This window comes from Pseudoalteromonas sp. TAE79, from assembly GCF_000498015.1.
Classification (GTDB): domain Bacteria; phylum Pseudomonadota; class Gammaproteobacteria; order Enterobacterales; family Alteromonadaceae; genus Pseudoalteromonas.
Genome location: NZ_AUTL01000287.1, coordinates 1 through 42,372 on the forward strand (window position 1 = coordinate 1; position 42,372 = coordinate 42,372).

Genomic DNA, 42,372 nt, shown 5'->3' on the forward strand with positions numbered 1-42,372 from the left:
ACACTATAAAGTGCTTTGGGTATCTGTTCTCCTTTTGATGGGAGTTCGATATTTTCAAGCGAATTTGTTGGCAGCAGCTTTTTGATATGCATGACCTTTACGAATGTTTTAACAAACGTAAGTAAATTTCGTTTTTGAGCAGGGCATAGCGGCTGATTATCTAGCGGTTTGCGATATGCGTTTAGATAAGCAGCATAGTCATCCATCAAGTCAAGATCGATTTGGTCAATGCGCGTAACATTGCGGTCTATACACCAAAGAAAAAACTTCTTAAGACCGCCTCGTTTACCTCGCACTGTATCTGAGCTTTGCCCCTTTGCGAGACAAAGCTCAAAGTAGTACTTGGCACATCGCCATATCCGATTAGTGGTAGGTTTGTCCATGTATCAACTCTTTTGCATTTGACATACCTGTTTCCACATAAGCTTTCGGCTCTGGCTTGTGCCAATAGACAACTGCTTTGTCACCATTTCGGATGCGGCCTATACGATAACCAACAGCAGATATGATGCTGCCATTGTTATCTACAGTGGGTATTACAATGCAACCTCTGAATAGTTCATGCCCTGTTGCTCGAATTAACCCGCAACGTTGCAAGCTACCGCGAATAGAGGCCCCCTCAGGTGTTCGAGCCTTAGGGATGTTTGTGCCCATCGTGCGATCACAAAGACCGATACGTAAGTCAAATTTAAATTCATCGTCAATCCGACAACTGTTAACAACAAATTGTTGTGCCAAAGTGCTTGCCTGATAACGCTGCTGGTAATAATCGAATACCTGTTTGATATTGAGGTCATCAAGATTGATTTGGCCTAAAACATTAAGATAACTATCTAGTGGAATCGAGTTCATTTTAAGCCTCCTTGAATTCCCATTAACTTTCTGAACGACTCACCTTTCATATTGATTTTGTGAGCGCTGTGGACAATGCGATCTAAAGTAGAGTCCGCTATTGTCTCGTCCCCAAACGCATCATACCAATCACCGACTGGGTACTGAGAAGTAATAATCAAAGAGCCTTTTTGATCACGCTGTTCGATTAGCTCAAACAATGCATGGCGCTCAGTGACTGTAAGAGGAGCAATTCCCCAATCATCAATGACTAATAAAGGTACTTTTTTAACCTTGTTCAAAAATGTCGTGACTCCTTTTTCTGACTTATCGGCAGAAAGCTTAATGATTAGTTCGCTGAAGCGGCATTGAAAGGCTTCAACTGATTGCATAATAACTTCGTTTGAAAACGCACTAGCCAAATATGTTTTGCCCAAGCCAGNATGTGGCGGTGGTTATTTAACCATTCTAACTCGGCTAACTCCTTTATTACTGCTGGCTTTAATGACGTTTGAATTTTGTAATCAATCTCAGCAAGTGAAGCGTGTTTCCAACGAATGTTGGAGCGCTTTAGCAATCGAGCTATATGAGAATTTGAAGTTAAAGTAAGTTCTTCTAGTGCTAAGCCATGAAGCCGCTCAAAAAAACTCATATCTTCATATTTATCACTACTGCATTGGCGCTCTAGCTCTGCATTCATACCATTAAGTTTTAACTTAAGTAATATCTCGGAAATCTGTTTTTTAAGCGTCATAATCGCCTCCAAAGTAATCTTTACCACGAACATTTTCGTGCTTACGCACATATGCTGGTAGCTTATCGAAACCACCTTCGAGCTTTTGTGCGCTGATAATTAGATTGATATCTGTTGGTCTATCCATCTTATGCGCTAAAGCATACTCAACAGCTTTGGTAACAACATGTTCGCCACGTTTTTGCACCATATCCATTAATGCTTTGCAGCGTTTAGCTATTGGTCTGGATTTCGGATTGTTAGTTTCCGAATACCACTTTTCAACGATTGCAGTCACTGGTTCACTAATGTCCCGTGCCCATTCAAGATTTAGTGCTTTGTCACACATGTTGTGATCAGCTAAATGCTCAACTGGCATATGTTCTGGAATGGTTGTAGCCCCCATGATTTCTTGGCTCATTACATGTTTATAAACGAACTCATTTTGATAGGAGATGGAGAGGTGGGATTGTGTGATAACAACATCAACAATCTCGCCTGCAAGTGCATAGGGAACTGAGTATTCATGTTGCTTGTATTTAAAGTGGTAATTAGATTGAACACGAATTAACTTGCGTTCTACGACCATTGCAAATGGCAACGCAGGTAAACATCTTTGCTCTAAAATTTCACGCTCACCGAGGGCGAACAGGTCATTTCGGGAAATATCGAATCCTTGAAACTTTTCGTTATTCAGCAGCTCTACTTCTCGTGCTAAATGACGATTGATTTCGTGTAAGCTGAAAAAAGACATCTCCAACATCGGCACCAAAATGCGTTGAGTTACAAATTTCACGCCTAACTCAACCAAGGATTTATCTTGAGGGCGACCCACTCGGCAAGTATCCATCAAACAACCGTAGTGTAATCCCCACGCTTCAACATTATCGACTAAATTAGCGATAAGTCCGGCTTTATTGACTAACGCTTTTGCGTTGTCCATAGAGATAGTTTCAGGGCAACCTCCGTAATATTCAACAGCGCGGGTCATCCCATCTATCCAATGAATCGTTTTCTCACCCGCAGTCGCAAAAGCAAAAATCTTCTTAGAAGCGCCTAGTACAGCAACAAATACTTTAACCCATACTTTTTCACCATTGTCCGTGTAAAAGACTTGCGTCCCGCAGTAGTCGATATACAAGGTCTCTCCTGCCGCATGGTGCTGCTTCATCACAATTTTTACGCGCTTCATGACTTTATTTAGTTTTCGGAAGTATTGTGATTTGCTCAGCGCTGTTGATGGATCTTCGGCTTGATACTCTAAGAAAAGTATTGTGCGCGATTTACGTTTACCACGAGGCTTTCCAAGCTCCTGTAATGCTTTATTGTAATCAGGTTCTCGTTTGTCGTGGATTCGCTTAGACTCAATACGCAAAGCTTCTTTCGCTTCTGTATCATTGAATTGCTCAAGTAAAGGGTGGTCTACCCCGTAGCGCTCACAGCGTTTGTTTATTCTGTGAGTTGCAGATGGCGAAGCACCTGCAATTCTTGCTTGTTCTCGAACAGTGATGTGAGGCATGACAAATTTGGCTCTCACTGCTGCTCTAATGGTTGTTACTGGCATCATTATGATGTCCTCTTTTTAGGTGAAAAAGAGGCGCAGGCGGCACTGGCTCTCACACAATTAAGGTGAAAACTTGACAAAAGCCGCATTCAGAACAATGATTAAGCATCGAGAGTTCATTTCGATGTTAATTCAGAAAGCCTTTAGAGTTGCCGCTCTCAGGGCTTTTGTTCTTTCTACGCCATAATTTATTGTTAAACCAGATAAAACTACATCGAATTAGTCCTCTTTCTTAAACGCTTGTGCCGCTAAAAAAACACCAACATCTTTTACAAATGCAAACCAACCCCTTCGATTAGGTAATCGAAATATTGGTACAGGTAAAGTCTGCCTTTGAATGGCCTGTTTAACAGCAGCAATGCTGCGGTAATTCAAAGCACGTTGTAACTGGCTTGTATTGAGAATTGGTGAACCATACAAATTCAATAAATCTTGCTCTATTTGTGTCGCCAACAATTCCCGTTCTTCATCACACAAGGTTTGTATTCCTCCGTTTCATACAAGGGGTAACTTTTAGCCTATACTCATTTATTAAAAATCACATTGTCGCTTTTTTATACAATTCAATTTTCCAGCAATATGAAAAAAGGAGATTTATCACAATGAATTTAAATGTAATTTTTGAAAGCACAGTAAAAACTGCTTTATGACTTAAAACAAAGAATGAAATACATAATCAATAATTAAATGCCAATCATGTAATGAACGAATTAGCGAATTTCAAAGTCAGGGAGAGTAAAAGAGATAAATTAGCGAAAATGTACTTAACGCTTTCACCAGCAATACGTTCTGTAGCTTCTCAAACTACGATTCAACATCACCTAGCTGAATGCAGATTTGAAAACATGGCAATGTTTATCAAATCTCTTGAATATAACGACAGAGATCCGCTAACCAAAAAATATGGAAATTTTTGGTACAAACTACTGTCGGGCAGAGGTATCAAACACATTGGTAACTTGAAGCACTTTATTGAATCAATTTGTTGGTATTCCGCGCTTATACTGCGCCACGATCTATGGCTTTTCATTGATGGAAAGCTGGAAATAAAAGATGCCATTAAAAAACTAGATCGAGACTTAAAACGACAACTTTTTACAAAAAAAGCACTTAAAAGTAGAAGCTTTGAACATTCGATTGGCTCATTTAAGCAGTCTTACCATAGACAGCGCCTTAATTTATATCGTCAACAAACGTTAGGCTCACTAGAAGCACTAATGATTATTGCAATGCTGCAAACCCAAAAGTACCAACATAGCAGACCATCTTCAGCAGAGAAGTTTGCCTACGGCCAATTCTTGTATCTGTTTGGATACAAATACCAAGCGCTCAAAAAAATAGAAATAGGACATAAAATTGCTTTGCGTTTTTCAGGAAAAAGCGCGTTAGGTACAAGTGATACTTTGCGTCAGCGACTAACTTATGATTTTGAGAAGTTAGATGAGATAATTGCTATCGGTAGAAGCTGTAAAGTTGAAAACTTAGACCAATTTGTTAGTGACGAGATCTTAAAAAATATTCTTTCAAAACCCAACCATCTTTATTTTTATTCATAACCACAGATGCAATTACGTTGATCATTATTCGAAGGCTAACCTTAGCTTTGTTCCACTTATATGCTTTTTCTGTTTCGTCTTAATAAACACGTTGTTACACCTTAAAAGATCAAGCTGTCTTTTTTGATGGGAATATATACCTGTAAATTCGCATTCGAATGGCACACCAAACATCACCCTTTGGCACAACAGACATTTTTAAGCTGAAACACGATTTGTATTACCGTGGTACAAGCTTGTTTTAGCCACCGAAATTTTAATTAATATTCGTAAAATTAATGACTAACAAAAAGTGCAAATATCTGATCATGACCATAGCAGCAGTCTATTACCATTGCTAATTTTGGGATAAAAAAGTCGTTATTAGATCCATGCTTTCAGTATGTTTTTAACTGAAATTTATCTATGATCATCTTAAATTCTTATATGGATTAGGTCATGAAAACAACAGTTAAAGATTGGTACATCGTTTCCGTTTTTGACGATGAGGAATTGATTGGCAAAATCCTCTGGGGCACTTGCGAAGAAGATGAGACTTACAGATTTTCACCGGGGAGCTATATCAGTACATCAAAGGTTGAAAAGATTTTTCCAAACAAAAGATTAATCATTACAGCGAGTGGCAGTTGCTATAAATTGATTGGCGAAGGCCAAAAATCGCTAGTGCAATTAAAAGACTTCGAACTCCTTCGGCACGGATTTTCGCCTGAGCAAATCACCCAATTGAATTTGGCACCAAACGGATTTTTTCATTGAGCCGATAGCCAGCCTTGAAAACGAAACCAAGTCACCAAGGCCAGAAAAACAAGGCCCCGCGAGTGCGAGGCTTTGGATTCAAAACATTATTTTAATTATCAGAACATTTTTGGAGCCTTATACATATACCTCTTATCAATATAAAGCACTTTGCTTTCCATTGACCTTGCTATCACTAGATATGCCTTTTTATACTCTTTAGTCTCATTGAATCCTGCATATACCATGTACGAAAGGTAATCACTATCCAACTTAATGTTCGAGCAATTTAGAGGTTTATTGTCAATCTCATAAGGCTCGTAGACCAAACTTTTACTGCCAGCTAATGCTAAAAGTTCATGCAGGCTTAAAGATTCCGTGCCTACTAAGCCTAATGTTTCTCTGGCTTCTTGTTCAATTTCTGGGGGGCAAAAATCCATAGCTTCAGCCTCTGTACTATTACAACCTGTAACCATAAATAACATAGATATGATAAAAAGTTTTAATTCGACTCTCATTTATCCAGCTCCTTCTCTAAGGCAGGCAAAGCGATGTCTGTATTGTTTACTGGTTTTTGACCAGTAAGTTGTTGATATGCGTTACCAGCGTAGGTGTTGGAATTTTGACCTCTTGGCTGATATGGAATATTCGCTCCATTGACTTCAGAGTTCAATTTTTGAACTTGCCCAGTTACTTCACTCATAGTTTTGTCTACCGTAGTTGACATTAATGTTTCGGTTCCGGCTTCACCAAAATCAGCACTTTCAGATGCAGGTGTATCATTCGCTATTAAGTTAACACCGTCAAAACTACTGTCCATTATTGCATCCGATGCACCACCGGGATAAGACTTACTTGGGCCTCCACGAGTAATTCTCGATTCACCAGTATCGGTATCCCTATATTCAACAAATGCATGACCATATTTCCCGACTATTGGAGCTTGACCAATTGGGTAAGCTTTCAAAGTAACCTCAACAGCCATCCCTGTTGGATCAACAAATCTATATGGATTGTTATTAGCATATGCATAACGATTGAACCCATGAACAGGTCCATTTCCAGTTTTGAAATGACCAATGGCGCTTACCGGATCATTGGAATAAAACCGCCCGATAACTGGATCATAGTATCGTGCCTGCATATAACTCAAACCCAAGTCGGTATCAAACTTGTGTCCGGTATATCCAATGTCATCTTTTGGCGTTTCAATACTTTCACCAAAGGGTTGGTAGTGCATTCTCGAGCTGACCGTGCCACTTGTGTTGGACTCGGCCGCACTGCTCCCTAGATAATCAGCGTGCAAATAAGTAACGGTTGAGCCTTTTTTATTGGCCACTAACTTGCTACCTAAGTAGTAATAATCAATATTCTGATTATTGGCATTGCGGTACATTAACTTGCCGTTACTGGCATAAAATGAGTAGCTAGTGCCATTAGAGCCGACTTCTTTTACCCGTTTATTGTTGCCATCGTAGGTATACAAGTAACCATCGCTTTGCACCATTTGATTGGCGGCATTATAGATAAATCCACGGGGGCCATTATCGGTAACATTACCTTTGTCGTCGTAGGTAAAATCATAACTTTTGTTCCCAGTAGTGTAATCAAGCTGCTTGCTGCTGTTATAGTAATAGTTAATGGTTTGGCTACCCAGTTTATAATAGGTGATGTTACCCATGCTGTCGTAATTCACATCACCACTTCCTAAGTAACTATCACTTATTATATCTAAGCGGTTTAATCCATCGTAGGTCAAACTTAAGTCATAGGCATTGTTAATTTTGTCATCAAGAACAGTAACATTATTGTTGGCATCGTAACTAAAGCCATGGTTTATAGCGTAAGTGCCACTTCTCACATCATAGAAGGTGCTGGGCAAGCCACTGTTGTTTTGGGTTGAGGTATGAGCAAAGCCATTACCATAACTGTGTGACTTGACCATTCCATTGGGATGATAGGTGGCACTGCTGGCATAGGAGCCCGCCTTTGTGGCCTGGCCCAGAGCGTTAGGGAAATAGGTAATATTGGCCCCGCTGGGGTAGACAGTATTAGTCAGATTGCCGTTACTGTTATATGCATAATCTAAAACAAAACTTTGTCCATCAACTGACATTGTTTCTTTTTCAATTAGATTTTCAGAATTATATTCATAAGCTGTGACCACAGAGCCTGCGGTTAAAGTGGTTAAACGACTATTAGCATCATATGCATAGCTTTGGTCAGGACTACTATCACCAAACAATATTGATTTAACATTGCCTAAATTGTCATAAGTGAATGTGGCCGTGTCGGTCGCACTGACAGTGGTGTCACAGGCCGTGGTACTGCCATCAACAGAGCTTCCCCTAGCTTGCCAGCTCATTTGACCCAGTGCATCTTTTGCCATCGCGGTATTGCCCACATCAAGCCGCACGGTTTTACACAATTGTTGATAACTATCGTAAACCCGCGATTCGGTAATGCCTCCTTGGTTAACAGAGGTCATATTGCCGAATATATTGTAAGCCATGACGGTATTGACGCTATGAGGCGCGGCTATCAATGTAGCCATACTATTTTCGGGCGCACCGTAAGCCATATAGGTTGTCGTAGTAACATTGCCTTTATTATCATTAACCTGCACGCGGTTATTCGATAAATAGCTATAACTAACATTACCGGATGTGGTGTTGTCATCAACTAACGTCGGGCGTCCCAAACCGTCGTATTGACTTTCGGTGCCGTAAGGCGTGCTGCTACTTGAATGGGGTAGACTTTGATAAATTGGGCGATTAAACGCATCGAATTGTTGGCGAGAATAACGTGCAGTAGATGAAATGGTGTTATCCCACTCTTTAGTCATCACAGCTCGCAGTAAACTGTCAAAGTAGGTGATTTTTTGATAATTACCTTTTGTTACTGTTTGTTTGAACATGCCTGATTCAACGTAACTTAAGCCGTCACTTCCAGCAGTCGTGGAGTAATCAATACTGGTACTTAACCAACGAGAATCACAAGGATCAACTAAAGTCATTCGTCCAAGGTCATCGTAATCATAATTGATACACAACCCCATAAAGTCAGTCACTTTGGTCACCCAACCATTGTTATCTACTTCTTTATAGGCATATTGTGGCGTTGTACTTAAACTTTGTGGGGTTTTAATGGTTTGCGCAATACCACGCTTATAATTGGAATACTCGACCCAGCGATTTGTGCCGTTATAGTCAACCTTATTAGGCAAACCCGCATTAACCCCTGTAGTATGATAGCTGGTATTACGTTTATACCAGCGACCAAAGGCTCGACGCTCATAAGGTAAGGATTTATAGCTTCCAGTAGCACTGTGGTAGGTGGTGCGGCTTGTTTCAGTATAGGCACTACCATCACTTGATACCTGCGTGTAGCTCGGCAAGCCTATTAACCAGTTGGTCGTATCATCATAATAAAATTGTTTGGTATAGCGTTTCTTACTATTGAAGTTATTTGACTCACTAGTGAGCTGAGGGTTGCCGTAAATATCAAAGGTGTTGTAAGTCGTCGTATAAGTATTAGTTGAACCATCAACCTTACTGATAATACTGCTACTTTGCATGGTACGTTTATTATCAGGTGCATTATTTTCAAACATGATGTCTACACTACCGATTGCCGGACTCGCAACAAAATTAGATTCTGTGCGTGATAATAGCGTTGTTCCATTGCTATCGTATTTATCAACAACGATTAAACTGCCTTCTTTAAAGCTACTGAAATCACGATTGTAATAATAAATCGTCTTACTACCGTCGGGGTCTTCAACCGTCGTTGATTTATGGTTTTCTGCGTCAACGGGAGAAGAACTAGGTAACAGATGCACCGAGGTCGGGGTTGTTGTGGTCCAAGTACCTTGATTGCCAGAATAAATATAATTCCATGTTAAAGAATCAATTCCGCTACCCGATAATGTTTTTTGAGACAAAGCATAATTGACATAACAACGTGGTTGAATGGGTTGAGAACTATATACGCTAGCTGTTGCGTATTTAGTGACATTGCTTCGACCATGAAGTTGTGGCTTAAATTCAAATGTCCCTGTCATACCATCAGGATGGGTTATCGAAACAGTGAAATTCCCGCTACTTGTTAATATCCCGCACTCACTGTGAGAATCATTAGTCGACATACTTGGCTGAATAGCGTTTACCAAATCAGAAAGGTTATAACTCCAGTACTTACCATCTGGTCTCGTTACCTTAGTCAATGAAGTTCTACCGTTAATTACTGAATAATCGTAGTTCCATGTTCTGCCATTAAACGTAAAAGAAGTAATCAAATTGGAGTTTGTAGGATGATTGTAATTGAAGGTGACAGTGCGGGAGTCACTGGTAGTAATAGATGTTAAGTTATTACCAGTGTAATTATACTTTATGAAATTGCCAAAACGGTCTTCCAGTTTAGTTGCTAACATAAAGGCATTAAAGCGAGAGGTTGGTTTGAAAGCCCTAATAATTGACTGGCCTTTTATTAATCTTAGCTTATCAAACGTATACTTTAATCCGTTAGGGGCATAACCAATAAATCCTTCACCTTGACCATCTGCACGATTAAAACAACTGAATTTCCAATTTGACTGCGTCACCTTTCTATATGTGCTTATTGAAGCAAAATAACCATTATTCTCCAGCAATTTAACACTCTTTCCTCCGGGTAACTGTAAACTGTCCCCATTCCAATATTCAAAACTTTCAAATACACTTCCCCAATTCGAAATGGGGCCAGGCTCTAAACTACCTGAGCATTCTTTGCCCTGGCCCCAACTGCCGGAATATCGAGTAGAACTCTTCAATAAGGTAGTTTGAATAGCAGGAAAATCTAAATTCCAGTCTGCAAGCATATCGTACTGGCTATAGGAATTGGCGGAGCTTTTTAGTGAACGACTTATAACGATATCTAACCCAAGGCCATTGCCGGGAATGACCAAATCGGTATTGCGAAACATCACATTACCATTGTTAACATCAACTTGGTCACCCAGCAAATCGGTGGTATGCGGACTTACCGTGAAGTCTGTTTTTAAGCGTGCAAAGATATCTTCACTAGCTGGGCCAGAAGCGTCATCATCGCTCGGGTCGCCACCCCCTCCACCACTGGACGCAGATAGTGCACTAATATTTGAGTTATTAGTGTCATGACTATCTAAAGGAGATGCTAAAGTAGGAGGTTCAATTGGGGAACTATCCAATTGTTCAGGTTCATCGACTGTGATCACTGCTTCATCTAGAGCGCTTGTACTAGCAGCAGTATTTGGATTGAGTGTTCCAGAGCCAAAGGTTGACAAAGAAACAAAAGCAGAAGCTAGAATAAAGTTACAAATTCGAAACATACAAGTTCCTGTTGAAAGTCCGAAACTACAAGGTTAATAAACTACACTGAATAGCTTAAAATTAAAACTATAATTTTCCATTTAAATAAATTCTTTTTTGGCCTAATGGTAATTATTAGAGTAACCGTCCGGCCATTCCACCTAGCATTTACAACCCAAGATTTGAAAGATTCATTTGAAAATGCCACAGGAGAAAATCTTGCAGTTTTCTTTAACAAATGGGTATATGGCGAAGAAATTCCTCATCTGATTCTGTAGAAAAGTAGGTGTTATTTTCCGCGGTGTCTCAACTTCGGTGGCCGCCTTAGGCACCACACCTTATGATTCAAGCCTAATTCTTTGAATCTTAGATTTTTTCCGTTGGATTCAATAATTCGTTTGGTCCGCTATGGGCGTGGAGCAGAAGTTATCATCAAAAGTGGGTAATGACCGCTATGTCACAATGTTGACTGTCAGATTAGATAATGAGCACTTGCTTTTGAATGTCAGATCAAGTCTACGCTACTAGAATTAATGCTAGAATTAATGCTTTAATCATGAACTCACATCAAAAAACACCTCAAAAAGCGATTCACATGATGATTTTTTTGCTCTTGCTTTGAAATTGTAACGTAATCAAAGTATCATTTAAGTTTCGGCAATTAACGCTTGAGGCGTAACCAGTCGACCCATTTTGGCCTCTAGTTTCATCCAAATGTTTAATTAGTGCTTCAACCGCAAGTTTATATCTCGCCGGTATCCTTTTTACTACCGTTTCACCTCTTAAAGCCGGTCGACCTGCACCTTCTCGTTCCCCGCCATGTTTTCTGTCGGTAGTTTTTTTGTCTAAATCAGACGTTAATTCACAAACATCAAAGTCGAATTTAACACAGTCAGTTTTGTACTCCTCTTTTGTCTTATCCGAGTTCAAATCAAAACCATATTTGTCGCAGAATTCTAGATAATTGATATTTGAAGTCATACTCTGTACTTTGCCTCTTGATTACGTTACAAAATCGAGTTTATCAAAGTAACAAAAATTTGTAATTAATTTCACAGAAGCCGCGCTTTTTATGAATTAAGACGATTAAATCAATTCTTAGGAGTTGATTCAATAATTGAAAAAGCTCATCTAGCAGCTATTATTTGGAAGTGATCATCTTTTTTTACATAGTGAATGTCACAGCGAGTCGGCTTGAAAAGATATCCAATCTTAAAACTACTCATAACTTATTTACTCCTCGTGGATTTCCACGCCGTATCACAGCGCAACTTTATAAATTAAATTGAAAAATTCTTAATTGATAGCCTGTACATCTTTAGAAAACGAAACAGGTAGCCATTCCGCCTGCTGTTTAATTGTTAACTTTATCAGGAAGCGGTTGACTCAATTGCTCTTGCTTCATTCCGTGTATGTGAGCATTGTATTGCCACACTTGAAACTGCTGCAATAAATTTGCGTTTTCTCTTTCTAAGCGCTCATTCTTTCGTTTGAGTGTTTCTATCTGTTTACCTGCTGCGGCCAAAGAACTTGGTAGTACCTTTTTCCCAACGGGACGTTTGCCACGTATGTGCTTTTTTAAGTCGTCAAAAGCATCTTTAATACGTGCATATTTCTGCAAAGTCTGGCGGGTATGACTGATTCCTAAATTATCATCTAGAGATTCGCACAGTTTTTCCCAAGTAATCTTGGTGCTAAGTTCCCATTCATCTAAGTGCTCCACTATTTTCTCAATATCATCATCGGATAAGTGTTTAGCCATATTCAGAAATCATCCAATATAAAACCATTAAAAATAGAGTCATCATCATCGCCTTGGGGATCAAGTAAATTATTGTTAGCCAAAAGTTGCTTTACGGATATAAGTTCAACCGCGACTTCGCCTCTATGTGCCAACTTTTTGCGCTTATAGTTCTCAATTTTAGGTATCCTTTTCTTTCCATTGGCCTCCAAAGCACGGTCTAAATGGGATATATCATCCAAGTCGGCAAGTTTAATTCTATCACCATCTTTGACGTCTTCTCTCTTTAACCATTTTATGAGTTCTTCGCATCTTACGACGGTGCGTAGTCTGCGTTGGTACCACTGTTCTGCCCCCCTCACTCCTTCATCCACTGCCTTTTTGTCACCTTTTAGAAGTAGCTTTTCTTTCTTATATTTGTCTTCCAACCGTGTAAGATTTTCTTTATTTCCCTTCACACAAATTTGCTCGTTACAGTTAACGCAATCTCGATGCTTCATGCATGGTTGATCGATGTATGATTGCTTACACTCTCCAAACTCAGTGATATGAATAGCCAGGCTTGTCAACGTATTATGCTCCTGAAGAGAGCGACTATTACCTTTTGCTATTTGAACTTTAAACAAATTCTTAACGTCATCGATAGCAGCCAAATTTCCCGCAATCTCTTCCTCTAACCAATCTCGGTTATATTCTTGTTCATCGGTATGATCATAATATCGATTATGTTTCGGATCAGCTCGCCCAGCCCATTTAGATCGAAGTGTGTCACTCATGCCATTAACCGACGCCATAGTATCTAATAGGTGGCGTGGTTGATGAGACCTTAATTCTAAATTTTTTAAGCCATGCCGGCCAAAAATAGAAAGGTTTCCCACAGCTATTTCACCTGTGGAGCGATTCTTCTTTAGGGTTGGCTTTAAGTCTTCATTTAAAGTCGTTATGTCTGGCATCCATAACTCAGTAAATATTGTACTTCTACGTTTATCAAATTGATTAGAAAAACCAGCATAAAGTGCTTCTGACCACTTGAGTCTAACTTTACCTTTTCCTTTCTTAAACGGCACATATGGCCATTCATCAGGTAAGTTCTGCCTGACTATCTTATTGAGATCTCTCAGTGTTACTGCAAAATCAACCCGCTCTATACCTTTCCTTCGCAAAATTTGGTTACCAGATGTAGCTGTTTGTTTATCAGTAAATTTAGACGTATCTAACCCCAGAGCTGCAACGGCTTGATTCTTTGTGAGTGGTTTATCTTCATCAACTTTAGGACAAAGTGGGTGACGTGGAAACTCATCAGACTCTTCAAGCATCTTAGCGAACGCTCGCGCTTTTTCAGATTGTTTCTGCAAGCGTTTAATGGCAGTCTTGACGACAGGATTCATGACATCAGGTATCCATTTATTCTCATGTCCATAACCCTTACCTGAAAACCATCGAATACCGATTTGTTCTTTATTCAACTGACTGTCTTCAGTGCTAACGTCATCCTCATCAAACAAAAGTTCTGTGGCATCATCTTGTTCGATAATAGCCTCAGGATTAACCTTATAGTCGTTGGATGACTTTTTTATTTGACGAATATCTAGGCAATCAGCTTTTAAATATAGAGGCTCGGAGCCTCTTTCAGGGGCCGACATCATTAAACTAAAAGTCGATGTGGTAAAAATGTCTCTTGCGGAGAGGTCGGTCTCTTTTTTAGCGAAAATAGTAGCCATAGCCATAATTGAATTTTCATCTGGCATTTTGCTCTCACGGTAAGCCTGACCAACTTCTCCGGTTTGGTCTTTTTTACCTTTAGGTTTGTTGAAAGGATTTTTCCATTCAAATGGCTTCATCATTTGATGTTCAATAAGAAAAGCTCTTAACGCATTTAACTTCATGCCGGCTTGGTAAGCCGCCCCCTCGGCCATATTTCTTTTTGCTTCTTGAGCAGCATAGTCAAAATCACGGGGAAGTAGTCTGGCAATATCCACTTTTTCCCCCCGCTTTTGAAAGACTGCTTCAATTGCTCTCAAAGCATAAAAATGAGCGTACATTGAAGTACCACTTTTAATTGCTTGGTACTTAATGTAAGCCTTTGCAAACTTTATTATTGAATCATCAAGCCACGTTTCTTTATCCTTCACCCTGCTATTGACCCCCATTCTGGTGAAGTTTCCAATCTTAGGCCAATAATAAGAGTTGTAATCTATTTTGTCGTTTGGGTTGGGCGCTGCTTCAACCAAACGAATGAAGTCATCAACATTTGTTTCAAATTCAAGCTCATGTCTGGGAATAAAAAGAAGTACATTGTTATCAGCCATTTTGCTTCGCCTCTTCGCAATGCTTCATTACCTGCGCAACGGCAAGGATTGCGCTGTCATTAATCTCAACAACTTTGTGGTCATTAAGGATCGTTGATAGCCTTTCTCTCTCTTCTAAAAGCCATTGCAGCACTTCATGATGTGGTGCATTTTCCCACGGCAAGAACTTAGGACACAAATAGCATGCTACTGGCGCATAGTCCGTACAAAAACTGCTACTGCCGCAACTACCGACATCACAATTTTTTTCTCTACACGATATCCGCGTTGCATTTGGGTTTATTTTTATAGCTTCATCTTCATCAGCAACCACTTTACCCATGAAGGCACTTGCGTATCGAGCCAGAGGATTATTCATGATTTGAGAAATTTGGTGGCCTAACTCTGGTGAATTTGCAACATACACACCGGTATGTTGTGTATCTAAATGATCCAAGAGTTCAGCGATCGTTGTCATACCTGCACCAGCTTCTGCCGCTCTTGTCCCACCAGAATATCTAAAACGATAGGCGGTTGTGCGAATAGTTTCTCCGGTGCGCTCTGATCTGATATTCAACTTGCCTATTACGAGTTGAAGTTCCTTTGTTAAATCAGCCGATGACACATGAGGTATTTCAGATTTTAAGTAATCCATTAATTGATCTGGTGAATAATCATTCAGTTCGTTAAGCATTTGCTTATTAAAGAATATGGGTAACTCTTTGACTTCTAGTTGAGTTAGTTTGCGCTTGATTTTTGTCTCTACTAACTTAATTGAATTCTGGATGTGTTTAGTCAACACGAGCCCTATACTTTCTATTAACGCAAATGCCTTAAACTGGGAACGAAATGGACGCTCTTTGCCTTTCGAACGAGGAATATTAATCTGAAAGATAACTTGTTTTGTTACAAGAACATTTGAGCTTGCAAGCAAATCTTTCACTTTCAATTGCTTCAAGTTCGTAGGACGCCGAAAAGTTGTCATAAACAACTGAGCGATAGAATACTCTCTATCGGAAATTGTATCGTCTGCATATTTATAATCTAAGGTCGCTTTAACAGCTCTAAACTCTATTTCACTGTAAGGTCCCTCTTCCGGGTCTTGGGTTAATACGGGAATGCCTTTTTCATTTCCCTTTAAAACCCAAGTATTGAATTCTTTCATAAAGACTTCAGGCACATCAAAACCTAAATATATCATCTTCCTAAAGAAGCAACGAAAAACACTTAAGTATTGATCTCGATTATGCTGAGGAGTAGATAGTTTGTAAGCGAGTAGTCCATTTAGCGTAAAACCTTCGCCATGTTTGAGATACCGTCTCAACTCGTTAGTATGCATTGATGCGTATTTAGCAGATGAAGTTTCTGCATAATGTGCTAGCGTTAAAATAATGCTCTTTTGGTACTCTTGTGGATACTTTCTAACGAATGTGACGTGAAGATTACTTTCAGAGTCAAGCACCCACTTGTCATCTGTGACATTAAACCGGAAGCCAGCTGATGAGGTTCTGACATCAGAATCAGTATTTCCGCCCAAATACTCGTTGACGTTTGGTGTTTCCGATGCATCATCTTGTTCAGACAAATTTTTATTAACTTCTTTGTTCATCGATGCCCTATACAGCTTTAAAATGGTAGTTCTTCGTCATAAGCGATAGACTCTTTCAAATCGAAATCCGCATCTTGCATATTCAATGCAAGCTCCATCGCCCGTTTTTGGTTATGTCGAGAAGAATAAATTAATGACATCATTGAGCCAGGTTGCCACCCCATAAGTTGACACCGGTCAGCCTCTGATTTTTCTTCACTCGTTTTACCTTCTGAGATTAATTTATCCATAACTTCACTAAAGCGATCATTCCATGTATGACGAAGCATATGCGGATAAATGTTGAACCCCATAACTTTACTTAGCTGATTAAATATTTTTTCAACGGCGCTGATTGAAAGTGGGTTGACTTGGCCGTTTCTTAAGCGGTGAGAGACAAATAAAAAATTGGTTTGACCGACATTTTCAACATTCGCTCTGTGCTCATTAATGTACGTATCTAGGATAACTTGAAGCTTAGGTGTCAGTGCCAATGCCCTACTGTTTGTTTTTACTCGTGGCTGATTAGTTCTAGGATCATTTGGGTCTCCTGGACTCCGATTAATTAGAACAAAGCGTTGTCCTTTCCTAAGAACAAGATCATCTAATTTAACATTCAGGCACTCTCCCAAACGCACTCCCAAAGAGTACATAAACATGCATATTGCGTAATTACGCATTCTTATATCCGGATCGATCCATGGGTTGCCGGAGTAATCAGGACGAATACGGTCTATAAAGATGACGCGCTCATTACTGTCGAGGGATTTATGTGTAAGTGATGCTAGTATTTCTCCGTAGGTGAGCCCTTCACTTTTTGCTGGTCGAAGTTCAAAAAAATATGATTCAGTCTTACTTTCGGCGTAGGCGTGATGGTATTTCTCCAGCCAACTTAAATATCTTCCAAAGACCGTGAGTCGGTTATACTTTGTTTGCCAAAAGACTTTATCTTCTTCTTTCTCTGCGACTATTGCATACCTTGCAGTTTCAAGTAATCGAGGCTTGCGTGGTTTAAACTTAACCACATTGCTTGGTGTATTAAACTTTTTGTGACTTGCATCCCGAGTGATTCCAGTGAAATACGCTATGTTTTTTATTTCCTCATGGGTTAAGAAATTTCCTTTTGCGAGTCGTTGTTCAATATTAATATCTAACCCATTGCATATCTCATAAAGATAAGATAAGTGCTCAAGAGCTTTCTGACAGGAAGAAGATGATTGATCATCATTTCGGTACATTGAAGTAACAAACAGGTTTGGATAAGTGAGTGGCATGCCATCATCGTCAAGTAATATAGAAAGTCTTTCCCCTGTGTTACCAATAAACAACTTTGTCTTCATAACAGCACCTATAGTTTACAAAAGTCTAAGTATGCATAAACCTTGCAAAAGACTATAAAAAAAGTTTACAAAAAATACAATATTTAATGTAAACTTTTCTTTAGTGACTTATTTTTATTGACTTACAGGATGATAATTTACAAAAATCTATCTTAAGTATAGGTCAGAACGGTAATGAATACATAACTCCATATATGGGTGAGTGAGTGAGTTGAAATTCCTTTTAAAACATAATATCAAGGAGTATTTTAAAAATCATTATATACATTTCAATCACAATTTGTAGATTAACCGCATTTATAGGGCTTTAAACTTCGTATAATCTACATTTTAAGCTTGGCTATAGAAAGTCTTAGTTAAGCTCATTACCACTCTAATTTACCTGACATCTTATCAATATAAGATGTTTTAGCCAGCGTTTTAAATTGGTAAAAGTCATAACCAAATGACTTTTCAACCAAGACTTCAGTGGCTAATTGATGCTCTAATTTATCATCAACAGCTTTGGGAGTTAAAGCTACAACAGGCTCTCCTTTTGCTTTTACAGAAGAGTATAAAACACCATCGCTTTTACCACTCAAAAACACGTTGCTTAGGGCTGATGTTACTTGGTATAACCTCTCACTGCCTCCTCTAGATAAAATATCAGCAAAGAAACGATCTGTTAACTCATAGGCTAAAAGCAATCTAGGCTCAAACTTTTGAACCATATACTTTCTCGCCTCAGTGAAATAGTCAAATGTATCTTGGTTTAAATAATACGGTTTCTCATTTCGTCTTACTTGATCCCATATACCTATGATTCTTAGATATAAGTCAGTTTTACTCACTTGATGAGATCGCAGTACATTTAGGTGATCAAGCTGTTTCGCTTGAGCCTCAGATAATACAACTCTTAATGCCGTATCATCTTGTTTAAGGGCTACAGAAGCATAAAACATCGCTTGACCTGTAAGATTTAACCTACCCGCCTTTGGAAACGTGCAAGAGGTTTTCTTTATGTAAGATAAATCATCAACATTAGTAAAGTTTTGACCTTCACAAAGGCGTACTCTTAGAAATTCAAGTTCATTTATTGGGTGGTCGAGTGTAATAGTCATGCAACCAGCTAAGAAATCTACTTTGGATTTGATTTCATGCATTGCTAGTTCACACGTACCGTTTATATGGTCATTTAATTGACTAATATAAACGGAAGAGTGAAGTAAATTAGTATACCCACACTCTACTGATGCTTTATAGTCAATCCGCTTAATTAATTTGGGGGCTAAAACCATTACATGACCTACATCACTCTGCCACAACAAGCACTACACTATTAGAAATATTCTCTATCAGCTCTGTTTTTTCTAAGGCTTTTGGCTTGACTGGTTCAATATAGTCTACACCGTGATTTATCAGCATTGGCAATGCATAAGCTATTTTAACGGCATAATTTACATTTTGAGCCAATGTTCCCGTAGCTTTAATAGCTGCTGATTGATTTAACGATGCTGAAGCAATTCCAATGACAACACCTTGATTATTTACCATCGGACTACCTGAGTTTCCGGGCTGTATAGGGGAATCAATTTGAAAATACCGAGTATCACCTTGGATGCCAGAATTGGCATTAACATACCCAAATGTCGCTTTTTGTTCGTTGCCTTGTAAGCCTATATTTGGATAACCTAAAATAGCGATTGCGGTTCCTTGCTTTGTTTTGTTTTTAAGCTCAATCGGTAAACCTTCAACTGCCTTATCTACTTTCAGTAAGGCGATATCATTGCTAGGGTCATAATCAACTAGAGTAGCCGATACAGATTTACCATTTAGAATGATTGAAATGTTTGATGAACCTTCTATTACGTGACTATTGGTAAGCACATAACCATCATTAGAAATAAAGAAACCTGTGCCAGTTGAAATTCCTTTAGAAGCGTCAGGTTGTGGCTCATCTCTTGTATTTGTAGTAGATGCCACTTTTTGCTCATCATATTTCTTTTTCATAGCTAGAGCATACTGACCGCTTTGCCTAACTTTATTAGTAGCTTGAGTAGCTTCTTCTGTTACTCTCATTAAAGTATTTAAATACTTCTCTGGTAACTGAACAGTTTCTTTCGCTGAGCCATATTCGAAAAGCTGATGCCAAGTTCCTTGATTGTTCTTAAGAACAACATAATTATCTGGCTTATCAGTGTTTGTATTAAAGAAGCCCCATTGGTTTGCAGTGTTAGTTGAGCTAGTATCGAAATTTTGTCTATTTCCGAAGAAATAACCATTACCAAAATAGCCTGTTTGCGTTGCCGTTCCGTTACTATACTTTCTATAATTTGAGCCTAGTGCTATTCCAGTAGTCTTATCAGTTTCAATCGATGCGAACACATAATCAATCTCGCCATCACTTTTAATTGAAGCGTAATTGTCTTGTGATTTTACAGGCTTATTATCTTCTCTTATGTACTGCCCAAACTGAATATTGTTAGTGCCTTTAACTCCCCTATAGTAATATTGCTCTGATATACCATCTTTAACGTAGCCTATTTCATAGTTTTCAACAGCGCCCCTGTTGGCGACCATCCGACCTAGCCCATATGCTTTACCATTTTTACATTCCCCGTCCCAAGTAATTGCATAAGAGCTACTTTGCTGAGAAACTGGAGCATACCCCTCCATTCTTAGTTCACACGGTTCTTTTTTGTTTGTTGGCTGCTTCCAGTTAGTCTTAAAGACCAATGCTTCACTGGATGATAATTTAGACTCGTATGTAGGAATTTCAGACTCTGAAACTGTTCGATAATTTGGCGTTGAATTACAGCCTGTTAATAGAATGCTGATCCCTATTGCTAATGGTAAAATCTTTTTCATACCAGTTCCCTTTATAATCTTTTTTGTCTTATATTTTTATTGAGATAAATATAACCAATTAAAAATATTATGTCATTGATCTTATGTACTAAGCAGTTAAATTAAACAAACCTGTTACAAAGTTTGCACTTCCAATGAATTCCCCTTTCCAGACTAAATCAGCTCAAATGCTAAATTTACCTTTTCTCTCAGAAAAGTTGCTCGATTTAATGCCCTTGAACCAACCTTAACTGCCTTTTCAATTACACTTTCATCTCCCATCACCACAAGCCTTTCACTTGGACGAGTTGATGCGGTGTATAGCAATGTTTGGTCTATCATTTTTTCCGCTTCGTTGGGTAGCATGACAAAACAATTAGGCCATTGTGAACCTTGAGATTTGTGGATAGTAATTGCATATCCAAGGTGCAGCTTTTCTAATAGCTCAGCAGTAACATTAATCAAGGCGTTGTTTACTTCAATAACAGCAACAGCACCATAATCATCAGGTTGTTCAAACACTTCAACAATAAGCCCTAAGTCACCGTTTCTGAGGTCTGCATCTTCATCGTAGTTGTTTGCGGTGACTAATACAGGATCTCCTTTTAATAATCTTGAACCCGTTGATGTAATCCAAGGAATCCAGCCTGTTAATGAATCTTGAAAGTAAATGGCTTGCCTGTCATTGCCTACTGATGCTTGCAGCTCCACATTTAGGTTATTTACGCCAAATTCGCCTTTTCTAATAGGCGATAAAACAATGCTTTTTTCAATACCGCCAGACTCTTGCCAAAGTGCTATGAGCCTTTCGATGGTCGGCCTTGTTTCAATCGAGCAGTCGCCACCCTCCCTTAGTGTGTTTTTGCTAAGCTCAGGAAGCTCAATCAACCCATTTCTAACAGATGTCGAAAACTTGTGTATCCCGCTTTCCTCGCTTTGCCGCTTAACCTGCGTTAAATTAAAAAACGGTATCTGAGTATCAGTTAGGGCGTGAAATACCAAACCATTACCTACAGGCGGCAATTGAGCAGTGTCACCAACAAAAATGACTCTAGCAGCATATGGCAACATTCCAACTAGTCTATACATAGACAGAAGGTCCACCATTGATGATTCATCAATGACTAATATTATTTGCTCAGGTAAATCAGGCTTATTATCGCCTAGATGCTCACCAATAAACTTTGCAATGGTTTTGGCTGGCCTTTGGGTACTTTCCGCCATACGCTGTGCTGCACGGCCTGCTAATGCCACTTGGTAACACTCTACACCATCTGCAACTCTATTATAAACACCTAAAACGGCTTTAAGTATGGTTGTTTTGCCAGTACCTGCACCACCTGATATACCGCACACAGGAGATAACACGGCACCAATAATAGCGTCTCGCTGGTCATCAGTTAGGTTAAAGTCCAAAGTTCTCTCATAATCAGTTAATGCTGCTTGCACTAAATCATTTGAAAGGGCAGTTTCCCAACCAGCTAGCAAGCAGCCATCACCAGCTTCTCTTTGATGTGCATCGACAAGAAACTGAGCAACAGAAGCTTCCATTAACGCTTTTCCGTAAACTTGATAACCACCATTGACCTGAACTAGCAGCCCCTGTTCACACGCTATATCACCAACATTAGTTGGAACATTCGACTTCATGAGTTTAGCGTATGCACTGTATAACTCATCGTTAGATATTACCGTTGAGCCTGTTTTATTTGCATGATTAATTGCCGCATATTGGGCGATACCAGCAACAACAACCTCATCTTCCAAAGTAAAGCCAAGCTTTAACGCCAATTGTGACACCTGCTCAAAAGAAGCTCCCATTGCTACTAACAGAAATGGGTGCTCTTTAACTTTATCTATCGCTTCTTCATCAAATATCGCCACTAATTTTTCACCAAAACCTAATGGTAAGTTCTGTTCTTCAAGCCAGTTAATCGTGTTAAAAAGAGCCTCGCTAGGCCAACTTTCTATTAAGTCCTTTACACGGTTTTCTGTCATACCAGCGATGTTTAGTAGTGCTTCTGTGTCCTGTGTTTCAATAAGGTGCGCTAGTTTTTTAAGTCGAACAAGTCGGTTTGCAATAACACTACCGATACCTTTGATATTGTTGCTTATCCAGCGAGATAAAATCCTTCCTGATGGCCTGAGAAATTTAATGTTTGCCGCATCAATGGTGTATTCACTTAACGAAAAGTCATTTATGGTAAAATGATTAAGATGTTCTTTACCTGAGACTTCCCATAAGCTACCTGCTGTAGCCGTATCTTTGGCGTGCTCTGGAAACTTAACAACTGTTGTTTTATCTCGCTTTTTGATCGAACCATCAGTATTGATAAGATCAACTGTTGCGTATGAATTGGCTCTCTGCTTCTTCACTTGAATGATTTGACGAAGGTGGGCAACTTCACTCATAACTTGAATCCTGCTGCGCCAGATTGAACCAACACTTGCTGTTTTTTGAATTTGGTTAATTCACGTTGTAGCTGTCTGTTTTCCGCCTCTAACTCAGCAATTCTTTGTGCCAGCGCATTGTTGCTTACTGCCGCCATACCTGATTGTTTTTCAGCTCTTTCTCGTGCAGCTTCATGAGACTTTTTATCTTCATCAATCTTGCGAAACCAGTAGCTATCAGCTTCCTCAATTAGTGCTCTTACAGCCTTATTCTGCGTACATACAGACTTTGCAAAACCCAGTTCTTCAGCTAATACTCTACGATTTATTTTGCCGCTGTACTCGTACTCGTGCCAGTCTCTAGCTGCATTACGTTCATCAATCCAAGTCTGAACCAATTTGATATTCTCTTGAGCAATCTGCTGTCCATTTTTTCCTTTGGTCATCGTCTATCAACCTCAGGTAGAGGCTTATCAAGTTGCCTGTCTAATAATTTCATATCAACATTGGGCATCATATATGCGTTATGTTGCCAACGAACAAACTGCTCTAGCAATTTTTCGTTTTGCTTTTCTAGCCTTTCCACTTTAGCTTCAAGAGTGGCTATTTGCTGTTTAGCAAACTCAAGTGTAATGTCTTTTTCTTCGTCTTTATTTGCTTCTTTAAGGCTTTGCTTTCTGTCGTTAAAAGCTTCAACTAAAGCAGGATAGGAAAGCAGTGTATGCCTACTAATATTCTTTTCCCCAAGCACCTTGGTAAGCTGCTCGGCAAAACTATTCCAAGTGAGTTTTCCTGACCACTTATCGAGTTCATGTAATGCCAATGGTAGTGTTTTTTCAGTAATGATTTTTTTAGGCATTTTCGATCCCCAATAACATTGCGACTTCAGGTTCTTCAACAAGATCTTGATCACTAGCGTTGATTTCTAGATCGTTTTGCTCAAGTGCTCGTTTTACAGGACTAGGATCATGTTCAGGCGGTATCCACAATATTGCCCCCTCTGGCGTATCTTCTGATTCGAGCCGCTCACGCTGTGTGCGAATATGAGCCAATTTCCATCCCAAGTGCGATACCCATCTATCAGCACCAAAAACACCATCTGCGTCATCTTCTGTCGCTTTATTGAATTGAGATTCGACCTTTTTTTCTAGATGTATAATTCGTTCAAGTGTTTTTGGCATACCTTTGATACAAACATGCTCTTTACATGTCATGCACTCTCCACCTTTCGTACATGGCGACATAGCGTAATCATGAACACACATACCATACTCGGTTACATCTGCTATGCCGATACGATTTACCCCTAAATCCTTATAGCTAACAGGCAAATTCATCTTAATAGCCTCTAACGCTGTTGGTCTCTCATTAAACTCAAGAATACTTCTAGCTTGCTGCTCACGTTCATCTTGTGTGCGCAGATCATAATGACGGTTATCGTTAATTCGAGCACGCCCAGCCCATCTAGCAAGCTGCCATGCATCCATACCACCACGCTCTGCATTGGTTGATAGCCAAACTCTGATCTGATGTGAAGTTAAGCGAATATCGGAGCCGTCTTCATCCTTGTAACCCATACGTTGGAATAATGTTTTAGGTGGATTTTTTAACTTGTCTCGAATTGCTAATTGAGTATTAAGCTCATTAACACTAGGCAAACGCCATGAGAATTCTCTAACGTCAAATTCGTTGTGAAACTCACGATCTCTTATCAATACTAAAGATTCCCAAACTGGGCGTTGAATAGAAGGTAGATTAGGCCAGTCTTGAGTTTGATACTCGGAAGCAACAAAGCTCGCTAAATCTTCATAAGTAGGCTCACCTGAGGATATTATTTTTTGAACCCACTTTGTGTTTTTACCACCAACCATATTCCATGCTGTTACGCTGCTGAACTGACTCGTTTTAGCTTTCATGCTTGTAATAGACTGCTCTGTAAAACTCATTGCATGTGCAAATTGATATGCATTTAGCGGTTTGTTTTCTGCAAAGTCGTCTGATGTACAGCAACCTGTATGGCGCATAAACACATTGGGATTGTCATGTGCGTATTTCGCAGCTTCTCTAGCTGGCTTGCCAATCTCCATTAGTCTGCTATGCGCTTCAATGACCGTTTGCTCTAAAGCTTCTGGAACCCATTTGATCGTATGTCCAAAACCTTTCTCAGCATACCACCTGACTCCAAGCGCTCCATTTTCTCCTCGGTGCAAACAGTCAACGGTTAGCTCTGATAGTTCCCCAGCTCTCCCCGGTGCAAACATCAACAATGTGATAACGCTAGACCAATATTTATCCTCTAAAGTTTCTGCATTCGCAAAGCTATCTGCTAAAGCAAGCATTTGGTGCATACTTGGGCAACGAGTATCTTGCCATTTACGAGAGTCTTCATCTGTTCTTTCGGCTTTTGCACCCACCTTAGGCCAAGGGTTCTCCCACGATTGAAGTGCAGGCACAATTCGCTTACTCCGAATGAACTCCAATAAGATCTCAATCTGATAGCCAATCTTATTTCTTCGATCTTTATTAGTAACTCTTTGCTTAGTGATAGTCTCTAATTCACCAATTACCAGTCCATCAGTTTTCAGTACATTTGCAATACCATGCACTTCAACAAGAGCGTCATGTAACATACGTAATGCGACCATTTTATTTGTTACGCTAGATACCGCTTTGATACTCTGGTTATAGCGGATATAGGCTTTTGCAAAAGACAAAAAAGGTTCATCCAAAGGGTCAAAATTCGCAGGATTTGACTTTGCTCTATACTTTGAAAAAGTCATCGCTATTGACCGATTTTTTTGCTTATGTTGCCAGTTGTTACTTTGCCAGCCGCCTTGCTCATCGTAGAGTGTTAATGTATTTTTGCAGTGCTCGATAAAACTGTCTAAATTTTGCTTAGCGCTTATCTCATGCTTAGGTTGAAAGTGAATAATATCAGCCATTTGCACACTCCTCTTTTGACTGCTCTTGCTTACACATCACGATGACTTGTTGAACTGCTAATAAAAGCCTATCTGTAGACTGAATAACATTATTGGATATGCCTAACTCTTTTTGCTTCTCTCTTTCCGCAAAGATCTCATTGAGAACTTCTTCATGAGGCGCTTCAATCCAAGGTTCAAAATTTGAACAGGTATAACAAGCTCTATATCCAGAAGCACAAAAAGCATAAGTTCCGCAGCTACCAACGTTGTCAGACTTGCCATTTTTGACTCGGCTATTCGGGTCATTTGCTCTAACTGCATCACGCTCTGATGCAATCAAATTCCCTGAAAAAGCTTGAGCTAAAGGCGCAAGCATAGGAGCCATTACTTCATCAATTTGCTTTGCTGTTTCTTCAGTATTTTCTGTATATACACCAATATTTTGTGTATCCGTGTGATCTAGTGCAGCAGCTAATGCAACACCACTAATCCCTCTTCGAGCTAGATTTGTTCCTTTGGTATATCTAAAACGTGAAGCTGTGAAGTTAATGTAATCACCTGTTCGTTCAGAGCAGGCTGTGTTTTTAATCGCTACTCCTCGCAATAATTCATATGCTGAATCAGCAGCCATATGTAAGTAGTCTGGCGTTTGCGAAAGTCTTGTTTCTAATTCATCTAAACTTGATAACCGATGAACTCTAGGTTCCTCAATAAAAATTGGGATCTGCTCACGTTGGGAAGCCGACAACTTTACTCCCAAGAAAGATTCAACGTATTGAATTGATTGGTTACGCTGATTATGAAGTAGAAGATATAAATCTTCATTTATTGGCAGTGGGGTAAATTGTTCTCTAAAGCCTACATCACGCTGTTTTGCTCTAGGGCAATTGATAACATAGTCATTACCATTTGAGTCTTCTCTAACAACTAAATCAACTGAGCGTAAGGAGCGAATTTGAACATATCTGCGACCAGTTAAAACCAACGCCATAAAACAGCAATATTCTTTTAAATTAAGAGTTCCTTGAGTAAAGGCATTTGATGCCCAGTCAATTAAAGCTCCAAGCTCATTATGCGTTAGAGGGCCAGAATATGGGCAAGCACCTTTTACGGCATTACCTTTTGGGTTTCCTTTTAAAGTTAACTCTTCTAAATAATCTGCAATTTCCTTGCTGACCCCATTGAATCCCCACTCGTGCCAAGCCAACAAGAACCCCTTGAGTGCACCTAGCTTATACTCGCTATCTGAATCAAATGACGCTCGATAATTTGTTAACCCTTGTAATGACAGTTTGCCTTCTTTTGTAGCCTTCATGTAAGCATTGAAGCGGTTAAACATATTAAAAGTATGCATAGCTGAGAGTTCTTCAGCGTAGCGGCACAAAGCTTTTCTAAAACCATCTTCTGTTTCTGGTTCAAGAGCGGTTAATCGCTGGAAATTAATTACTGTTGAACCATCTAGCCTCCACTCAATATCCGAAAAATAAAACGGATAACCGCTTTTCGTTGTGTGTTGGCTTACTAGTGCCTTATTCTTCTTTAATTGCATACTACTTGTCCTTCTTAGCTCGGTTAGTCCAGTGATCCATATCCTCTTTCATAACTCGATCAGCTTCTTCTCGAATGTGTCTCAGGTTATAAGTTTCAGCCGTTTTATCTGAACTCCAGCCATTCAGCTCTTTACGGATCTGAATTTCTTTCTTTTCGTTAATAGAGTTAATTTTGGGATTTTCTTTAGCCGCCTTATTAACCGCATCGATCTTCTTAGAGAGCTTGTAGTTAAAATTGTGGCGAAAACCATGACGAGTAATCTCTTCAAGCAGTTCTGGATGGATTGCAACCGCAGGTTTTAGAACTCTATTAACAAAAGTGCTATTGGAGATTGGGCTACCGTGATATTTACCATGTTTATGCGTAACAAATATATATGGGTGCTTTCTAGCCTCAGGTATTTTTGATCTTCTATCCATGATGTATTCACGTAACCTATCTGTGATAGCTTTAGCAACAGGAATTATACGCTCGTTAGTTTTCGCCACTGGCTGTTTCTTGCGAGGATCTTCAATCGCATCATGCCTACGAACAACAGCTACTTTTCCTTTTTGAAAATCAATATCTTGAATCTGCAAGGCCAATATTTCTCCAGCCCGCATCCCTGTAGCTTCCATTACTTCAAAAATTACTGCGTTTCGAAATTTAACTTCTTCGCCCTTGAATGGATTATCAGGTGAAGTCTCTTTAACAATACTTAAAATTCTTTCAAACGCTTTAGGGGGTGGTGCCTTGGTATTTGGATCCGCAGTAAGTCCTTTACCACTACTGCCTTTAGGCTTATTCGCTAACAGTAAATTTTTCATGGCTTCAATATTATTTGAAACCTCTTCTTCAATTAATTTCGTTTTGAGAATTGTTCTGGCTAAAAACTCTAGATAGGAAGCGATCTGACTCATTCGGTTTGAAGCATGATCGTTAGATACTTTTTGTATTGGTGTTACGCTAGCTGTTGATGCCGCTGCGAACTTGACGACATTCTTCTCGGATGTCTTTAGCCACTTCTTTAAACTCCTTGTATCTAATGTGCAATGGTCCCGTATGGAATAAACATCCTCGTCATTTAATAAGTGGCCTTGCTCAAACTCAGAGACAAGATTTCTATCATTAATATTTTCCCATAGTTTTAGATGAATCAGATGACCAAGTGAATTGGATATTGCCGATTGAGTGTGTGATGTTCTTAGCTTTTCAGTAACGTATAACGTTACCCAAAAATTGGGTAATCCACCTTCCCCCATTAAGATTGGATATCGTTCGCCGTTACTAAAAATCAGATCTCGAATTTGTGACATTGAGCACCTCTTTATCTACACTTTATTTATGTATAGTACCTAGAGAAATTATTGTCAACATATTTTCCAAAAAAATAAAAAGGACTTGTAAAAACAAGCCCTTAATGATTTTTATCTACAATTTTTACTTATGTATTCCTCAAAAGGGGATATCGTCGTCAAAATCAATGGTTGGTTCCATTGGGTTTGATGCACCACCTTGCGGGGCGTTTTGCGGTTTAGGAGCGAAGCCACCTTGCTGTTGTGGTGCACTTTTTTGCTGTGGTGCATAACCACCTTGCGGCTGATATTGATTACTTTGCTGCTGTGGTGCTGGAGCCGGTTTTGGTTGTGCTGCTGGTGCGGCTTGTTGCTGTGGATTATAGCCACCTTGCTGTGCGCCTTGACCTTGGTTATTTTGACCGTAACCACCACTTTGTTGGCCACCTTGCGGCTGATTACCTTGGTAACCACCACCTTGTTGGCCGCCTTGATTACCTTGATAACCACCGCTTTGCTGATCGCCACCGCGTGCGCCAAGCATTTGCATTTGACCTGTAAATCCGTCAACTACAATTTCAGTTGTGTATTTTTCTTGGCCTTGTTGATCGGTCCACTTACGTGTTTGAAGTTTACCTTCAACATAAATTTGTGAACCTTTACGACAATATTCACCAACAATTTCAGCTAATTTGCCAAAGAACACAACACGATGCCACTCAGTTTTATCAACCATTTGGCCAGTGTTTTTATCTTTATAGCTATCCGAAGTTGCTAAGGTAATATTTGCTACACCATTGCCGTTAGGCATATAACGAACTTCAGGATCTTGCCCTAAATTACCAACCAAAATTACTTTGTTCACACCGCGTGCCATGGAACCATCTCCTATAAATGTTAGATTAAACCAGCTACTTTACGCGCTTGGTCTAGGTCAAATTCTTTATCATTAATCTTTAAATAGCTGCGACTTTCATCGCGAACCACAGTTGCTTCTATTACACCTGGTAAAGCAACTAACTGAGAAGCAAGTGTTTGAGCATGCTCTTCAGAATCTAATTTGGTCATTAAACTAATAACTTTACTTTTGGGTGGGACTTGCATTTTCCACGCAATAATAAGCCATATTAACCCAACAAGTGCCGCTGCCGCAAACACAGCTTGCGTCGTTGTAGTTTGTGCTACATAACCACCTAACATACCGCCTAAAAAGGCGCCTAAAAACTGACTAGATGAGTAGCCACCCATTGCTGAACCTTTTTGGCTTGCAGGTGCTATTCGCGATACAAGCGCAGGCATAGTGGCTTCTAAAAAGTTAAACGCCACAAAATAAAGCAGCATACACACAGCAATGCCTACTACACTATTAACCCATACCGACATTGCTAGCATACTAATAGTTAACAAGGCTACTGAGCCAATAAATGCTTGTTTTTCTTTCTCTTTTTTAATGGCCACAATCATTATTGGTACCATTAATAAAAATGCTAAAAATAGCACTGGAATATACAAATACCAGTGGTGGTCGGCAACTAAGCCATCTTTAATTAATTGACTCGGCAGTACGACAAATATTGTGGTTAGCGTTAAGTGTAATAGCAATACACCTGCATTTAATCGTGCTAACTGAGGGTGCTTAATTAGTTTTTTAATGTCGCTAAAGCTTGCTAATGTATCGCCTTTGGGCGCTTTATTTACCGCATTTGGCACTAGCATAGTCACTATAAATATACCAAAAACAGCTAAAATAGCAGTCAACCAAAATACACCCGCAATACCCCACGAAGCTGCGACAATTGGCCCAAGTAGCATAGCAAAGGCAAAGCTCATTCCTATGCTCATACCAATAACGGCCATTACCTTTGGTCGTTGCTCATCGCGGCTTAAATCTGAAGCAAACGCGAGTAGTGCACTGGCTATTGCGCCCATACCTTGTAGAGCGCGGCCTACGGTAACCATTTGAATAGAGTCAGCTAATGCAGCAACTACAGAGCCAATAGCAAATACGACTAAGCCACCAACAATAACCTTTTTACGACCAATCTTATCGGATAATCGACCCATAGGTATTTGCAATACGGCTTGCGTTAAACCATACGCACCAATGGCAAAACCAATCCAAATAGGCGAAAAACCTTCAAGCGATTGTCCATAAATAGCCAATACAGGCATCAGCATAAACAAGCCGAGCATTCTAAATGCAAACACACTCGCCAGCGATACTGCGGCGCGTTTTTCTCGTGAATTAAGTGAAGATGCGGTCATTATCTGCGTGATCTTACTCTATGAAAAATTGAGGTTGGGATTCTACCATAAGCTTGGCAATAATTAATCGCCTATAAGTAAGGATTTTTCATTGATCAAGGATTAATATTGCTTCGTATTATGCGATACTGAGTAAATAATTTTGGTAATAAACGAGATAGCATGGAAAACATTGAAGTCCGAGGCGCCCGTACGCATAATTTAAAAGACATCAGCCTAACCATCCCACGTGATAAATTAATAGTTATTACGGGTCTATCTGGTTCGGGGAAGTCATCACTTGCATTTGATACGCTTTATGCAGAAGGACAACGCCGATATGTTGAATCACTCTCTGCGTACGCAAGACAATTTTTATCGCTCATGGAAAAGCCTGATGTGGATCACATCGAAGGCCTCTCTCCTGCCATTTCTATTGAGCAAAAGTCAACGTCTCATAACCCGCGTTCAACCGTAGGTACTATTACCGAAATTTACGATTACTTACGACTTATGTTTGCCCGCGTTGGCGAACCACGATGTCCTACACATGATTTACCACTTGCTGCGCAAACCGTTAGCCAAATGGTAGATACTGTTTTGGCTCTACCTGAGGGCAGTAAATTAATGCTGCTTGCGCCAATAGTAAAAGAGCGTAAAGGTGAGCATGTTAAGTTATTAGAACAGCTATCTAGCCAAGGTTACATTCGCGCCCGTATAGACGGTGAAGTATGTGACTTGTCTGATCCACCAACGCTTGAGCTTCATAAAAAACATACAATAGAAGTTGTTGTAGACAGATTTAAAGTAAAAGATGGCTTACAACAACGCTTAGCAGAATCGTTCGAAACTGCACTTGAAATGTCTAATGGTGTTGCACATGTAGCATACATGGACGATAGCAGCGCTGAAGAGATTCTATTTTCAGCAAATTTTGCCTGCCCTACTTGTGGCTATGCAATGACTGAACTTGAGCCGCGTTTGTTTTCGTTTAATAACCCAGCTGGTGCTTGTCAAACCTGTGATGGCTTAGGTATACGCCAATATTTTGATCCTAATCGCGTAGTGCATAACCCAGAGTTAAGCCTTGCTGGCGGTGCAATTAAAGGCTGGGATAAACGCAGCTTTTATTACTATCAAATGCTGCAAGCGGTTGCAGATCATTACAATTTTGATTTAGACGTGCCTTATCAAGATTTAGACAGCGACTCGAAAAAAATTATTTTAGATGGCTCTGGTAGCACTAAGATTGCGTTTAATTACCGTAACGACCGTGGCGATTTAATTACGCGTAACCATGAGTTTGAAGGCGTTTTAAACAACATGAATCGCCGCTACCGCGAGACCGAGTCAAACTCTGTACGCGAAGAACTTGCTAAATACCAAACAAGCCAAGCGTGTCCTAGCTGTCATGNCTCGCGCTTACGCGAAGAATCTCGAAATGTATTTATTGGACAAACCAACTTACCTGCAATCACATGCATGAGTATTGGTGAAGCCATGGAATTTTTTGAAGGTTTAGAGTTAACCGGACAAAAAGGCCAAATAGCTGAAAAAATATTAAAAGAAATTCGCGACCGCTTATCGTTTTTAATTAACGTTGGCCTAAATTATTTATCACTTGAACGTAGCGCCGATACATTATCAGGTGGTGAGGCTCAACGTATCCGCTTAGCCAGTCAAATTGGTGCCGGTCTTGTAGGTGTAATGTACGTACTAGATGAGCCATCTATTGGATTACATCAACGCGATAACGACCGTTTATTACAAACATTGATCCATTTGCGCGACTTAGGTAACACCGTTATTGTGGTAGAGCACGATGAAGATGCTATTCGTGCTGCAGATCATATTATTGATATTGGCCCAGGTGCGGGTGTTCATGGTGGGCATATTATTGCTCAAGGTACGCGCGACGATATTTTAGCAAGCAAAGAGTCTGTTACGGGCCAATTTTTATCAGGCGTACGTAAAATAGAAATACCAAAAGAGCGTCACCCAACGAACGACAAATGGCTAGAGCTATTTGGCGCAACGGGTAATAACCTTAAAAATGTGGATTTAAAAATCCCATTTGGTTTAATGACATGTGTGACAGGTGTATCGGGCTCAGGTAAATCAACGCTAATAAACGATACTTTATTTAAACTTGCTCATACAGAGCTAAATGGCGCAACCACTGCCGAAGCGGCACCGTATAAATCAATTAGCGGTTTAGATCATTTTGATAAAGTGATCGATATTGATCAAAGCCCAATTGGTCGTACTCCTCGTTCAAATCCGGCAACCTACACAGGTATATTTACCGGTATTCGTGAGTTATTTGCAGGCACACAAGAAGCGCGCTCACGTGGCTACAAAGTAGGTCGCTTTAGCTTTAACGTTAAAGGCGGACGCTGTGAAGCGTGCCAAGGTGACGGCTTAATTAAAGTTGAAATGCACTTTTTACCTGATGTGTATGTACCGTGTGATGTATGTAAGAGCAAACGCTATAACCGCGAAACGCTCGAAGTCCAATACAAAGGTAAAAACATACACCAAGTACTTGAGATGACTGTTGAAGACGCGCATGAGTATTTTGACAAAATACCGGCTATTGCACGCAAGCTTAAAACCTTAATGGACGTTGGTTTATCATATGTCCGCTTAGGTCAAGCCGCTACCACGCTTTCAGGTGGTGAGGCGCAACGTGTAAAACTAGCACGCGAGCTATCAAAGCGTGATACTGGTAAAACACTCTACATATTAGATGAGCCTACAACAGGCTTACACTTTGCTGATATTGAACAGCTGCTTGTTGTATTACATCGCCTGCGCGATCACGGTAACACCATTGTGGTTATTGAGCACAACCTCGATGTTATTAAAACAGCAGATTGGGTTATTGATTTAGGACCTGAAGGCGGAGCTGGCGGCGGTGAAATACTCATTGCAGGTACACCAGAAGAAGTGGCCGAATGTGAGCGTTCACATACTGGGCATTACTTAAAACCTCTATTAAATAAATAGAGGTTTTACTTACTCACCATAAGTAAAGGTTGTGTTAAGTACTCTAGAATTATAAAGTGGCGAGAAAATCAGCTTCTATATAAAGTATAATTATACTAATCAGTATTATATAAAAAATGCCGCTAACAAGCGGCATTTTTTTATTTTAATAAACTTACCCGCGAGGAATAAAACCAAGCGCATCGTATACCGATTTCAATGTTTTCTCAGCGCGTACACTTGCTTTTTCAGCACCTGACTTCATTATGCCAGCAAGTAGGTTTTGATCTTCTCTGATCTCTTTAAAGCGTGCTTGAATTGGCTCAATCATATTTACAACTGCATCTGCTGTATCTTTCTTTAAATGGCCATACATTTTATCTTCATACTCAGGAACTAGGTCTTCAATTGAGCGCTTAGTTGCAACACTCAATAAAGTAAGCAAGTTTGATACGCCAGGCTTTTCTGTGCGATCAAAATAAATACGTGCTTGTTCATCTGAATCAGTTACTGCTTTTTTAAGCTTTTTCACAATTTGCTTAGGCTCATCTAATAACATGATGTAACCATTTGGGTTTTCGTCAGACTTAGACATTTTTTTAAGTGGATCTTGCAAGCTCATTACGCGTGCACCAAACTCAGGGATGTACGGCTCTGGTAATTTAAATACGTCGCCATATAAATTATTAAAGCGTGTGGCTATATCGCGAGTCAGCTCTAAGTGTTGCTTTTGATCATCCCCTACTGGTACTTGATCAGCTTGGTATAATAAAATATCTGCAGCTTGCAATACCGGATATGAAAATAAGCCCACGTTTACGTTATTTGCGTGCTTAGATGACTTGTCTTTAAACTGAGTCATTCGATTAAGCTCACCCATTTGCGCGTAACAATTTAATACCCACGCTAATTGTGCGTGCTCAGGTACTTGCGATTGTACAAATAACGCAGATTTTTCAGGATCAATGCCACATGCCGCGTAAAGAGCAATACCATCTAACACTCGAGAGCGCAGTAATTCAGGCTCTTGGCGAACCGTAATAGCGTGTAAGTCTACTAACATAAAGAAACTTTCGTGGTCTTCCTGTAACTTTAGCCACTGGTTAATAGCGCCAACATAGTTGCCTATTGTCATACCACCGGTTGGCTGAATGCCGCTTAAAACTACTGGTTTACTCATGATTTTCCTTTATTTTGCTTAATGAATAATATTTAACGCTGCGTTAGAACAGGTATTATATCTAAGAAGTTATCGCATAGGTACTGCGGATTATAATCCTCAAGACTTTCACCTTGGTTATAGCCATAACTAAGTGCGATTACGTCTATATTAGCGGCTTTAGCTGCAAGTATATCGCTTTTAGAATCACCTATCATTATTGCTTTATTAGGCTCCGCATTTAGTTTTTTGCAGGCAAATAGCAATGGTTCTGGCGATGGTTTTTTTGCCATGTCGTCACCGCATACAACCACATCAAAATGACTCGTTAGTGCCAATTTTTCGAGTAGTTTCTCTGTAAAAATTCGAGACTTATTAGTGATTAATGCTTTAGGCATACCGCGAAGTGCTGCAAGCCCTGTTTCTACATGTTGGTACAAAACACTATACTCACCAACTTGCTGTTCATAATACTTATAGAACTGTAATATTGCTTTGCCACTAAGTGACTCATCTAAATTTTCACTCACTTGCATATCGCCACTCAAAGCGCGTTTTACAAGGACTTCAACCCCATTACCAATCCAACTTTCAACCAAGCGTTGACTAACAATAGGAAAAGCAAAATCGCTCAAGGTTAAATTAATAGCGATATACAAGTCGTAAACGCTATCAACCAAAGTACCATCTAAATCAAATAAGGCGACATCGTACTTCATTACTTAACACTTCCAAGCTGCTCACGCATTTGATCAATCACCACTTTGTAATCAGGTTGATTAAAAATAGCTGAACCTGCAACAAACATATCAGCACCCGCTCGAGCCGCTGCTGCAATATTATCGACTTTAATACCACCATCAACCTCTAAGCGAATATCTCGGCCTGATTCAATAATACGCTGTTTGGCTTGGCGTAATTTTTCAAGCGTATGAGGGATAAAGCTTTGCCCGCCAAACCCAGGATTTACCGACATTAGTAAAATGGTATCTAGCTTATCAATAACATGGTCTAAATAACTTAGGCTTGTTGCTGGGTTAAACACTAATCCTGCTTTACAGCCGTGATCTTTAATTAACTGTATTGTACGATCGACGTGCTCGCTGGCTTCAGGATGAAAAGTAATAATAGAAGCACCAGCCTCAGCAAATAAAGGTATTATGCTATCTACAGGCTTAACCATTAAATGTACGTCGATAGGTGCTGTAATACCGTAATCTCTTAGTGCTTTACACACCATAGGACCAATTGTGAGATTAGGTACATAGTGATTATCCATTACATCAAAGTGAACCACATCAGCACCCGCTTCGAGAACTTTATCAACATCTTCGCCTAGCTTTGCAAAATCAGCAGACAAAATAGAAGGGGCTATTAAATATTTTTGCTCTGGGTTAAACATGATTAACTCCATCAATAAATAGTGTATTGCGTTAATGTAACTTAATTGAAGATGTTACCCAAGTAATATGGCGTAATAGCCCCCATTTTAGGTAACTTTAAGTTTGATATTTAACCAGTATTTGCTATGATTAAAAAAGTAACAAATTATTGGATTTCATCATGCGTGCTTTTAAAATTGGGATATTAATTGCGTCGGCATTACTGCTTATCGGGGCGTTTAGCTTTGGTTCAAGCTCTGAGCAAGAATTAAGCTCAGTGAGTAATTGTCATAATACACAAGTGGTAAGTGCTCAAAACACTTTAACTGCGTGTATTAAAGCTGAAGAAGAGTCATCATGGTTTTCGTGGTTAACTGGCGATAGCCGTAGTGCTCAGTTTCATTACCTTGATTTACTGGAACTACTTACTAGTTCTGAAGATTCTAAAAACGCTCCTTCTTTAAAACCTTTATTTTAAATAATGCTACAATTTTTTAGCGCGTTGCAAAGTGTGCTAGCTGCATTTTTTGGTGTTCAATCTGAAAATAAACGCCAAGTCGATTTTAAACAACATTCCCCTTTATCCATCATTTTAATTGCGATTGTACTATTTGTTGCTTTTGTTATCGCAATTTACGCAGTGGTTGCTTGGGTGCTAAATACATAGCCATCAACTCGTCAACTTTATTTCTAGAGCCACCTTTGGGGCTAATAGTGCGCTTTACTTGAATTTGCTCAAGCGATGCTTGGCTATAAATTTTACGCGTCCACACGGTATCGTGGTTTGAAATAAGCACAGGCGTGTTATTTTCAAATGCGGCTTGTTCTGCCAAATTAGCTAAGTTAGCCTGATCATCTAAATTAAACCCCCCTTTTGCGTAAGACGTAAAAGAAGCCGTTTTACTTAATGGTACATAAGGTGGGTCGCAATAAATAACAGCATTGTTAGGCACTAACTTAAAAACGTCATCGTAATCTAAACAAGTGAACGTTGCTTTTTGTGCTTTTTCAGCAAAAAAATACATTTCTTTTTCAGGAAAGTAAGGCTTTTTATACTTACCAAAAGGCACATTAAAAATGCCTTTTAAATTATACCTACACAGTCCGTTGTAACCATGGCGGTTCATGTATAAAAACAAGATTGAACGTTCGTATACATCACGGCTTTGATTAAACTGCACACGATATTCGTAATACGCATCTGCGTGATTATTCAAATCAACAAATAGCTTTTTAGCGTCACTAATAAGCTCATCTGGAGAGCTTTTAAGCTCTTTATATAAGTTAATTAAGTCTGCATTGATATCATTGAGGATATAGTGCTTAAAGTCACTATTTAAAAACACAGAGCCTGCACCAACAAAAGGTTCAACCAAAGTATCAGCATGCTTGCTAGCTTGGTTTAATCGCGCATTAATGTTTTCAACTAGGCTGTATTTTCCGCCGGCCCATTTAAGGAAGGCTCTACTTTTTTGCTGCATTGGCTCTTTACTTCAATCTGGTGTTGCGCGATTTTACACTAAAGCAGTGTGTTTTACTGATCAACGACTGCTATTTCTTGCTTTATTTTACTAATTTTTTTATAGAAAGGTTTATTTTTTCTAACCCCAGGGGGTAAAGTATCCATTGCTGATTTTGCCTCGTTTATACTCTCAAAGCTGCCAAATGTAACAACCCACCATATTTGATTATTTCGCTTCGTTTGGTAAGAATGTGCTTGCTGCTGTAGATTGAATTGAGCAATGAAATTATCGCGAACTTCCTGCTGAGTTACCGCTAATAATTGAATAACACTATTTGTATCTGCTTGCTGCATGTACCAAATATTATCTTGGCTGATCTGAGTTTGCTCTGCTGTATTTACTTTCTCTACTTTTAGAGCTTTAGATACAACGTCACCTGCTTCACTGCTTTTGTTTTTAGCGCTATTATCAATAGCATTGTCTAATACCTTAACTGTATTTGCAGGTTCGGTAAGACTTTGCATGATAGCAGGCACATCATTAATGTGTACGCTCTTTGGCTCAATATCTGGCTCAACTCCTTCAGGGTCATTTAAGGTAACTACTGAGTCATTTTGCTTTATAACCGGCTCACTTACTTGCTCTACAGATATTGCTGTATTTAGGACTTGTGTTTCTTCCTGCTGATAATATTGTTGCCACCACTGCGTCATATCAGACTTATAAAGCAGACCAATAATTAAAAGCATAATTAACAACATCAAAATCAATAAGTGTAATCGCCAAGATACTTTATCTTTAACGATAATATCGGCTATGTGCTCGCTAGGTTGCCAAGCAAGCAATAAACTGGGGTTACCATGAGCCTCGGCTAAAAAAGTACTAAAAACAGGGTCTTCATCATAAGGTAAATCAGTAAAGTACCACTGCAATAACATCTTGCTTTCTCGAAGCGTTAGTGGCTCCAAGTAAATTTCGACAACGTCATTTAAAGCAAGTTTAGACTGTGATGCAATTATGATATACAACGTATTAGGGCTATTTTTAGAAAGCAGCTCAAGCTCAATTAGTATCTCTTCAGATAGTTGCCTACCGCCATCAAGCACCCATAAACAAGGTCCGCACTGCTGTTGCTCAAGTAGCTGGTAATAGTTTTCAGGTAAACTTAAATTATGATCAACCAAAGGGGAATTAAAGCTTTGCTCTAATAAATCGCTCATTAGCTGAGCGTCAGTCATTTGTGCACTTACTTGCACAAACGCTTTATTAAAGTCATTGTATTTATCTGTAATGAAGGTTTCGAGCATATAACTTTTACCTAGCCCCGATGTGCCAAGTAAAACTATTAAATTTTGTCCGTACTCAAATTGCAGTGCGATTCTATCCACCAAAGCCGCACGGCTTGGTAAAATTTGTGACTGCATTTACTGCTCGATTAAGTCTCTAACTTGGTCATCAGAAACATCATCAACTAATGCACACTGGCCAAATTGGGTAGGTAGAATAAAGCGTATAGTGCCTCTTTTATTCTTTTTGTCTTTACGCATATGCGTTAGGAACTGCTCGCTAGTCATTTGCTTTGGAATTTCTGTTGGTAAATTATATAGCTCAAGCAGCTTAATAATTCGATCAACTTCACTTGCGCTTAAATCTTGGCGTGTCTTGGCAAGTTTAGCTGCTAATACCATGCCTGTTGCAACAGCTTCGCCATGTAACCAAACGCCGTAGCCCATTTCTGCCTCAATTGCATGGGCAAATGTATGACCTAAGTTTAATAAAGCACGTAAACCATGCTCTTTTTCATCTTGCGCAACTATAAGTGCTTTTATTTCACAACATCTAAAAATAATATGCTGTAAACATGTTTCATCTAGTTGCTGCAAATTAGCTACGTTTCGCTCTAAGTATGCAAATAATTCGGTATCGTAAATCAGACCATACTTAATTACTTCAGCCATACCTGCTGCAAACTCTCTTGCTGGTAGGGTGTGTAATGTTTGTGTATCAATAAAAACCGCTTGAGGCTGATAAAATGCCCCTATCATATTTTTACCTAAAGGATGATTTACTGCCGTTTTACCACCTACCGATGAGTCAACCTGTGAAAGCACTGTCGTTGGTATTTGAATAAACGGTACGCCGCGCTGATAACACGCCGCTACAAAACCAGTTAGATCACCTATAACACCGCCACCTAACGCAATTAAGCACGTATCTCGGCCACAGTTATTTTGGAGTAAAAATGCTGATATTTTTTCAAACCATTCAAGTGATTTATATTGTTCACCGTCAGGAATAATAAAAGATAGCGGATTTTGATCTGCTAATGAGTCAAGTAACGCTTGTAAATATAAAGGCGCTATTGTGTCATTAGTAATGATGATAGGCCGACAATCACCAATGTGGTGAACCAGGCGGCCATTATCTTGAAGTGCAGATTGCCCAATATAAATAGGATAACTTCGCTCGTCCAAATTAACTGTTAATTTAAGCATGCTTAGTTATTTCCTTATTATTGGTTTTTAAAAATCTAATTTCTCGATGATTTGGTTAGCAACAACTTTAGCGCTTTGCTCATCGGTACGTACAACAAAATCGGCAACTTCTTTGTATAGGGGCTCGCGTTCTTCTGCTAAGCGCTCTAGTACGTTACGAGGTGCTTCTTCAGTTTGCAGTAATGGGCGACGCTTGTCGCGTTGCGTGCGTGCAACTTGCTTTTCTATAGGTGTCTCTAGGTATACAACAATACCTCGAGCCGAAAGCTTGTTTCGAACTTCTTTGCTCATTACTGAACCACCACCGGTAGCAAGTACAATACCTTGCATCTCGGTTAAATCGCCAATAACAGACTCTTCTCGAAGTCTAAAGCCTTCTTCACCTTCAAGATCGAATACCCATGCAATATCTGCACCTGTGCGGCGTTCGATTTCTTGATCAGAATCAACAAATTCAAGGTGTAATTGGTCAGCGATGTGACGACCAATCGTGCTTTTGCCAGCCCCCATGGGGCCAACTAGAAATATATTACGTTTCTCAGCCATATCTTTTAGTACAAACAAACTCTAAAATTTGAAATAAAACCCCGCCTAACGACCTGGCCCCAAAATTAAGGAGGGGATTATCTCAGTAATTGCGGGGGTATTTCAAGTCAATTAGCATAAAAAGCCATATAACGAGCAATTAATCTAAATAATCACCCGTTGGTTAACATAAAACCACTGTATTTTAATCAATTTGTATTTTTGGTGTCACAAAAATAAGTAATTCACGCTTTTCATTAAACTCACTTGTGGTTTTAAATAGTCTTCCTACGTAAGGAATGTCACCTAAAATTGGCACTTTACTCGTAGTATTAATGATCTGCTGCTGGAAAATACCACCGAGTACTACGGTTTGTCCATTCTCAACTAACACTTGAGTTTGAATCTCTTGGGTATCAATTGACACTGCTTCACCTGTTCCCGTTTGTACAGTATCACCACGTGTGTCTTGAGTAATAATTAAGTCTAGAATTACTTTATTATCAGGTGTGATATGAGGGGTTACTTCTAAGCTTAGTACCGCTTTTTTAAAGCTTACAGTAGTAGCACCACTTGAAGCTGACTCAGTGTAAGGGATTTCAGTACCTTGCTCTATTCGCGCTTTTTGCTGATTAGCCGCTATGATACGCGGGCTAGCAATAATTTCGCCTTTATTCTCTTCTTCAAGCGCACTTAGCTCTAAATCAATTAATGTACCGTTAGCCAATTTTGCTATGTGCAAACCAATACTGGCCGCAGGATTAGAAATTGGTAAATTTACATTTAATCGATCTGAAATACTTGGCGCATTTGAAGTTGATGTCGCATTATAAATACCTTCAGCGCCTTCAAGGGAGCCAGAAATACCAACACTACTGCCTTGATCACTAAAGCCCCAGCGTACGCCTAAGTCTTCAGTAACGTTATCGCGCACAGTTACCATTCGAGATTCGATTACAACCTGCTGCACTGGAATATCAAGCGTTTCTATCATCCGGCGAATGTTTTCTATACTCTTAACAGTATCTTTCACTAATAAAGTATTTGTACGCTGATCAACCGATACACTACCACGGGCAGTTATAATACTGTTCCTATCTGTTTTTAATAAGTCAGCAAAATTTTCGGCTTTAGCATAGTTTAATCGAATGTATTCACTATAGAGTGGTTCTAAGTCTTCAACTTGCTGTTTAGCTTTTAAATCCTTAGCTTCACGTGCCGCAAGCTCCTCTGCAGGCGCTACCATTAAAATAGAGCCATCCATTCGTTTGTCTAGCCCTTTAATACGCAATACTACGTCAAGCGCTTGATCCCACGGTACGCCATCTAAGCGCAGTGTTATATTACCTGTCACTGAATCACTGGTTACTAAGTTAAAATCGTTATAACCCGCAATAATTTGTAGTGCTGCACGCACAGAGATATCTTGAAAATTTAAGGTCATAGG

At 39.5% G+C, this 42,372-nt stretch carries 35 protein-coding genes and 1 pseudogene; 5 read left to right on the plus strand and 31 right to left on the minus strand.

What is annotated here, in order from left to right; all coding sequences use genetic code 11:
• The 6 genes and pseudogenes from L655_RS0123575 to L655_RS0123595 all read right to left on the minus strand — a co-directional run.
• Positions 1-383 (minus strand): annotated as a pseudogene (locus L655_RS0123575) (integrase); the annotation flags it as partial.
• Positions 364-852 (minus strand): hypothetical protein, encoded by a 489-nt coding sequence (locus L655_RS0123580; RefSeq protein WP_024605857.1) that lies wholly within the window; start codon positions 850-852, stop codon positions 364-366. The pseudogene L655_RS0123575 and the gene L655_RS0123580, both read right to left, overlap by 20 nt.
• Positions 849-1,223, minus strand: coding sequence for an ATP-binding protein (locus L655_RS1000000128435; RefSeq protein WP_275041164.1), 375 nt, complete (start codon positions 1,221-1,223; stop codon positions 849-851). The genes L655_RS0123580 and L655_RS1000000128435 overlap by 4 nt, the downstream gene beginning before the upstream one ends.
• On the minus strand, positions 1,181-1,585 hold the full coding sequence (locus tag L655_RS1000000128440; RefSeq protein ID WP_024605855.1) for an ATP-binding protein: 405 nt from the start codon (positions 1,583-1,585) through the stop codon (positions 1,181-1,183). The genes L655_RS1000000128435 and L655_RS1000000128440 overlap by 43 nt, the downstream gene beginning before the upstream one ends.
• Entirely contained in the window at positions 1,575-3,083 is a 1,509-nt protein-coding gene (istA, locus tag L655_RS0123590; protein ID WP_158000947.1) for an IS21 family transposase, read from the minus strand. Before istA ends, L655_RS1000000128440 begins: the two co-directional genes overlap by 11 nt.
• Positions 3,084-3,347: 264 nt before the next feature.
• The gene (locus L655_RS0123595) at positions 3,348-3,605 is read right to left on the minus strand and encodes a hypothetical protein (protein ID WP_024605853.1); all 258 of its coding nucleotides are present in this window, start codon (positions 3,603-3,605) and stop codon (positions 3,348-3,350) included.
• A gap of 224 nt (positions 3,606-3,829) precedes the next feature.
• Here L655_RS0123595 and L655_RS0123600 point away from each other — a divergent pair, with 224 nt between their 5' ends.
• Entirely contained in the window at positions 3,830-4,684 is an 855-nt protein-coding gene (locus L655_RS0123600; RefSeq protein WP_024605852.1) for a hypothetical protein, read from the plus strand.
• A gap of 438 nt (positions 4,685-5,122) precedes the next feature.
• Positions 5,123-5,440, plus strand: coding sequence for a hypothetical protein (locus L655_RS0123605; protein ID WP_024606469.1), 318 nt, complete (start codon positions 5,123-5,125; stop codon positions 5,438-5,440).
• A gap of 98 nt (positions 5,441-5,538) precedes the next feature.
• Here L655_RS0123605 and L655_RS0123610 read toward each other — a convergent pair whose 3' ends face one another.
• The 17 genes from L655_RS0123610 to L655_RS0123690 form a co-directional block, all read right to left on the minus strand.
• Positions 5,539-5,937: a hypothetical protein gene (locus L655_RS0123610; protein ID WP_024606470.1), complete on the minus strand. Its 399-nt coding sequence runs from the start codon at positions 5,935-5,937 to the stop codon at positions 5,539-5,541.
• The gene (locus L655_RS1000000128305; protein WP_024606471.1) at positions 5,934-10,766 is read right to left on the minus strand and encodes an RHS repeat-associated core domain-containing protein; all 4,833 of its coding nucleotides are present in this window, start codon (positions 10,764-10,766) and stop codon (positions 5,934-5,936) included. Before L655_RS1000000128305 ends, L655_RS0123610 begins: the two co-directional genes overlap by 4 nt.
• A gap of 571 nt (positions 10,767-11,337) precedes the next feature.
• Complete coding sequence (locus L655_RS1000000127070) at positions 11,338-11,727, minus strand: hypothetical protein (protein WP_024606472.1); 390 nt, start codon at positions 11,725-11,727, stop codon at positions 11,338-11,340.
• A 373-nt stretch (positions 11,728-12,100) separates the two neighbouring features.
• Positions 12,101-12,508: a hypothetical protein gene (locus L655_RS0123625; protein WP_024606473.1), complete on the minus strand. Its 408-nt coding sequence runs from the start codon at positions 12,506-12,508 to the stop codon at positions 12,101-12,103.
• Between the two features lie 2 nt (positions 12,509-12,510).
• Complete coding sequence (locus L655_RS0123630) at positions 12,511-14,796, minus strand: hypothetical protein (protein ID WP_024606474.1); 2,286 nt, start codon at positions 14,794-14,796, stop codon at positions 12,511-12,513.
• Positions 14,789-16,384 (minus strand): site-specific integrase, encoded by a 1,596-nt coding sequence (locus tag L655_RS0123635; protein WP_024606475.1) that lies wholly within the window; start codon positions 16,382-16,384, stop codon positions 14,789-14,791. Before L655_RS0123635 ends, L655_RS0123630 begins: the two co-directional genes overlap by 8 nt.
• A 17-nt stretch (positions 16,385-16,401) precedes the next feature.
• The gene (locus L655_RS0123640) at positions 16,402-17,703 is read right to left on the minus strand and encodes a site-specific integrase (RefSeq protein ID WP_024606476.1); all 1,302 of its coding nucleotides are present in this window, start codon (positions 17,701-17,703) and stop codon (positions 16,402-16,404) included.
• Positions 17,704-18,068: 365 nt separating this feature from the next.
• Entirely contained in the window at positions 18,069-18,980 is a 912-nt protein-coding gene (locus L655_RS0123645) for a hypothetical protein (RefSeq protein ID WP_024606477.1), read from the minus strand.
• Positions 18,981-18,993: 13 nt separating this feature from the next.
• Positions 18,994-20,550, minus strand: a complete 1,557-nt coding sequence (locus L655_RS1000000126375; RefSeq protein WP_024606478.1) for a serine protease — start codon at positions 20,548-20,550, stop codon at positions 18,994-18,996.
• 153 nt (positions 20,551-20,703) lie between these two features.
• Complete coding sequence (locus L655_RS0123655) at positions 20,704-22,941, minus strand: AAA family ATPase (protein ID WP_024606479.1); 2,238 nt, start codon at positions 22,939-22,941, stop codon at positions 20,704-20,706.
• Complete coding sequence (locus L655_RS0123660; protein ID WP_024606480.1) at positions 22,938-23,366, minus strand: hypothetical protein; 429 nt, start codon at positions 23,364-23,366, stop codon at positions 22,938-22,940. The genes L655_RS0123655 and L655_RS0123660 overlap by 4 nt, the downstream gene beginning before the upstream one ends.
• Positions 23,363-23,779 carry a hypothetical protein gene (locus L655_RS0123665; RefSeq protein WP_024606481.1) on the minus strand — a complete coding sequence of 139 codons (417 nt, stop codon included), beginning with the start codon at positions 23,777-23,779 and terminating at the stop codon, positions 23,363-23,365. The genes L655_RS0123660 and L655_RS0123665 overlap by 4 nt, the downstream gene beginning before the upstream one ends.
• Positions 23,772-25,862, minus strand: a complete 2,091-nt coding sequence (locus L655_RS0123670; protein ID WP_024606482.1) for a hypothetical protein — start codon at positions 25,860-25,862, stop codon at positions 23,772-23,774. Before L655_RS0123670 ends, L655_RS0123665 begins: the two co-directional genes overlap by 8 nt.
• Positions 25,855-27,393, minus strand: coding sequence for a site-specific integrase (locus tag L655_RS0123675; protein WP_024606483.1), 1,539 nt, complete (start codon positions 27,391-27,393; stop codon positions 25,855-25,857). Before L655_RS0123675 ends, L655_RS0123670 begins: the two co-directional genes overlap by 8 nt.
• Position 27,394: 1 nt before the next feature.
• Positions 27,395-28,690 carry a site-specific integrase gene (locus L655_RS0123680; protein ID WP_024606484.1) on the minus strand — a complete coding sequence of 432 codons (1,296 nt, stop codon included), beginning with the start codon at positions 28,688-28,690 and terminating at the stop codon, positions 27,395-27,397.
• A gap of 139 nt (positions 28,691-28,829) precedes the next feature.
• A complete protein-coding gene (gene ssb, locus L655_RS0123685; RefSeq protein WP_024598062.1) occupies positions 28,830-29,546 on the minus strand; it encodes a single-stranded DNA-binding protein in 717 nt (238 codons plus the stop codon).
• Between the two features lie 20 nt (positions 29,547-29,566).
• Entirely contained in the window at positions 29,567-30,934 is a 1,368-nt protein-coding gene (locus L655_RS0123690) for an MFS transporter (RefSeq protein ID WP_010553785.1), read from the minus strand.
• A gap of 162 nt (positions 30,935-31,096) precedes the next feature.
• On the opposite strand from L655_RS0123690, the gene uvrA reads away from it, so the two are divergent.
• Entirely contained in the window at positions 31,097-33,922 is a 2,826-nt protein-coding gene (uvrA, locus tag L655_RS0123695; protein WP_024606485.1) for an excinuclease ABC subunit UvrA, read from the plus strand.
• Positions 33,923-34,076: 154 nt separating this feature from the next.
• Here the strand turns inward: uvrA and trpS are convergent, their stop codons facing one another.
• From trpS to rpe, 3 genes are read right to left on the minus strand one after another with little or no spacing between them, the layout of a single operon-like run.
• The gene (gene trpS, locus L655_RS0123700; RefSeq protein WP_024606486.1) at positions 34,077-35,081 is read right to left on the minus strand and encodes a tryptophan--tRNA ligase; all 1,005 of its coding nucleotides are present in this window, start codon (positions 35,079-35,081) and stop codon (positions 34,077-34,079) included.
• A gap of 32 nt (positions 35,082-35,113) precedes the next feature.
• A complete protein-coding gene (locus tag L655_RS0123705) occupies positions 35,114-35,779 on the minus strand; it encodes a phosphoglycolate phosphatase (protein ID WP_024606487.1) in 666 nt (221 codons plus the stop codon).
• Positions 35,779-36,462 carry a ribulose-phosphate 3-epimerase gene (rpe, locus tag L655_RS0123710; protein ID WP_002958386.1) on the minus strand — a complete coding sequence of 228 codons (684 nt, stop codon included), beginning with the start codon at positions 36,460-36,462 and terminating at the stop codon, positions 35,779-35,781. Before rpe ends, L655_RS0123705 begins: the two co-directional genes overlap by 1 nt.
• 161 nt (positions 36,463-36,623) lie before the next feature.
• Between rpe and L655_RS0123715 the strand changes: the two genes are divergently transcribed.
• Entirely contained in the window at positions 36,624-36,920 is a 297-nt protein-coding gene (locus tag L655_RS0123715) for a hypothetical protein (RefSeq protein WP_002958385.1), read from the plus strand.
• Between the two features lie 3 nt (positions 36,921-36,923).
• On the plus strand, positions 36,924-37,109 hold the full coding sequence (locus L655_RS1000000126885) for a DUF2970 domain-containing protein (protein WP_002958384.1): 186 nt from the start codon (positions 36,924-36,926) through the stop codon (positions 37,107-37,109).
• Here L655_RS1000000126885 and L655_RS0123720 read toward each other — a convergent pair.
• From L655_RS0123720 to L655_RS0123740, 5 genes are all read right to left on the minus strand, one after another.
• Positions 37,066-37,923: a Dam family site-specific DNA-(adenine-N6)-methyltransferase gene (locus tag L655_RS0123720; protein ID WP_002958383.1), complete on the minus strand. Its 858-nt coding sequence runs from the start codon at positions 37,921-37,923 to the stop codon at positions 37,066-37,068. The genes L655_RS1000000126885 and L655_RS0123720 overlap by 44 nt on opposite strands.
• Positions 37,924-37,976: 53 nt before the next feature.
• Entirely contained in the window at positions 37,977-39,329 is a 1,353-nt protein-coding gene (locus L655_RS0123725; protein ID WP_024606488.1) for an AAA family ATPase, read from the minus strand.
• On the minus strand, positions 39,330-40,400 hold the full coding sequence (gene aroB, locus L655_RS0123730; protein WP_024596026.1) for a 3-dehydroquinate synthase: 1,071 nt from the start codon (positions 40,398-40,400) through the stop codon (positions 39,330-39,332).
• Between the two features lie 27 nt (positions 40,401-40,427).
• Complete coding sequence (gene aroK, locus L655_RS0123735; protein ID WP_004589350.1) at positions 40,428-40,946, minus strand: shikimate kinase AroK; 519 nt, start codon at positions 40,944-40,946, stop codon at positions 40,428-40,430.
• A gap of 184 nt (positions 40,947-41,130) precedes the next feature.
• Positions 41,131-42,372 (minus strand): type IV pilus secretin PilQ family protein (locus L655_RS0123740; protein ID WP_029752386.1); only part of this gene is annotated, 1,242 nt, incomplete at its 5' end.

What these genes read in the sequence shown, in the direction of transcription:
- L655_RS0123580 (WP_024605857.1), bottom strand. Translation starts at nt 852, where the DNA reads ATGAACTCGATTCCACTAGATAGTTATCTTAATGTTTTAGGCCAAATC.
- L655_RS1000000128435 (WP_275041164.1), bottom strand. Translation starts at nt 1,223, where the DNA reads ATGCAATCAGTTGAAGCCTTTCAATGCCGCTTCAGCGAACTAATCATT.
- istA (WP_158000947.1), bottom strand. Translation starts at nt 3,083, where the DNA reads ATGCCTCACATCACTGTTCGAGAACAAGCAAGAATTGCAGGTGCTTCG.
- L655_RS0123600 (WP_024605852.1), top strand. Translation starts at nt 3,830, where the DNA reads ATGAACGAATTAGCGAATTTCAAAGTCAGGGAGAGTAAAAGAGATAAA.
- L655_RS0123605 (WP_024606469.1), top strand. Translation starts at nt 5,123, where the DNA reads ATGAAAACAACAGTTAAAGATTGGTACATCGTTTCCGTTTTTGACGAT.
- L655_RS0123610 (WP_024606470.1), bottom strand. Translation starts at nt 5,937, where the DNA reads ATGAGAGTCGAATTAAAACTTTTTATCATATCTATGTTATTTATGGTT.
- L655_RS1000000128305 (WP_024606471.1), bottom strand. Translation starts at nt 10,766, where the DNA reads ATGTTTCGAATTTGTAACTTTATTCTAGCTTCTGCTTTTGTTTCTTTG.
- L655_RS1000000127070 (WP_024606472.1), bottom strand. Translation starts at nt 11,727, where the DNA reads ATGACTTCAAATATCAATTATCTAGAATTCTGCGACAAATATGGTTTT.
- L655_RS0123625 (WP_024606473.1), bottom strand. Translation starts at nt 12,508, where the DNA reads ATGGCTAAACACTTATCCGATGATGATATTGAGAAAATAGTGGAGCAC.
- L655_RS0123630 (WP_024606474.1), bottom strand. Translation starts at nt 14,796, where the DNA reads ATGGCTGATAACAATGTACTTCTTTTTATTCCCAGACATGAGCTTGAA.
- L655_RS0123635 (WP_024606475.1), bottom strand. Translation starts at nt 16,384, where the DNA reads ATGAACAAAGAAGTTAATAAAAATTTGTCTGAACAAGATGATGCATCG.
- L655_RS0123640 (WP_024606476.1), bottom strand. Translation starts at nt 17,703, where the DNA reads ATGAAGACAAAGTTGTTTATTGGTAACACAGGGGAAAGACTTTCTATA.
- L655_RS0123645 (WP_024606477.1), bottom strand. Translation starts at nt 18,980, where the DNA reads ATGGTTTTAGCCCCCAAATTAATTAAGCGGATTGACTATAAAGCATCA.
- L655_RS1000000126375 (WP_024606478.1), bottom strand. Translation starts at nt 20,550, where the DNA reads ATGAAAAAGATTTTACCATTAGCAATAGGGATCAGCATTCTATTAACA.
- L655_RS0123655 (WP_024606479.1), bottom strand. Translation starts at nt 22,941, where the DNA reads ATGAGTGAAGTTGCCCACCTTCGTCAAATCATTCAAGTGAAGAAGCAG.
- L655_RS0123660 (WP_024606480.1), bottom strand. Translation starts at nt 23,366, where the DNA reads ATGACCAAAGGAAAAAATGGACAGCAGATTGCTCAAGAGAATATCAAA.
- L655_RS0123665 (WP_024606481.1), bottom strand. Translation starts at nt 23,779, where the DNA reads ATGCCTAAAAAAATCATTACTGAAAAAACACTACCATTGGCATTACAT.
- L655_RS0123670 (WP_024606482.1), bottom strand. Translation starts at nt 25,862, where the DNA reads ATGGCTGATATTATTCACTTTCAACCTAAGCATGAGATAAGCGCTAAG.
- L655_RS0123675 (WP_024606483.1), bottom strand. Translation starts at nt 27,393, where the DNA reads ATGCAATTAAAGAAGAATAAGGCACTAGTAAGCCAACACACAACGAAA.
- L655_RS0123680 (WP_024606484.1), bottom strand. Translation starts at nt 28,690, where the DNA reads ATGTCACAAATTCGAGATCTGATTTTTAGTAACGGCGAACGATATCCA.
- ssb (WP_024598062.1), bottom strand. Translation starts at nt 29,546, where the DNA reads ATGGCACGCGGTGTGAACAAAGTAATTTTGGTTGGTAATTTAGGGCAA.
- L655_RS0123690 (WP_010553785.1), bottom strand. Translation starts at nt 30,934, where the DNA reads ATGACCGCATCTTCACTTAATTCACGAGAAAAACGCGCCGCAGTATCG.
- trpS (WP_024606486.1), bottom strand. Translation starts at nt 35,081, where the DNA reads ATGAGTAAACCAGTAGTTTTAAGCGGCATTCAGCCAACCGGTGGTATG.
- L655_RS0123705 (WP_024606487.1), bottom strand. Translation starts at nt 35,779, where the DNA reads ATGAAGTACGATGTCGCCTTATTTGATTTAGATGGTACTTTGGTTGAT.
- rpe (WP_002958386.1), bottom strand. Translation starts at nt 36,462, where the DNA reads ATGTTTAACCCAGAGCAAAAATATTTAATAGCCCCTTCTATTTTGTCT.
- L655_RS0123715 (WP_002958385.1), top strand. Translation starts at nt 36,624, where the DNA reads ATGCGTGCTTTTAAAATTGGGATATTAATTGCGTCGGCATTACTGCTT.
- L655_RS1000000126885 (WP_002958384.1), top strand. Translation starts at nt 36,924, where the DNA reads ATGCTACAATTTTTTAGCGCGTTGCAAAGTGTGCTAGCTGCATTTTTT.
- L655_RS0123720 (WP_002958383.1), bottom strand. Translation starts at nt 37,923, where the DNA reads ATGCAGCAAAAAAGTAGAGCCTTCCTTAAATGGGCCGGCGGAAAATAC.
- L655_RS0123725 (WP_024606488.1), bottom strand. Translation starts at nt 39,329, where the DNA reads ATGCAGTCACAAATTTTACCAAGCCGTGCGGCTTTGGTGGATAGAATC.
- aroB (WP_024596026.1), bottom strand. Translation starts at nt 40,400, where the DNA reads ATGCTTAAATTAACAGTTAATTTGGACGAGCGAAGTTATCCTATTTAT.
- aroK (WP_004589350.1), bottom strand. Translation starts at nt 40,946, where the DNA reads ATGGCTGAGAAACGTAATATATTTCTAGTTGGCCCCATGGGGGCTGGC.